Here is a 54,096-nt window from a genome sequence, read left to right on the forward strand (position 1 = left end):
GACCGCCGCGCTGGTCGTCCCGCTGTTGGCGATCTGGAACTGGCCGGTGAACAGGCCGCGCACCGCGTTCTGGACGGTGCGGTCGAAGTTCTGGCCGGCCCAGATCACGAACGCGATCTGGATGATCGCGCCGACCAGCGCGAGGAAGGGCAACGACACGAGGGCGAACTCGACCGCGGCGGCCCCCTCGGCGGCGGCGGCGAACGTGCGGATCGGTGATGGGCGAAATGCGCGGACGAGGCGGCGAGGCATGACACCTGAGGCGGATGAGATACGTTATTCAGACGCTATCCACCCGAAGATCTAAACCAAAGTTGAATCGCCCTACCAACCCTAGATGACATCCTGCGGCGTCATCACGACATGAGCACAACCCTCGGTCGCACGGAACACCCCCTCATCTAGGACAATAAGGCGATCGGCCGGGATAAAGACTTGCGGAGAGCGGCGCATCATGTCGGCCGGGAAAAAATGACTTTCCGCCGTTCGCGATCTGCTCGATCCGTGAGCGACGATGCTTTGGAACCCGGAACGAAAAAGGCCCCGGATGCGTGATCCGGGGCCTTCACAATATCAGGAGCAAGGTGCCGACGGCGCCCGGCGGGCGGGTGCTGCCTAGAACGGGATGTCGTCGTCGAGGTCGTAGTTGCCGCGCGAACCGCCGCCACCGCCCGCGGGCGCCGGGGGCTGACGCCGCTCGCTGCCGCCCTGGGAACGGCCGCCGCCATACTCGCCGCCGCCGCCGCCGCGGCTGACCTGGCCGCCGCCCTCGTCGTCGGCCGCCATCTCGCCACCGCCGCCGCGCCCGTCGAGAATCGTCATCTCGCCGCGGAAGCGCTGGAGCACCACCTCGGTGGTGTACTTCTCGACGCCGGAATTGTCGGTCCACTTCCGGGTCTGGAGCTGGCCCTCGATGTAGACCTTCGAGCCCTTGCGCAGGTACTGCTCGGCCACGCGGGCGAGGTTCTCGTTGTAGATCACGACCGAGTGCCACTCGGTCTTCTCCTTGCGCTCGCCCGACGCCTTGTCCTTCCACGACTCGGAGGTCGCGAGGCGCAGGTTGACCACCGGATCGCCGGAGCCGAGGCGGCGCGTCTCGGGATCGCGCCCGAGATTGCCCACCAGAATGACCTTGTTGACGCTGCCCGCCATCGCTCTCTCCTTCGCCGTCGGATCTCACAGGGCTCGGTCCGGCCGAACCCGCGGGTGCTCTTCATGAGCCTCGGGACGAGCCCGGGCAACCGGCGCAGCGGCGCTTGTCCCCATCACCCACACGCGGCGCCGGCCTCCTGTGTTCTATCTTTGTTCCGATTACGCGGCAAGCCGGTGCCGCATCGCGCGGCGCCGGCTGCGAAGTCCCGCTCAGGCGACGTGGACGATGAGCTTGCCGAAGTTGCGGCCCTTCAGCAGGCCGATGAAGGCCTCGGGCGCGTTCTCCAGGCCCTCGACCACGTCCTCGCGGTACTTCACCGATCCATCCGCGATCCATCCGCCGACCTCCCGCTCGAAGGCGTCGATCTGGCTCGCGAAATCCCAGACGATGAAGCCCTGGATCCGCAGGCGCTTGGTCAGCACCGCGCGCATCAGCAGCGGCGACCGGTCGGGGCCGGGCGGTAGCTCGGTGGCGTTATAGCCGGCGATCAGGCCGCAGACCGGCATGCGCGCGAAGTCGTTCAGCAGCGGCAGCACCGCCTCGAAGACCGCGCCGCCGACGTTCTCGAAGTAGACGTCGATGCCCTTCGGGCAGGCGGCGGCCAGCGCGCCGGGCAGGTCGTCGGAGCGATGGTCGACCGCGGCGTCGAAGCCGAGCTCGCGCGTGAGGTAGGCGCACTTCTCGGGGCCGCCCGCGATGCCGACGGCGCGCGCACCCTTGAGCTTGGCGATCTGCCCGACGAGCGACCCCACCGGCCCGGCGGCGGCGGCCACCACCACGGTCTCGCCGGGCTTCGGCTCGCCGATATTGAGGAGCCCGGTATAGGCGGTCATGCCGGGCATGCCGAGGACGCCGAGCGCCGTCGTCGGCGGTGCGACCGCGGGATCGACCTTTCGCAGGCCCTTGCAGTCGGACACCGAGAACTCCTGCCATCCGCCGAAGGCCTGGACCAGGGTGCCGACGGGGAAGTCCGGGTGCTCGGAGCGCATCACCTCGCTCACCGTCCCGCCGGTCATCGGCTCGCCGATGCCGACCGGCTGCGCGTAGGATTTCGCCGCGCTCATCCGGCCGCGCATGTAGGGGTCGAGCGAGAGCCAGCGTGTGCGCAGCAGGATCTCGCCGGCGCGCGGCGTCGGGACGACGGCCTCCTCGAGGCGGAAGTTCTGCAAGGTCGGCTCGCCGTGCGGACGCGCGGCGAGGACGATGCGGCGGTTCTTGGCGGCCATGCCGGGTCTCCGTGAGGGTCGAGGATCGATCGGCCTATCATGTCGCAGCGGCGAGGCCCGATGTCACCGTCGCGCGCGTTCCGCGTTGCCCGATCGAACCGATCCCCAAAACACGAGAGCAACCGCATGCGCGTCGGATCCGGACTCGCCCTCGCCATCGCGTCGATCACCCTCGCCGGCCAGGCCGCCGCGGCGCAGGACCCGCTGGCGCGCTATCGCCAGGCGTCGCGCGTGCTCGTCCTGTCCGCCCCGGATGCCGACGATCGCCGGCTCGCCGAGCAGCGCGCCGCCGTCGAGGCGGCGCGTGCCGGGTTCGGCGAGCGGGATCTCGTGGTGGTCGAGGCGGTGGGTGATGGGGAAAGCGCCGCGGTGATCCGGCGGCAGCTGCGCCTTCCGGCCGACGCGTTCCGCGCGGTGCTCGTCGGCAAGGACGGCGGCGCCAAGATCACGGCGGCGGAGCCGATCCCGGCACTGCGGCTGTTCTCGACGATCGACGCGATGCCGATGCGCCGGGACGAGATGCGCCGCCAGCGCTGAGCCGAAACAAAAAAGGGCCGCCCGCGGGCAGCCCTCTTTCTCGTTTCCGTCGTCGATCCGCTCAGTAGCAGCGCTCGACCAGCACGCGGCGATAGCCGTACGGCGTCCAGCGGACCCGGGGAACGGTCACGCACTCGCCGCCGTAACCGTAACCGTAGCCACCGTAGGCGGCCGGGGCGTACCCATAGCCGTATCCGTAACCCGGGTAGCCGTAGCCGCCGTATCCCCCGTAGAGGCCGCCGGCGGCGAGGCCGAGGCCGACACCGAGACCCAGGCCGCCGAGGCCGTACCCGTAGCCGCGGCCGTAACCGTAGCCCCGATATCCGCCGAAGCCGCCGCGATAGCCGCCGAAACCGCCCCGGAAGCCGGCGCCACGGAACCCGCCGAAGCCACCGCCACGAAACCCGCCGAAGCCGCCGCCGTGAAACCCACCGCCATGGAAGCCACCGCCGAAGCCGCGCGCCTCGGCCGACGCCGGCAGGTAAGCGAGCGCTCCGACCATCAACGTCGAAGCAAGAAGAAGACGCTTCATCAAACCATCTCCAGAAGAGTCGTGACCGTAACCCCCATCATCCGAGAAACGCGCAGGCGCCGATTTCGGTTCAGGCTGCGACATTCGAAACCGCCTCCTCGCTGCGGCCATCGCGGCTGCTTGAAAAGCGTCGCATTCTGAGGTGAGGAGACGCGCCGCAGGCGTGCGAATGGCTCGGCTGCTTCGAGGCCTCACGATGATGTTACGTCCGACCCTAGCGGCGGCTCTCGCCTTCCTGGCCGTCTCGAGCGGCGGCGCGCGCGCGGAAACGGCCGTCCCCGAGGCCTGCCGGCCCGTCCAGGCGCAGGGCGACAGCTTCACCGTGTGCACCGTCGATCTCCGCCGCCAGCGCGTGCGGCTGTTCTGGCTCGGCGCCGACGGGCAGCCCTATTCGTCGCTCTCGGCGCTCGCCGAGAAGCAGGGCCCGCGCCTGAGCTTCGCGATGAACGCCGGCATGTACGACAAGGGCCAGGCCCCGGTCGGCCTCTACGTCGAGGACGGCCGCGAGATGAAGGGCGTCTCGACCGCCAACGGGCCGGGCAACTTCCACCTCAAGCCGAACGGCGTGTTCTACGTGAAGAGCGAGCGCGCCGGCGTGCTCGACACCGGGCACTACCTCAAGGCACGCCTGAGGCCCGACTTCGCGACGCAGTCCGGCCCGATGCTGGTAATCGACGGGCAGATCCACCCCAAGATCTCTGCCGACGGGCCGAGCCAGAAGATCCGCAACGGCGTCGGCGTCCGCGACGACGGGCGGGTGGCGGTGTTCGCGATCTCAGAGCATCCCGTCACCTTCGGCGCCTTCGCGCGCCTGTTCCGGGACGACCTCGGCTGCCGCAACGCGCTGTTCCTCGACGGCAGCGTGTCGAGCCTCTACGCGCCGACGCTCAAGCGCAGCGACATCAGCCGCCCGCTCGGGCCGATGGTCGGGGCGGTCGCACGATAGGGACGGCCCGCCTCAGCGGCGGGTCGCATCCATGCGCAGGCCGTGCTCGGGCCGCAAGGTCACCCGGTGCAGCGGCGTCATCGGCGGATGATCGGCCGGCATCCGGAACCGCACGGCGCGGACGATGTGGGCCAGCACGATCACCGCCTCCTGCAGCGAGAAGCTCTGACCGATGCAGACGCGCGGGCCCGCCCCGAACGGCAGGTAGGCGAAGCGCGGGATCGCGTCGCGGTTCGCACCGAGGAACCGCTCCGGCACGAAGGCGTCCGGATCGTCCCATAGGGTGCGGTGCCGGTGCAGCACGTAGGGCGCGACCAGCACCATCGACCCGCGCGGCACCTTGATGCGGCCGAGTCGATCGTCGCGGATCGCCTGGCGGCTGAGGAACGGCACCGGCGGGAACAGGCGCATCGCCTCCTCCATTACCGCCTTGGCGAAGGGCAGCGCCTCGATCGCGACGTCGCCGTCGCCCGCCGCGTCGACCTCGGACTCGAGGCGCTCGCGGGCGGCGTCGTCCTTCGCCAAGCAGTACAGCGCCCAGGTCAGGGCATTCGCCGTGGTCTCGTGCCCGGCGGCGATGAAGGTGACGATGTTGGCCTGAACCTCGAGGTCGGTGAGGCCCTTGCCGGTCTCGGGGTCCTGCGCCGCCAGCAACAGCGTCATCAGGTCCTGCGGCGCGCCGCCGGCCGCCAACAGCGCCTTGCGGCGGGCGATCAGCTCCTCGACCACCTCGGCGAAGTAGCGCCCCGCCGGCCGCGCCCGCAGGCGTCCGAGCCGGGGCACGAAATCGGGCACGCCGAACACGTCGAGCGGGTCGATCGGCCCGACGGCCTCGAGGAAGCGGGTGATCGCCCGCCCGAGCGCATCGGGATCGCCGGGCAGGCCCTGGGTGAAGATCGTCCGCTCCAGCACGTCCAGCGTCACGCGGGTCATCTCCAGCGCGACGTCGACCTGCGTGCCGTCGCGCCGGACGAGGCGGCGGGCGAGCTTGGCGCCGGACGCGTTCATCGCATCGGAAAAACCCTGCACGGTGCGCGCCGAGAAGATCGGCGCCAGCGTCCGCCGCTGCAGCTTCCAGGCGTCGCCCTCGGCGCTGAGCAGGCCGTTGCCGAGCCCGGGCGCCAGGACGCGGCGCTGGAGGTCGTCCTTGCGGTAGTTGCCGACGTTCTCGACGAGGAGGTAGCGAATCAGTGCCGGGTCGCTGACCACGGTGATGCGGCCCATGGCGCCGTCGCCGGCCACCACGGGGGCGGTGAAGTGATCCTCCATCCAGGTGGTGATCGGGTTCTTGCGCGCCGCCTTGAGGAACTCGAACAGGCCCATCGCCGTGCGGCGCGGCGCCGGCACCGGCGGCCGGAAGCGGGACGCCACCGGCGCATCCGTGTCGATCGCGATCGTCGCCGTCATTCGGGCGCCATCCTTGCTTGGCGCGACGGGGAACAGGCCGCCGCGTTTGTCGGGACACGGCCGGAAAAGCGCCTTCGCGATTTGCCGCCGCCTGTCGTAGGTAGGCACCGCACCGCACCGAACGTAGAGGCCACGATGTCGCCGCAGCCCGAGACCGCCACCCGCACGGAATCCGACACTTTCGGGCCGATCGAGGTTCCGGCGCACCGGTATTGGGGGGCGCAGACCCAGCGCTCGATTCAGAACTTCAAGATCGGCACCGAGCACATGCCGGCGCCGCTCGTCCACGCGCTGGGCCTCGTCAAGCAGTCGGCCGCCCTGGTGAACCAGGATCTCGGCGGCCTCGACCCGAAGGTGGCCGAGGCGATCGCGGCGTCGGCGGCCGAGGTGGTCGAGGGCCGGCACGACGACGAGTTCCCGCTGGTGGTGTGGCAGACCGGATCGGGCACCCAGTCCAACATGAACGCCAACGAGGTGATCGCCAGCCTCGCTAACGAACGGCTCGGGGGCAAGCGCGGCGGCAAGTCGCCGGTCCACCCCAACGACCATTGCAACCGCGGCCAGTCCTCGAACGACGTCTTCCCGACGGCGATGCACATCGCGGTATCGCGCGAGATCACCGAGCGCCTGATGCCGGCGCTGACGCACCTGCACACCGCGCTCGACGCGAAGGCGAAGGCCTTCGAATCGATCGTCAAGATCGGCCGCACCCACCTGCAGGACGCGACCCCGGTCTCGCTGGGCCAGGAATTCTCGGGCTACGCCGCGCAGGTCGCGCTCGGCGGCTCGCGCATCGCGGCGACGCTGCCCGGCGTGCTGGCGCTGGCGCAGGGCGGCACCGCCGTCGGCACCGGGCTGAACGCGCATCCGGAATTCGCCGAGCGCTTCGCCGCCAAGGTCGCGGCGCTGACCGGCCTGCCCTTCACCTCGGCCGCCAACAAGTTCGAGGCGCTGGCGACCCACGACGCGCTGGTGTTCACGCAGGGCGCGCTCTCGGCGCTCGCCGCCGGCCTGTTCAAGATCGCGCAGGACATCCGCCTGCTGGCATCCGGCCCGCGCTCCGGGCTGGGCGAGCTGTCGCTGCCGGAGAACGAGCCGGGCTCCTCGATCATGCCGGGCAAGGTCAACCCGACCCAGTGCGAGGCGCTGACGATGGTCTGCGCGCAGGTGATCGGCAACGGCACCACGGTGAGCTTCGCCGGCAGCCAGGGCAACTTCGAGCTCAACGTGTTCAAGCCGGTGATCGCCAACGCGGTGCTGCAGTCGATCCGCCTACTCGCGGACGCGGCGGTGAGCTTCACCGACAACTGCGTCGTCGGGATCAAGGCCAACGAGGACAAGATCGCCGACCTGATGAGCCGCTCGCTGATGCTGGTGACCGCGCTCGCGCCCTCGATCGGCTACGACAAGGCCGCCGAGATCGCCAAGACGGCGCACAAGAACGGCACCACCCTGAAGCACGAGGCCCTGCGCCTCGGCTACGTGACGGAGGCCGAGTTCGAGCGCGTGGTGCGGCCCGAGACCATGCTGGCCCCGAGCGCCGAGTAGGCCGAAGCCGAGACCCGGGAGATCGACGCGATGGCCGAGATCATCAACCTGCGCCAAGCCCGCAAGGCACGCCTGCGGGTCGAGAAGGACGAGAAGGCGGCCGACAACCGCATCGCCTTCGGCCGCCCGAAGAAGGCCCGGACCCTGCAGGAGCGCAAGACGGCGATCGAGGTCGCCCGCCACGAGGGCCACAAGCTGGTCGGGCCGGATCCGGAGACCTGAGCGAGGGTGCGCCGCCGCGCGACGTCCGTTTCCCTGGAGGGAGCCACGGCGTTCACCGATCTCGTCCGATCCAAGTAAATTGCTTCTGATACCGCTTCACTCTGTCATCCCGCGGCTGCGCAGCAGAGCCCGGGATCCAGAGCCGCCGACGGCGGCATCCGAGGCACGACCTGCGGTTCTGGATCCCGGGCTCGCCTTCGGCGCCCCGGGATGACGGGGAAGGTTGGGAAGGGAGGGAAGAGCCCGCGATGAGCATCACCAAGCGCTCGGTGATGATCGCCGGCCACCGCACCAGCGTGTCGCTGGAGGATCCGTTCTGGACCGCTCTGTGCGAGATCGCCGCAGCACGCGGCCAATCGGTGCAGGCGCTGATCGGGGCGATCGATGCCGGCCGCGACGGCCAGAACCTGTCCTCGGCGATCCGGGTCTTCGTGCTGGCGTCATTTCGCGAGCGGGCACCCTGACCGGTCGTCAGCGCCGGATGTCGCGAAGGCTGAGCGAGGCGGCCGGCACCGCGCCGGAGGCGGTCGACGTCGTCGTGCTCACCACGCGCTCGCGGCCTACGGGCATACGCCCGGCCACCTTGCCTTCCACGTCGAGAGCGAAGGGCGGCGGATGCTGATCTGGGGCGATTGCGCCCACCACGAGGTCGCCTCGCTCGCCGAGCCCGGCTGGCACGCCCTGTTCGACATGGACAAGGCCGCGGGCGCCGCGACGCGCCGGCGGATCTACGACATGGCAGCCACCGACGACCTCGTCGTCGCCGGCTACCACACCTCGTTCCCCTCGCTCGGCTACGTCGGGCGCAGCGGCACCGGCTATCGCTGGATCCCGGTCACCTATCAGCTCGAACGCTGAGGTTCGTCACTCCGCCGCCTGCAGCGCCGGCTCGGCCGATCGCCCGATCGCGGCCGGCCGTGGCCCGCCGGTCGCCCAATCCAGCAGCTCCACCGTGTGGACGATCGGGATCGCGGTGCCCTTCCCGATCTGGGTGGCGCAACCGATGTTGCCTGTGGCGATCACGTCGGGGCGCATGCGCTCGATGTTGGCGACCTTGCGCGCCCTGAGCTTGCCCGCCAGCTCCGGCTGCAGGATGTTGTAGGTGCCGGCCGAGCCGCAGCAGATGTGCCCCTCGGGCACGTCCTTCACGGTGAAGCCCGCCTGCTTCAGCAAGGCCTTCGGCTCGGTGCGGATGCCCTGGCCGTGCTGCATCGAGCAGGCGGAATGGTAGGCGACGACGAGGTCGCTCTCGATCACCGGCGCGATGCCGAGCGTGGCGACGAACTCGGTCACATCCTTGGCCAGCGCCGAGACCCGCGCCGCCTTGTCGGCATAGGCCGGGTCGTCGCGGAACATGAATCCGTAATCCTTGATCGTCGTGCCGCAGCCGGACGCCGTGACGAGGATCGCGTCGAGCCCGGCGCCGTCGGCCTCCGCGATCCAGGCGTCGATGGTGCGCTTGGCCTGGGCGTGCGAATCGCCCGTCCTGCCCATGTGGTGGGTGAGCGCGCCGCAGCAGCCCTCCCCGTCCGCATGCACCACCTCGACGCCGTGCCGGGTCAGCAGGCGGATCGCCGCCGCGTTGAAATCGGGGCGGAGCACGCTCTGGGCGCAGCCGCGCAGCAGCGCCACGCGCTTCCTCTCGGCCCGGGCGCCGACGGCCGGGAAAGTCGCGGGCCGGTTCGTCGGCTCGCGGCCCGGCAGCGCGGCGGGCGCGAGGTCGAGCATCGCGGCGAGGCGGTTGCCGACCCGCGGCAGGCGCGCGACCAGCGGCTTGAACGGCGCGCCGAGCTTGGCCGCCCACAGGGCCAGCCGGAACCGGCCGGGATGGGGCAGCACGAAAGCCAGGATAGCCCGGAGCGCGCGGTCGTCGAGCCGCCGGGAGAACGTCTCCTCGATATGGCTGCGGGCGTGGTCGACGAGGTGCATGTAGTGCACGCCCGATGGGCAGGTCGTCATGCAGGACAGGCACGACAGGCAGCGGTCGACGTGCTTGACCACCTCGGCGCTCGCCGCCTTGCCGCCCTCGAGCATGTCCTTGATCAGGTAGATCCGCCCGCGCGGGGAATCCAGCTCGTCGCCGAGCAGCAGGTAGGTCGGGCAGGTCGCCGTGCAGAACCCGCAATGCACGCAGGTGCGCAGGATCTTCTCGGAGGTCGCCATCGCCGGGTCGGCGAGCTGAGCGAGGGAGAAATTGGTTTGCATTTCAGACTATTCCGCACACTGCTCCAAAACAAAAACTCAAGTCGTTTTCGAATATCTTATGTGTTCTATTTTTGTCAAAATATACAAATGGCTTACTGCTAAATTTTTCCCCTGTAAGGCCATTTTCGATTTCTAAATTATAATTAAACATGTCTTCGTCATAATAATGCATTGTGCTTGCATAAACAAAAATAGCATCTATATCCGATCCAGTTCTTTCTTTGATATAATGTCTAAGCTCCCTAAGCCTCGTGACGTCGCCGGACGGATAGATGTCTCTCGAAGATCCTTTTCTTTTTACTTCGATAAGCGCACAAATTCTCTGAGAATCGTCAATTATTGCTATATCCACCCTCCTTATGTCGTTATTATACTTCTTCGCTCTCGTATCAGAAAAATGATCTCTTAAATTTCGATTTATATTTGTGAAGGTGTATTCCTGTATTACGTTGTAATTATATCCTCTCAAGATATTCCAGCATTCTCTTGCAGCAGAAACTTCAAGTACTTTTTCAGGTATAGACTTTTCTACAGCACGAAATTCTCTTTTGCCTGTCATCTCCATGTATTTATACTGTGATTCGATAATCGCCAATGCGAGGGCTCGCCGCAAATCTAGTTTCAATTTCACTTTACATCCCCGCGTACATCCGCCCAGGGTTGAAGACCCCCGCAGGATCGTGCGCCGCCTTGATCCCCTGCGTCACCCGCATCAGCGGCTCGGACAGCGGCTGGAACACCGGCACCGCGGCGCGCACCGCGTCGGGCGCGCGGATCAGCGTGGCGTGGCCGCGGTGCTCGACGAGCGCCCCGCGGATCGCCGCGGCCCCGGCATCGCCCGCGCTCGGCACGGCGAGCCAGACCAGGCCGCCGCCCCAGTCGTAGAACCAGCGGGCCGGCATCGTGCGGCCGATCGCGGCGGCGAGCGCCGGCCCGCGCGTCGGAGCGGTCGAGAGTCGCCACACGGCGTCCGCCGAGCCGGCGAACGGCGTCGCGTCGCGGATCGCCGTCCACAGGGCGGCTCCGGGCTCGCCATCCAGGATTTCGGCGGCGCCGAAGCGCTTCAGGAGCTTGCGCAGCTCGCCGATGCGGTAGTCGAGGGAGTCGGAGAAGCCTTCGAGGCGCATCAGCGTGCGGGGGTCCTCGCCGTCGATCCCCGCGGGGAGGTGCGCCGCGCCGGTGAGCTCGAACGGCGAGCCCAGCGCGGCGGCGAGCGCGGCGACGGCGCGGGCGTCGTCGAGCCCCGAGAAGACCAGCGTCGCGACGCGTTCCTGCACCGGCAGCACCTTGAAGGTGACCTCGGTCAGCAGCCCGAGGGTGCCCCAGGAGCCGGCCATCAGCTTCACGAGGTCGAGGCCGGTGACGTTCTTCATCACCCGGCCGCCGGACTTGATCGCCTGCCCGCGGCCGTTGACGAAGCGCACGCCGATCAGGCTGTCGCGGGCGGCCCCGGCGTTGATGCGGCGCGGCCCGGAATTGTTGGCCGCCGCGACCGCGCCGAAGCTCGGCGCGCCGGCGCTGCCCATCAGGGCCCGGGCGTCCATCGGCTCGAACGGCAGCATTTGGCCGCGCGCGGCGAGCAGCGCCTGGACCTCCGAGAGCGGCGTGCCGGCGCGCGCCGCGATCACCATCTCGGCCGGCTCGTACAGGGTGATCCCGGAGAGCGCCCGCGCCGACAGGGTCGCCTCGTCCTGCGCCGGCCGGCCGATCCCGGCCATGGTGTCACCGCCCACGAGGCGCAGGCGCTCGGACCGGCCGGCGGCCGCACCGACGATCTCGGCCGCCTCGCCCTCGTCGCGGGGCTCATAGAATGGCATCGTTTCCTGCCCGGTCGCGTGTTTTCGGCGGATGCCTTCTGCGCGGCATCCTTGTGGCCGCGATCATGCGGGATCGCGGCCGCCTTGCAAAGTGGAACCGCTCTACTCTGCGGCCAGGGGATGGGTGGAACGGACGCGCCCCGCGACCTGGCTGCGCAGGCCGGCGATGTCGAAGATCCACACCAGGGCCGCGTAGAGGCCGGCGCCGAGCGGCACGGCGAGACCGAGCGCGAGCGGCGGATCGAGATGGCGCAACGGCGTGAGCGCCAGGGCCATGGCGCCGCAGGCCGCGCTCGCAGACAGGATCTCGCTCCAGGGCAGCACGAGCCGGTCGCGTCCGGTCAGGGCCCGCACGGCCAGCCAGGCGAAGGCCGCGCCGAGCGCCAGCGTCTGGGCCAGCGCCACGCCGGCGCCGCCGAGCAGCGGCGGCAGGACGAGTAGGCCGAGCCCGTTGACGGCGAGCCCCGCCGCCGCGGCCGCGATCACCGGCAGGGTGCGGCGACGGATCTGGAACACCGGGTTGATCGCGAAGAACATCATCGCGAGGCAGAACAGGCCCGGGATCAGCAGCAGCGCGTAGAGGGCGAACGGCCCGCGATAGGCCTCGGGCACCACGAGCGCCTCGAGCGCCGGCAGCACCGCCCAGAACCCGACGGCGCAGGGCAGCAGCAACGCGAAGACCGTGGCGGCGTTGGCGGCGACCTGACGTTCGGCCGCCGCACGTCCGTGCAGCTCCTCGACGCGGACTGCGAGCTGGAACAGCAGCAGGTCGAGCGCCGTGCCGAGCATGGTCAGGCTGCGTGCGGTCACGTCGGCAGCGAGGGCGAAGTAGCCGGCCTCGGCGAATCCCGCCTGCGCCGCGATGGTGCCGCGGTTGAGGAACGGCAGGAGCTGGTAGACGGCGTTGGCCGCGATCAACGGCAGTCCGTAGCGCAGGAACAGCGTCCAGGTCTCGCGCCGACGATGATGCTCCACCGTCGTCACCGGGTCGCGCAGCGGGTGGCGCAGGATCAGCACCGCGAGGAGCTGGCTCAGCCCGGCGGCGGCCAGCACCCAGGCCGGCTGGCGCAGATACCAGGCGGCCGCCGCCATCATCGCGAAGGCCAGCACGTTCTTCACCGCGACGAGGCCGAAGTAGAGCTTGCCGTCGAAGCGGGCGCGGGCGAGCGCGGCGTGGTAGTCGAACACGCCGATGCCGAGCGCCGCCAGCATCGCGCCGGACAGGATCGCGGCGTGGCCGTCGGGGCCGTCGCCGAGACCGAGGCCGCCGGCGATGGCCGCGGCGGACAACAGCAGCGCCGCGAGGATGGCGTAGGCCCGGTCGAGGCCGTGGCGGATCCACGGCTCGTCGAGGCGCACGCGCACGGAATAGAACCGCGTCGCCGACAGGCGCAGCCATTCGAACAGCACGGTGGTGATCACCAGGGTGCCGGCGGTGGCCAGTGCGAACCGTCCGAAGTCGGCCGGCCCGAGCAGCTTGGCGATGAGCAGGCCGAGGACAAAGTTCAGCCCGGCATTCAGGACGAAAGCGGCGATCACGGCCATGGACGAGCCTTCGGGGACGAACGAGCCTTCGGGGACGAACCGGCACGGGCGAGCGCGGCCTGCGGCCTCGATCTAGCGCCGCGCCGGTAAGATTCCCTGAATCCGGCACGACGAGGGCGCGCCGGAACGGTTTGGCGCCGAAGACCGTTTCCGCGTCCGGTCCAAACCTTCCCCGGAGTCCCCGTCAGATGCGCATTCTCGTTCCCGCCGCCGCGATCCTCGCCCTCGCGGGCATCCAGGCCGCCACCGCCCAGACCACCGTGATCGAGCGCGGCGCGCCGGACACCGTCGTCGTCGACCGGCCGGCGACCGAGAGCAAGACGGTCGAGACCCGCGAGAGCAGCGACGGCTGCTCCACGAAGACGGTCACGTCGACCAACGACGAGGGCGACCGCAAGACGGTGCGCAAGGAGCGCTGCGACTGATCTTTCGGCCTCAGCCGCTCCGGCGCTGCCGGGGCGGCACCTGCGCCGTGCCCGGCGCGTCGTCGACGAGCGGGCGCTCGTAGCGCCACGCTTCCATCCCATCCTCGTAATAATCCTCGCGCACGTCGAAGCGGGTGTAGCCGCGCCGCTCGTACAAGCGCAGGCCGGCGCCGTTGTCGGCGCGGACCTCGAGGCGCAGGCGGGTGCAGCCGTGGCGGCGGGCCTCGTCCTCCACCGCCTGCATCAGCCGCCCGCCGAGGCCGAGACCCGAACGGGACGACGACACCGCGATCGACGAGAGCCGCGCGTTGCGGCTGTTGCGGCGGCGCTCCAGCGTCGCCGCGCCGATGAGGACGTTGGTCCCGTCCTCCTCCTCCAGCAAGGCGACCAGCACGCTCATCGAGGGCGAGCGGATCGCGTGCCGGATCGCACGCCGCTCCGCGCGGTCGGTCGAGAAGGTCGCGTTCTCCAGGGCGACCAGGGCATCGAGATCGTCGAGGCGCGCGGGGCGGATCTTCAGTTCGCCGTCGGCTTGCGGGCTCACGCGGTCCCCCGGGGCCGAATCGTCCGCCGTCTCACCCCGACCATGATGACCGCCGCTCACCGCCCGCCGCACGCGCAGCACGACGCCCGGATGCCGCGGACCGGCAGGGCGTCGCCACCGTCGACCGGCGTCAGATGCCCCCTCTTCGCGCGCTTGGGAAGCCCGGCCACGGCCGAGCGCTGCGTTTTGGCAACAGCTGCCCGCTCTGCACAGGGAATCCCACCGCGTGGCGGCGATTTCTCCTTGTGATGGCGCGGCGGCGTCCGTATATCCGCCCTGCCCAATTTCGCACGTGCCTGTGGCCGCGTGTCGGTTGGTGGGCATCCGGCCAACTGCCGGACAGCCGCCAGGGGTCTTAAAGGATCGATGGTCGACAGGGTGGATCCCCTCCGGCCGGCATCCAGGTGGCGACACCGGACCCCGACAACAACCGGCAGCCGGAGGCGAAACCGGCGAACCCCGCTCTCCACGGGGGACGCAGCTTAAAGCAACGACGAACGGGCTTTTTTGGTCTCGTCGGCCCTCCAAAGGCCGGCACCGAAGAGGCTTGTTTCTCCTTGCCCGGCGTGCGGATGGGAAAACCCCGTCCAATCCACGGCAGCCTCCGGGTGCTTTTCGCGCCCGCACGGATCGTCGCGTCTCCACAGCGCGCGGGTCCGCGCGACGCATCGGCCCCAGACGCCGGCGGTCCGCCTGGACCGTCACTTCTTCGACGGCGCGCTCCCCCGTGGGCGGCCCCGCGAACCTGTGGGTTGGAACCGACATGACCGATCGCATCCGCGACTTCCTGCGCGTCCGCCGCGACCTCGGGCGCGACGAGGGCCCCGTGATGGTGCTCGACCTCGACGTGGTCCGGGACAACTACACCGCGTTCGCCCGCGCGCTGCCCGACACCCGCGTGTTCTACGCGGTGAAGGCCAACCCGGCCCCCGAGGTGCTGCGCCTCTTGGCCGACATGGGCTCGTGCTTCGACACCGCGTCGGTCGCCGAGATCGAGATGGCGCTCGCGTCCGGCGCCACCGCCGAGCGGATCTCCTTCGGCAACACCATCAAGAAGGAGCGCTGCATCGGCCGCGCGCTCCGTCTCGGCATCCGCCTGTTCGCGGTCGATTGCGAGGCCGAGGTCGAGAAGATCGTCCGCGCCGCCGCCGCCGCCGGGGTCGAGGCCGGGGCGGTGCAGGTGTTCTGCCGCATCCTGTGCGACGGAGCCGGCGCCGACTGGCCGCTGTCGCGCAAGTTCGGCTGCGAGCCGGAGATGGCGGTCGACGTGCTGGATCACGCCCATCGCCAGGGCCTCTCGGCCTACGGCGTCTCGTTCCACGTCGGCTCGCAGCAGGGCAACACCGAGGCGTGGGACGGAGCGCTCGCCTCCGCCTCGACCATCTTCCGCGAGTGCGCGCTCCGCGGCATCGGCCTGTCGATGGTCAACCTCGGCGGCGGCTTCCCCACGAAGTACCTCAAGCAGGTGCCGGGCGTGGAATCCTACGGCGATGCGATCTTCCGCGCGCTCACCAAGCACTTCGGCAACCGGCTGCCCGAGACGATCATCGAGCCGGGCCGCGGCATGGTCGGCAACGCCGGCCTGATCGAGGCCGAGGTCGTGCTGATCTCGAAGAAGTCGGCCGCGGAGGACGAGGTGCGCTGGGTCTACCTCGACATCGGCAAGTTCGGGGGGCTGGCCGAGACCATGGACGAGTCGATCCGCTATCCCGTCCGCACTGCGCATGACGGCGACCGGATGGCGCCGTGCGTGCTGGCCGGCCCGACCTGCGACTCGATGGACGTGCTCTACGAACGCGATCACTACCCGCTGCCGGTCTCCCTCTCCATCGGCGACAAGGTGCTGATCGAGGGCACCGGCGCCTACACCACGACCTACGCCGCGGTCGCCTTCAACGGTTTCCCGCCGCTGCAACAGATCGTGATCTGACCCGATCCGCACCTTCGGCGGCCGCGGGTCGTTAGGGCATCCGAACCCAGACCGCGCATCCCGATCGGCCGGCTCTCATCCGGTCGCCGGCGGGGATGCGCGGATCCTCGAGCGTCACGCCATGACGGGGCGGTTACGGTCATGATCCAGATCCGGGCGGAGCATCATCTCGACGTCGCGGCGCGCGAGCGCCTGCTCGACGCCTGCTTCGGCGCGAACCGCCGCGCGAAGACTTCGGAGCGCCTGCGGGAAGGCCGCCTGCCCGCCCGCGGCCTCGCCTTCTCGGCGACCCGCCACGGGCGCCTGATCGGGACGCTGCGGCTCTGGACCGTCGAGGCCGGCGCCCGGCCGGCCCTGCTTCTCGGGCCGCTCGCCGTCGACCCGGCGCTGCAGCGCCAGGGCCTCGGCCGGGTCATGATGCATGCCGCCCTCGGCCGCGCCGAATCCCTCGGGCACGGCGCCGTGCTGCTCGTGGGCGACGCGCCCTACTACGACCGCTTCGGCTTCTCGGGGGCGCTGGCGGCCGACCTCACGCTGCCCGGCCCGTTCGCGCGCGAACGCTTCCTCGGCCTCGAGTTGCGAGCGGGCGCGCTCACCGGCGCCGAAGGATTGGTGCGGGCAACGGGCGTCCTCGATGCCCCGGCGGATCTCGGCACCGCGGGCGCGGCGAACGGCCGACGACGCGCCGCCTGAGCGCGACCGGGCCGGCCGGGGCGGCACGGCCGCGTACCCGGGTGGCGCGACGGAAGCGTAGCCGGGCGGCTCAGCGGCTGCCCGGCTCGATCGCCGGCAGTTCGTTAGGGCCGAGGCTTCCGCCGGCCGCGGCCTGCGGGCCGGCGACGCCGCGGGCGCGATTGGCCAGGGCCACGGTCAGCTTCTCGGCGGCATCCGGCTGCATCACGGCCAGCACCTCCGCCATCTTGCGCGGATTCATCGCCAGCACCAGCGATACCAGGACGTCCTGGCCGAGACGGTCGAAGACCCGGGCGGCCTCCTTCGGCTTCATCGTCTCGTACATCGTCACGAGGTTCTTCAGGCCGGCCTTCTCGGCCTCGGCCTTGGCCTTGCCGGATGTGTCGACCTTGTCCTCGGCCTGCTTGAGGTCGCCGAGCCCGGTCTCGAGCTTGCGCTCGGCCTCGCCGAGCATCTTCTCGCGCAGCTCCAGCTCGTCGCTCTTCTGCTTGAGCGCGTCGCGCCGGGCGCCGAGCTTCTCCAGCAGGGCGCGCTCGCTCGGCGAGACTGGCTCGGGCATCGGCGGCTGAGCCTGGGGCGGCGGCTCGGGCTTCTTGGCATCCGCCTTCGTCTCGTCCTTCGGCGTCACCGATCCGGTGGTGGCGGGGTCGGCCAGCTCGTAGCCGGCGCGGGCCTTGGCGAGCACCTGGGCGAGGGCCGGCAATTCGGTGCCGACCTGCGGCGTCTCGACCGACATCGCGATGAGCTTCAGCACCAGCAGCCCGGCGGCGGCGAGCGTGACCGCATCGATCATCCGCAGGCGCAACGGACGGATCGCGCGCATGCGCGCGCGCGCCAGGGCGGTCAGGGCCTTCGCGTTGTTGGCGCCCCGGACGACCTTGGCCGCGCGCGCGCCCTCGGCGGCCGCGAGCGCGGTTCGGGCGGGGTCGGTCCGGGCGGGAGGCCCAGCACTCATGCGGCGCGGCTCCGCACCCTGTGGAGGGCGCGCTCGGTCATCGCGAGGGCGGCGGCGGCGGCGGCGCCGAGGCGCTCGCCGTTCGGGCCGTCGGAGGCCGGCGTCTCGCTCGCGACGCGCATCGTCGGGCGCTGCACGGCCGGCTCGGGCGCGACGGGCCGAGGCACGGCGCCGCGCATCTGCGTGACGATCGCCCCGATGCGCGCGATCACGCCCTCGCCGGCCTCGACCTGCGCGGCGATGTCGGCGGCGTAGCGCTCGGCGGTGCCGAGGCGTTCCGCCAGCGTGCGGTCGCACTCGTCCAGCGTGCTGCGCAGGCCGGCGATGGCGCGCTCGGCGGTCGAGGTGGCGACCATCAGGTCGCCGATGGTCTGGCGCAGGGCAGCCTCGTCGCCCTTCAGCTGCGCGATGCGGCGCGACAGCTTGATCGACGACACGATGGTGGCGACGAGCAGGACGGCGACGAGGCCGTCTGCGGCGAGCGTGACGAGGAGGCTCATGACCGAAAATCCATCGCTCAGGTGTCGCTTCGGTTGTTCATCGAGGCCTCGTAGGCCTGGAGCGTGGTGCGCGAGCGCCGCAACGGCCGCGTCACCTGCACGGCGATGCTGTCGTCGACGCGCCCGATCCGCCCCTGCGTCAGCGCCCACTCGCCGCAGCGGACCGTGATGAGGTCGCTCGGCTTGGCGTCGAACATCAGCGTGTCGCCGACCTTCAGCGCCATGACGCGCTTCAGCGGCAGCGTCATCTCGTGGAGCACCGCCTCTATCGTCATGTCCGCCTGCCAGATCTCGGTGGCGAGGTGCCCTTCCCAGACGTGGTCGCGGCCGAGCTTCTCGCCCATGAAGCTCTGCATGAGCAGTTCACGGATCGGCTCGATGGTGGCGTAGGGGAACAGGATCTGCAGCAGGCCGCCGCGCCCGTCCATGTCGAGGCGGAGCGAGATCAGGATCGCCGCGTTGGCCGGCCGGGTGATGGTGGCGAAGCGCGGGTTGGTCTCGATCCGGTCGATCGCGAACCGCACCGGCGACAGCGGCTGGAACGACAGCTCGAGGTCGCCGAGGATGATCTCGACCAGGCGCCGGACCAGCTGCATCTCGATGGTGGTGAAGGGACGCCCGTCGAGGCGGCTCGACGAGCCGCCGCGCTTGCCCCCGAGCAGCAGGTCGAGCGTCGAGTAGGCGAGGTTCGACTCGACCGTGACCAGCCCGGAATTCTCCCAGGCGTCGGCCTTGAACACCCCGAGCAGGGTCGGCAGCGGGATGGCGTTGAGGTAGTCGCCGAAGCGGACCGAGGTGATGTTGTCGAGGGTGACCTCGACGTTGTCCTGGAAGAAGTTGCGCAGCGAGGTCGACAGCAACCGGATCATCCGGTCGAAGACGATCTCCAGCATCGGCAGGCGTTCGTACTGGACGACGCCTGAATCGACGATGGCGCGGACGCCGCCGGCGCCCGAGGCCGACAGCTCGCGCAGCGAGAAGCCGACGACGTCGTCGATCTCGTCCTGGCTGAGGATGCGGTCGTTGCCGGCGAGCTCGGGAAGGTTGTCGCTCTCCCCGTCCTCGATCATCGTCGCCCACTCGGCGGCGACGTCGCTGGCGTTGCGGGTGGTGCCCTGCTCCGCGAGCGCGGCGCCCCACTCGTCGGCGAGCGACGCGTCCCCGCCCTCGGCGCCCTGCTCGATCAGGGCTGCCGACCAGTCGTCCTCCACGTTCGGGTCGTCGGGTTCCATGAGGGGCTCGGTTGCAGAGAGGCGCGGTCGGGCTCGGGTTTGCGGCCGGTCGCTACTGGACGATCACGTCCTTGAAGAGTACCGCCTCGACACGGGCGGGATAGACCGCGACGTTGACCCGCTTCAGCAGCTCCTCGCGGAGGCGATACAGGCCGAGCGATCCGGAGAGGTCGCTGCCGCGCAGGTCGCGCATGTAGATCTGCAGCGCGTCCTCGACCCGCGGCATCAGCGGCTTCACCTCGCTCTCGACCTTCGCGTCCTTGAGCTCGAGGGCGATGCGGACCTTGGCGAACTTGGCCTTTTCGACGCCGGCCTCGGGGCTGAGGTTCATCACCATCTCTCGGACGTCGAGGAAGATGGACGGCTTCTTCACCTCCGCGACCTCGGCGGCGTGCTCGGCCTCGGCCTCGGCGGCGGCACGCTTCTTCAGCATGAACGCGCCCCCTCCCCCGCCGAGGAGGAGCACGGCGGCCGCGACGATGATGATGAGCTTCTTCTTGCTCTTCGGGGCTGCGGCCTCGCCGCCGGCACCCTCGGCGGTATCCGCTTTCTTGGGCTTCTTGGCCATGAGCGGTGGTCCGCGATCCGTCGGGTGAGCATCCGGGCCCACGCCTATCGGGTGCGGGCCCCTTCGAGGCTCCGGTATCGGCCGGCAGGGTTAACACGCCGTTAAGCCGGCACAATCTGCCGGGTCGGCTTTGCCGCCGGACCGATCCGGTCGTTTCGGCCGACCCGCGATCGCCCCGCCAAGCCGTTGACTTCAAACACGAAAATCGGTTTTCGCACTCTGGCACGAGGGATGCGGATATCCCCCCGCCGCCACCGCGGCACGACGGATCGAGTCCACGATGCAGAATGCCCTCCTCGTCGGCGTGTCGAGCCAAATGGCGCTTCAGCGCGAGCTCGACGTCATCGCCAACAACATGGCCAACGTCTCAACCACAGGCTTCAAGGGCCGTTCGACGCGCTTCCAGGAATACCTGATGCCGACGGCGAGCGCGGACACCTTCGCCGGCTCGGATCGCCGCCTCTCCTACGTGATCGACCAGGGCACCGCGCTCGACCTCGGCCAGGGCGCGATCGAGCCCGACGGCAACCCGACCCACGTGGCGATCCAGGGCGAGGCGTTCTTCTCGGTGCAGACGCCACAGGGCGTGCGCTTCACCCGCAACGGCGCCTTCGAGGTGAACGCGCAAGGCACCCTCGTCACCAGCGACGGCTACGCGGTGCAGGGCGAGGGCGGCCCGATCACCGTCAACCCGCAGGAGACCGGGCTCTCGATCGGCCCCGACGGCACGGTCTCCACCAATCTCGGCGTGCGCGGGAAGGTGCGGCTGGTGACCTTCGCCAACCCGCAGACCCTGACTAATGCCGGCGCCAACCTCTACGAATCGAGCGCGCAGCCGCAGCCCGCGGGGATCAGGGGGCGCCTCGAATCGGGTGCGCTGGAGAAGTCCAACGTGCGCCCGGTGCTCGAGATGACCCGGCTGATGGACGTAAACCGGACCTACGCCATGGTCTCCAGCGTGATCACGCGGCTCGACGATCTGCGGGGCACGGCGATCCGCCGCCTCGCCGACGTCGCCTGAGCGGGAGCTAGACGATGCGCGCGCTCTACGCCGCCGCCACCGGCATGGCGGCCCAGGAACTCAACGTCCAGGTCATCTCGAACAACATCGCCAACCTTCGCACCACGGGCTACAAGCGCCAGCAGCCGCATTTCCAGGATCTGCTCTACCAGAACCTGCGCCGCGCCGGCGCCTCGACCTCGGACCAGAACACGCAGCTTCCGGCCGGCCTCGCCATCGGCTCGGGCGTGAAGACGGTCTCGACCGCCCGCATCATGTCGCAGGGCACGCTGACCTCGACGGAGAAGGATTACGACGTCGCGATCCGCGGCGAGGGCTTCTTCCGCGTGACGATGCCGGACGGGCGCACCGCCTACAGCCGCGACGGCTCCTTCGACCTGTCGGCGCAGGGGCAGCTCGTCACCCGGGACGGCTACCTCGTCGATCCCGGCATCACCGTGCCGAACACCGCCACCGCCGTCACCATCAGCGCCACCGGCGCGGTGCAGGCGACGCTGCCCGGGCAGACCGCACCGCAATCGCTCGGCCAGTTCCAGCTCGCCCGCTTCGTCAACAAGACCGGCCTCGAATCGATCGGCGACAACCTGTTCATCGAGACCGCGGCCTCGGGTCCGGCGGTCAGTGGGCTGCCCGGCGGCGAGGGCTTCGGCAACCTCCAGCAATCGTACCTGGAAGAGGCGAACGTGAACGCCGTCACCGAGATCTCGTCGCTGATCGCCGCGCAGCGCGCCTACGAGATGAACTCGAAGGTCGTCACCGCCGCCGACCAGATGCTCTCCACCACCTCGCAGATGTTCCGCAGCTAGCGCCGCCCGGAGCCCGACGGTCATGTTCCATTCCCCCGCCTACGACGAACCGCGCCAGGAGGCCGAGCTGCGGCCGATCACGCGTTCCGCCGGCCTGCGCACCGCCCCGCTCGGCGTCGCGGTGCTGCTGCGCGCGGCCTTCGCTTTCCTCGCGCTGGCCGTTCTCGGCGCCTACACGCTGCCGGCGTTCGCCGACGAGGCGATGCGCCTGCGCGGCGACGTCACCGCGCGCGGCGACGTGCTCACCCTCGAGGATCTCGTCGAAGGCGCGCCGAGCTCGGCGGCCAAGCGCCCGCTGTTCCGGGCGCCCGCGCTCGGCGCCACCGGCACGATCCAGGCCCGCCGCATCCTCGAGGCGGTCGCGGCCCTCAACCTCGGCGCCGTCGAGACGGGCGGCCGGCTCCAGGTCGCGGTCCAGCGCGCCGCGCGCCGGGTTGGAGCCCAGGAGATCGAGGCGGCGCTGCGCCGTGCGCTCGAGACCGCTTACGGGGTCGACGCGAAATCGGTGAGCGTGCGCCTCGACGGGGACGGGCCGATGCTGCTGGCGCCGGTCGATCTCGACGGCCAGGTCGTCGCCCTCGATCTCAACTACGATCCGCGCTCGCGCCGCGTCGGCGGGTTGATGACGCTCGGCGAGCGCCAGGCCTCGCTGCGGGTCTCCGGCGTGGTGATCGAGATGCGCGACGTCGCCATCGTCAACCGCACCCTCAACCGCGGCGAGCCGGTCACCGCCGCCGACCTGACGATCGAGCGCCGCCCGCGGGAAGGCTCGCCGCCGGACGCGCTGGCCTCGGGCGCGACGCTGGTCGGCGAGGTCGCGCAGCGCACGCTGAGCCAGGGCGCGATCCTCCGCACCGGCGATACCGCCCCGCCGGAACTCGTCGCCCGCGGCGAGGCGGTGACCATCGTCTACGAATCCCCCGGCATCAGCCTGGCGATGCGCGGCCAGGCCACCGATGCCGGACGGCTGGGCGCGACGGTCAACGTCGTCAACATTGCCTCGAAGAAGGTTCTCCAGGCGATCGTGATCGGCCCGGGCCGCGTCTCGGTCGGCCCGGCCCCACCGCAGCGGCAGGCGAGCGCCGAGCCGCCGACCACGCTTCGCTGACCGCACCCATCAAGATCAGGCAGAGACGATCCGATGCGTCATCCTTCGCGCTCCCCGCGCCGCGCCCTGCCCCTCGCCGCGGCGCTGGTCGCCTGCGCCGGGCTCGGCGCCTGCAACACCATGGACCGCCTGTCCCAGGTCGGCGCGCAGCCCAACCTGTCGGCGATCGAGGATCCGACGGCGCAGGCCGGCTACAAGCCGGTCCGCCTGCCGATGCCCGACGTGCAGCCGGTCTCGTATGCGCCGAACTCGCTCTGGCGCACCGGCTCGCGCGCGTTCTTCAAGGACCAGCGCGCCGCGCGGATCGGCGACCTCGTCACGGTGAAGGTCAACGTCACGGATCAGGCCAACATCTCGAACGAGACCAAGCGCTCGCGCAGCAACACCGAGAATTTCGGCTTGCCGAATGCCGGCGGCCTGGAGAAGAACGCCGCCGTGCTCGCCGCCGGCGTGTCGCCCGACAAGCTGCTCGCCGCCACGTCGAGCTCCTCGAACGACGGCGTCGGCTCGGTCCAGCGCAACGAGACCGTGTCGACCAACGTCGCCGCGATCGTGACGCAGGTCCTGCCCAACGGGAACCTGGTGGTCGAGGGCAAGCAGGAGATCCGGATCAACTTCGAGGTGCGCGAGCTGATCGTGGCCGGCGTGGTCCGCCCGGAGGACATCGAGTCGGACAACACCATCGAATCGACCAAGATCGCCCAGGCGCGCATCGCCTATGGCGGACGCGGCCAGATCACCGACGTGCAGCAGCCGCGTTACGGCCAGCAGATCGTCGACATCCTGCTGCCGTTCTGACCAGGGCCGAACGCTCCGATCAGGTGTGCTCGGTGCCGGGCCGGTTGGGGCGCGGCGCCTCGCCGTGCCCCGAGATCACCGCCGAGCGGGTGGGATCGTGCTTGATCTTCGCGACGCGCGTCCGCTGCCAGACCGCGATCACCGTCGCGACCACGATCGTTCCGATGGCGAGGACCGGAATCAGAACATCGTTGTCCATGGACGTGCCTCCGATGATGTGATCGGGTAAAGCACGGTCAAGCCCGGGGGTTCCCGCGGCTCAGCTTGCGATTTTCCGGGCTACGGCACAGTCGAGACCGCCCGGTTACTGAAAAACCGCATGCTGCACCGCGAGAGACTTCAGTCGTCGCGGTAGACGCGCTCGCGGCGCTCGTGACGCTCCTGCGCTTCCAGCGACAGGGTCGCGATCGGCCGGGCATCGAGCCGGCGCAGCGAGATCGGCTCGCCGGTCTCCTCGCAATAGCCGTAGGAGCGGTCCTCGATCCGCGCCAAGGCCGCATCGATCTTGCCGGTGAGCTTGCGCTGCCGGTCGCGGGCCCGCAGCTCGATCGCCCGGTCGGTCTCCGACGAGGCGCGGTCGGCGAGGTCGGGGTGGTTCTCGTTCTCGCTCTGCAGCGCAACCAGGGTGTCCTGCGCCTCGCGCAGGATGTCGCTCTTCCAGCCGAGCAGCTTGCGCCGAAAATACTCGCGCTGACGCTCGTTCATGAAGGGCTCGTCGTCGGACGGAACGTAGCCGTCCTCCAGCGTCACCTTCGCCATTCGTCGCCCTTCCATAGTCCCGTACGGCCGGTCCGCGGCGATAATTGCCTGCCGTATAGTCGAGGTGGATTGCTGCTACAACGCACCCGCGTTCAAGCTGCGGTGCTTGCACACGCTGCGCCAATTGATGCGGCAAAGGTGCCACGGTCGCGCGCGTGCGACGGAGATTGGTTTGCTCAATCGTGGATTGCCGACGGACCGCGGAGGCGGACGATCGCCGCGGCGACGGCATCGGTGAGCGCCCGGGCGATCGGGTGCCGATAATGGCTCTGGTCGAAGAACTGCGCATCCTCGTGCGTTTCGGGCGTGTCGCGGCGCTCGTCGAGCACGCTGCCGAGCGGATGGGTTGCGACCGCCGCCGCGATGGCGGCCTTGCAGGCCTGCTCGGCCGCCGCGCGGGCGGTCCCCGGGCGCGGCAGGGCCGAGGCATGGATCGGCGGAAACACCAGCACGACGGGGGTCGCGGGTGGGACGCGGGCGAGCATCGCGGTCAGGCGCGCGGCCGCGGGGAACGGGCCGGCCTTGTGCGGATCGGGGGTGTCCGGCACGGGCGGCCCCGCGCTCGGCGCGCGCCGGTCGCCGCCGCCGAACCCGAGCTTGAGATAATCCGGCTCGTAATCCCACCACCCGTCGGCGCGAGCCATCGGCCGCTTCCTGCGCAGCAGCCACCCGATCCGGCCGACGACCTCCTGGGCCACGTTGAAGCGCAGCAGGCCGAAGGCGTAGGCGACGGGGTCGCGTTCCAGGAGCCAGAAGGGGAACGGTTTGCCGGGCGGCAGCGCCGGATCGTCGGTGCACCAGAAGTCGTCGGCCGCCATCACCAAGGCGGCGGGTTTCGGATGATGGCGCAGGTACCAGTCGAGAACCAGCAGCTGCTCGCCCGGGCCCGTCGCCGGCACGGAGAGTTGCACGAACGGAATGCCGGTGGCGGCCGAGAGGCGGGCCGGCTCGACGAGCTGGATGTGCGAATTGCCGATGACGGCCCCCGTGAAGGCCGGGTCGCGCCCGCGGACCGCGAGCGCGGTGCGCGGCCCCTGGGGCCGGACGCCGCCGACGGAGAAGAGCGTGGAGCGCCCGCTGTCGTAGGGATCGATCGCGATCGCGAGGGCGAGGTAGCCGTACAGGAGGCCGATCGCCGTCAGCACGGCGGTGCGGGCGAAATCGTGCCAGGCCGTGTCGGGCGACGGGGTCCGCATCGGCTCAGAACTGGAAATAGATGAAGTCGTAATTGCCGTCGTCGCCGATCTTCAGGAGCACGACGACGAACAGCAGCGCGAAGGCGGCGGCGATGAGCCGGCTCGGCGGCATGCGGTGGACCGCGGCCCAGGCGCTCGGCCCGACCGTCGCCACGGCCGCGGCGACGGCGATGGTCCGCCACTTGAAGCCGGTGCCGGACGGACCGAAGCCGGCCAGCCCCTTGAACACGATCAGCGCCGCCTCGAAGCTGGTGGCGCGGAACAGCACCCAGGTCAGCACCACGAACAGGAACGTCAGCGCCCAGCCGAGGACCATCGGCATCCGAAGGTTCGCCCGGCGGAACAGGATGCCCGCCCCGAGGCCGGCCCCGTGCAGCGCTCCCCAGGCGACGAAGGTCAGCCCGGCCCCGTGCCAGAGGCCGCCGAGCGTCATCGTCGCGAACAGGGCCGCGACCTGGATGGCGAGGCCGCGGCGGTTGCCGCCGAACGGAATGTAGAGGTAGTCGCGCAGGAACCGCGACAGCGTCATGTGCCAGCGCCGCCAGAAGTCGCGCAGCGACGCCGACCGGTACGGCACGTCGAAGTTCTGCGGCAGCACGAGCCCGAACAGCAGCGCGATGCCCAGCGCCATGTCGGTGTAGCCCGAGAAGTCGAAGTAGATCTGGAAGGTGAACCCAAGGGTGGCCTGCCACGCCTCGGCGGTCGTCACCGCCTTGCCGGCGGCGGCGGCCTGGAACACCGGGTTGACGTAGCCCGCCAGCGGATCGCCGAAGAAGACCTTCTTCGACAGGCCGACGGTGAGCAGCATCAGTCCGCGGCAGATCCGCTCCGCCGCATCCGGGCGCGCATAGGGGCGCTCGTCGAACTGGTGCATGATCTCGCTCCAGCGCACGAGCGGGCCGGCGAGAACCTGCGGGAAGAAGGCGATGTAGAGCGCGTACTTGGTCAGCCCGAAGGCCGGCGCGCGGCCGGCCCGAAGGTCGGTCAGGTACATGATGTGGTGAAAGGTGAAGAACGAGATCCCGAGTGGCAGCACCCAGCCGAGCCGCGGCGCCTCGATCCCCGGGATCAGGCCGGCGAGGTCGGCGAAGAAATCGAGGTACTTGAACAGCGCCAGGACGACGAGGTTCGCCGCGATCGCACCCGGGATCAGCCAGCGGGTCGGCGCCCTGACGAAGGCGCGGGCGACGAGCCAGTTCGCCAGGATCGAGCCGAGCAGCAGCGGCACGAACCGCACGTCCCACCAGCCGTAGAACACGAACGACAGCAGGACGAGCAGCGGCAGCCGCAGGCCCGGCCGATGGCGCTCGACGAGGGCGTGCAGCGCGAGCGCCGCGGGCAGGAACGCGAGGAGGAAGACGAAGGAGTTGAACAGCATCGGCCGGGGCGGCGCGGCGGGGGGATGCCGCGCCGCTCGGACCGAGCGTCGGGCGGCCGCCTTGTCGGGGATCGACCGGGATGCGTCAATCGACGGCGTCGCGCCTTACGCGTGGGGCCGGGTCGCGAGGTCCAGCGTCGTGGCGGTTCCGACCAGCACCGCGCGGATCCGGCTGTCCAGGCTGTCGGTGAGGTCGTCGACCCGCAGGTGCACCGTGCTCCCGCAATCGGTGCCGGTGACCCAGAGGTCGTAATTCAGGCCCTCGCTGCGGAGGTGGCTGAGCAGCCGCTCCGATCCGATGCGGACCGCCTCGTTGTTCAGGGTGATGCAGCGCGCGTCCATGCCGTCTCCGAATGATCGGGAGGGTAACGCACGACCATGCCCGATCGATCGCCCGGTATGCGCGACCGAGGGTTTTCGCCCCGAACAGGGTGAACCGGCCCTCAACGCGGCCCGTAGGTGTGATCCTCGGCGGGGAAGCGCCCGGACCGGACCTCGTCGGCGTAGGTGCGCACCGCCTCCTCGATGTGGGCGCGCAGCGAGCCGAAGCTCTTCACGAATTTCGGCGCCCGGTCGCTCAGGCCGAGCATGTCCTCAAGCACCAGGATCTGGCCGTCGCAGGCCGCAGAGGCGCCGATGCCGATCGTCGGCGCGGTCACGGCCGGCGACCGGGCGATGGCGTTGGCCACCGGCTCGACGATGCCTTCCAGCACGATCGCGAAGGCGCCGGCCTCGCTGATCGCGCGGGCATCCTCCATCAGGATGCGCTCGCCGTCCGGGCCGCGGCCCTGGACGCGAAAACCGCCCATGGTGTTCACGGATTGCGGCGTCAGGCCGATATGGCCCATCACCGGAATGCCGCGCTGGGTCAGGAACGCGACGGTGTCGGCGAAGCGGGCACCGCCTTCCATCTTGATCGCGCCGGCCCCGGTCTCCTTCAGCACCCGCGCCGCGTTCATGAACGCCTGCTCGCGCGACGCCTCGTAGGACCCGAACGGCATGTCGACCACCACCAGCGCCCGCGAGGTGCCGCGGATCACCGCCTGGGCCTGGAGGATCATCATTTCCAGCGTGACCGGCAGGGTCGATTCGAGGCCGTGCATCACCATGCCGAGCGAGTCGCCGACGAGGATGAAGTCGCAATACGGATCGAGGATGCTGGCGGTGTGGGCGTGGTAGGCGGTCAGCGCGATGATCTTGGCGCCTTCGGCCTTCCGCTTGGCCAGATCCACCGCCATCACGCGCCGCGACTGCACGACCTGCGACATGGTCTTGGACTCCGTTCTCGTCACCTCGCCCGCGGCTGACGGGCCGGAGGCTCGCGGCCGATCAGGATCGCCCGCGCGCCTCCTCTACACCGTCCGGCGCCGAGAATCCCGCCCGCCGCTTTTCCTTTGCGGGAGGGTGTCAGGCTCGGCCGGGCGGGACGCGTCCACGCGAGCCGGCATGCGGCGCGCTCGCGAAGGCGCTAGCGCTCGCCGGTGGAGATGGGCTTGCGCGCCCATTCGGGGTCCTCTCGGACCACCGCGGTCTCGTGCTTGTCCTGCCAGCCCTCGATCCCGTCGGGGAACCAGTGCACCGCGGTGTAGCCCTGCCGGACGAGACGCTTGCCGGCGTTCCAGCTGCCCCAGCAATCGGGATGGCAGAAGGTGACGATGGGCTTCGCCTTGTCGCCGCCGCTCAGCGCCTCGACCCGCTTCAGGAACAGGTCCTCCCGTGCGGGATCGAGGGGCGCCGCGCCCGCATTCGGCATCCAGACGGCGCCGGGCACCGAGCGGTGGGCCGGAAGCCAGGGCCGGTCCGCCGGAAAGTTCGCGGGTTTCCGGTCGGCCAAAGCCACGTCGATCAGCAGCGGCTGCTTCGGCATCAGCGCGTCGAGGGCGGCGATGTCGACGACGACGGCGCCGCTCAGGGTCTTCGGCGTGTAGCCCTGCTGCACGCCCTCGTGCAGGCCCGCCGGCTCCGGCACGTTCACCGGCGAGTCCGCCGGCGCCGCGGCGAGGAGACCCGCGGCGGCGAGCGCCGTGCCGACGCGGATCAGGCGATGGGATCGGCGCGCGGGCATCAGTTGCTCGGGCTCGGCGCGCTGAAGCTGTGCTCCCACGAGCCGCCCTGGCTGTCGGTGGCGGCGACCTTGATCGGCTTGCCGGGCTCGGGGATGAGGCCGAAATTGATCACCGGGTTCGAGGCGATCGAGATGTCGCCGTCCATGGCGAACACGGTCTTGTCGCCGGCGGTGACGACGAGCTTGTTGATGTAGCGCGCCGGCGTGTAGTCGCGGGTCACCTGATTCATCTGCATGCCCGAGAAGTTCGGGTGGCGGATCATCAGCGTCGCCTCGACGGGCTTGCCCGCTTGGGCCTCGCCGGAAAACTTCATCCGCATGTCGCCCATGCCCTTCATCGCCTCCTCGTCGCTCATGCCCATCGGAGCGGAGCAGCCGCCCGACGCCTTCACGAACTTGACCGCCTCGTAGAGGCCGCCGTCCTTCGTCTCGGCGACGGCGTGGACGTTGGTGTAATTGTTCACGCGCACCCGGAGCTTCAGCTCGCTCGGGTCGGCGGCCGGGCCGAAGGTGAAGTGCGCGGCGTAGGGTGACGGGTTGTCGTCGATGACGAAGTGCACCGCCTTGATCTTGTCCTTCTCCGGCATGGTCAGGGTGATCGGCACCAGCGCCGCATCCATCGCGCGGTTCGGCGCGTCGATCCGGATGAGGCTGTCGGTCGGCTCGATCTTGCGGTCGCCGAACACCGACTTGGCGATCTCCTGCCAGCGCGCGGCGCGCTCGGCGTCGGTGTCAGAGGCACCGGCCGCCAGGACGGGTCCGGACAGGACCGGGCCGGCGAGGAGGATGGCGGCCGACAGGCTCGCGCTCAAGATCAACGAAAGGGCGGACTTCATGGCGTTCCTCCGATGGCGTGAAAGATAAGTCGTGCCGGGCCTCATTCCCACTCGAGCTCCTTGTAGGCCTCGGTGACGTTGCGGCCGTTGTAGCTGTCGAACAGGTCCCACTTGCCGCGCTCGGATTGCGCGACGGTCCCCACCGCCTTCTCGATCGACACGTCGGCGGCGATGGCCTTGCGGGTCTCGTCGCGCAGCGTGGTGAGATAGCCGGCGAGCGCATCGAGCCCCGGCGCCAGCGCGACGGACACCGGGCCGTGGCCGGGGACCGCCCGGGTCGCGCCCGAGCCCCGCAAACCCTCGATCTCCTTCAGCCACCCGTTGAGGTTGCCGTCGAGCGAGGGGATGCGGCCGACCGAGAGCAGGTCGCCGGTGAACAGCAGGCCGCTGGCGCTGTCGATCATCGAGAGATCGCAGGAGGTGTGCGCGGTGGCGTGTGCGGCGAAGCGCAGGGTGCGATCGCCAAGGTCGACCTCGGCCCCGTCCTTCACCTCCTGCGTCGGGTAGACGACGCTGCCGGCCTTGTCGGCACCGAGGATGTCGACGAGCCGCTGGCGGTAATAGTCGCCCCGCGCGTCGAGCGCCTCGCGCAGGCGGGCATGGCCGATGACGTTGGGCTTGTCGGCCAGGAAGGCCGCGGCGCCGAAGCAATGGTCGGGATGGACGTGGGTGATGACCACGTGCCGGATCGGCTTCGACGTGCGCTTCACGATCTCGGAGCGGAGCCATTGCCCGTCGGCGAGGCTGCCGCCCGACTCCGTGACCAGCACGGCCTCCTTGCCGACGATGAAGCCGATGTTGGCGATCGCGTCGTCGTTCTCGGGCGTCGCGTCGGCGTTCGGTCCGCGGCGCATGAAGATGCCGGGCCCGACCTCCTCCATCGCGAAGGACTCGGCAGAGAAGCCGGGCTTCGGAAGGCAGCACAGGCAGAACCCGCCGAAAAGCGCGGCGCGGCGCGTCAGCACGGCGCTCATCGCCGAGAATCCCTGCGGCGGGCATGGGCGTGGCGCTGAGCCGTTCCCGACATGCGGGACCTCCTGACTTATTGTTCCAACCATCTAGTAGGTAGATTTCTTCGGCGTCAAGTGCCACAAGGGGGAACGTGCTGCCCGGCGGCGCGCTGCGAACACGGTTTCCGACCCCGCGATGCGAGACACCCGCGCCGAGTTGCTGCTTCAGGCCGAGATGCTGGTGCGCGGGCGCGGCTGGTCCGGCTTCAGCTACGCCGACCTCGCCGAGGTGGTCGGCATCCGCAAGGCCAGCATCCACCATCACTTCCGGACCAAGGACGATCTCGGCGCGGCGCTGGTGGCGGCCTACGGCGAACGCTACGACGCGGCCCTCGCCGACATCTGCGCAACGCACCCGGCCGGCATCGACCGGATCGCGGCTTACGGCCGGCTCTATCTCGGCGGTGTCGAGCAGGGACTCGGCTGCCTGTGCGCCGCGCTCGCCACGGAGGGAGACGCGCTGCCCGAACGGCTACGGGGCGACGTCGGCGCGTTCTTCGCCCATCACCTGACGTGGCTGGAGCAGGTGTTTCGCGACGGCGCGGCCGATGGGAGCATCCGGGCCGGGCTCGACCCCGCGCGCCATGCCCGCCTGGTGGTGGCGACGCTCGAAGGCGCGCTGCTGCTGGAGCGGCTGCTCGGCGGGCCCGAAGCCTTCGCCGGGACGCTGACCGCGCTAACCGACCGCCTGCGCTGACCCGGCTCGCGAACGATGGCCGCCCGAGATGGACGGGTTTCGCGCCGCTGACATCGGGGGCCGGATTGAAAGCAGCGCCGCCCGGCTCTTCGATTAGATTAAAGTCTTTTTCACTCGGCCAGTCTAGGTATTAAGTCCCGAACGACGATCCGAACCCGAGCCGAACCGCATGCCCGTCTCCGCCTCGAACATCGTCGGCCGAGCCGCGGACGCGGCGGTCGAGCCGGCGCCGACCTTGGCGACGATCTCGACCCTGACCGCCGGGGTCAGCCGGGTGGCACAGGAGAAGATCGGGCGCATCCACCAGATCACCGCGCAGGCGAAGATCCTTGCGCTCAACGCGCTGATCGAGGCGGCCCATGCCGGTGAGCACGGCAAGGGTTTCTCCGTGGTGGCACAGGAGGTCCGCGGCATCGGCGCCGAGATCGAGAGCCTCGCCCGCGAGCTGGAGACGCAGCTGTCCGGGCATATCGGCGAGCTCGGCCGCACCGTCGGCGCGATGGCCGTCCAGGCCCAGGGCGAGCGGATGATCGATCTCGCCCTCAATGCGATCGAGCTCGTCGACCGCAATCTCTACGAGCGGACCTGCGACGTGCGCTGGTGGGCGACGGATGCGGCCCTGGTCGCCTGCGTGACCGAGCCCGGCGAAGCGACCGCGGCCCATGCGTGCGCACGCCTCGGCGTGATCCTGTCCGCCTACACGGTCTATCTCGACCTCTGGGTCTGCGACCGCGACGGACGCATCCTCGCCGTCGGCAGGCCGGATCGGTATCCCGGTGTGCGCGGCGACAGCGTCGCCGACGAGCCCTGGTTCCGAGAGGCCGCAGCCCTGCGCAGCGGCGACGACTACGTCTCCGGCAACGTGCGGCGCGAGGCGCGTCTCGGCGGGGCGCAGGTCGCGACGTACTGCGCGAGCATCCGCGCGGGCGGGCGAGCGGACGGGGTGCCGGCCGGCGTCCTGGCGATCCACTTCGACTGGGAACCGCAGGCGCGGGCGATCGTGGCGGGCGTGCGGGTCTCGCCGCAGGATCGTGCCCGCACGCGGGTGCTGCTCGTGGATGCGGACCGCCGCGTCCTCGCCGCCTCCGACGACCGGGGCGTGCTGAGCGAGACGCTGGCCTTCGATCCGAAGGGAAGCGCCAACGGCGTGGTGCAGGGCGCGGCCGTCACCGCCTTCCACCGCACCCCCGGCTACGAGACCTATGCGGGCCTCGGCTGGTACGGGGTGATCGTCCAAACCCGCTGACGCGGGCGCCCTGTCAAGCGGCGGCGTTCTGGCCCGATTTCCCGAGTGCGTCGGCCACGAAGCGGGCGTAGCCGGAGGCCCGCAGGGCGCAGGCCGGGCAGGCGCCGCAGCCGTAGCCCCAGGCGTGGCGCGCGCCGCGCTCGCCGAGGTAGCAAGTGTGGCTGTCCTCGACGATCAGATCGACCAGCGGCCGTCCGCCCAGGCGCTCGGCGAGGCGCCAGGTCTCGGCCTTGTCGAGCCACATCAGCGGGGTGTGCAGCACGAAGCGTCGCTCCATGCCGAGGTTGAGCGCGACCTGCAGCGCCTTGATCGTGTCGTCGCGGCAATCCGGGTAGCCGGAATAGTCGGTCTCGCACATGCCGCCGACGACGTGCCGCAGGCCCCTTCGATAGGCCAGAGCGGCGGCGAAGGTGAGGAAGATGAGGTTGCGGCCCGGCACGAAGGTGTTCGGCAGCCCGCCGGCCTCGAAGCCGATCGCCGTCTCGCGCGTCAGCGCCGTCTCCGAGACCTGCCCGAGCGCGTCGAGGGCCAGGGTGTGGTCCGCGCCGAGCCGTTCCGCCCAGTCGGGGCGGATCCCGACGATCCCGTCGCGGAGCGCGTCGCGGCCGTCGAGCTCGATTCGGTGGCGCTGGCCGTAGTCGAAGCCCAGCGTCTCGACATGGGCGAACCGGTCGAGCGCCCAGGCGAGGCAGGTGGCGGAATCCTGGCCGCCCGAGAACAGGACCAGTGCGCGCTCGTCAGTCACCGTCGTACTCCGCCCAGGACATCGGCGTCTCGAACACCTTCACCGAGCTGAGGCCCGGCAGGCCGTCCTTCGTGCGATGCCAGATCCAGGCCGCGATGTTCTCGGCGGTCGGGTTCTCCAGACCCTCGACCTCGTTGAGGCAGTAATGATCGAGCCGGAGCAGCACCGGCGCGAAGATCGCCTCCATGTCGAAGAAGTCGACCACCCAGCCGGTCCGCGGGTCGACCGGGCCGGCGACCGTCAGCTCGACGCGGTAGGAATGCCCGTGCATCCGGTGGCAGCGGTGGGTCTCGGGCACGTTCGGCAGGCGGTGGGCCGCCTCGAAGGTGAAAGCCTGGGTGATCTTCATCCTGCTACTCCGCCTTGCCCGAGACGCCGGCCTTGCCCGAGACCCCGGCCTGCTCGAACGTCGCCATGTCGCGATGGCAGGCGAGCGCGCCCTTCAGCAGCCCCATCGCCATGCCGGCGCCCGAGCCCTCGCCGAGCCGCATGCCGAGGGCCAGCAGCGGCACCAGCCCGAGGCGTTCCAGCACCTCCGCATGGGCGCCCTCGGCCGAGACGTGGCCGGCGAGGCAATGGTCGAGCGCGCGCGGGTCGAGGGCGTGCAGCACCGCCGCGGCGGCGGTCGCGACGTAGCCGTCGAGCACCACCGGCACCCGCTGCAGCCGCGCGGCCAGGATCGCGCCGGCCATCGCCGCGACCTCGCGCCCGCCGAGGCGGCGCAGGACCTCGAGCGGGTCGTCGAGATGGCCGTCATGGTGGGCGAGCGCGGCCTCCACCGCCGCGACCTTCCGCGCGATCCCGGCCTCGTCCAAGCCGGTGCCGCGCCCGACCCAGTGCGACGGCGCTCCCCCGAACAGGGCGGCGTAGATCGCGGCGGCGATCGTGGTGTTGCCGATGCCCATCTCGCCGACGCCGACGCAATCCGTGCCGGCGGCCACCGCCTCCATGCCGAACGCCATGGTCGCGACGGTGGCCTTCTCGTCGAGGGCCGCGTCTTGCGTGATGTCGCCGGTCGGCAGGTCGATGGCGAGGTCGAACACCTTGAAGCCGAGGCCGTAGGCGGCGCAGATCTGGTTGATCGCTCCCCCGCCCGCGGCGAAGTTCTCGAGCATCTGGCGATTCACCGCATCGGGGAAGGCCGAGACGCCGCGCTTCGTCACGCCGTGGCTGCCGGCGAACACGCAGACCAGCGGCCGGTCCAGCGTCGGCATCGCCTTCCCCTGCCACGCCCCGAGCCAGGCGACGAGCTGCTCCATCCGCCCGAGCGCGCCGGCGGGCTTCGTCAGCCGCGCCTCGCGCGCCGCGATCGCCGCGGTCGCATCGCGATCGGGGCCGGGCATCGTCTCGATCAGGCGGCGGATATCCGCGAACGGGGTCGGGTCGGTCATCGGGTCCGAAGGATTGTTGTGGGCGGGCTTGCGCCGGTGGACGGGCGCGCCGTTCCCGCGAGCTATAGTGGTGCGGGACGCGCGGGTGAAGGCTGCGTGCGGACGAAGGCCGATTGCGAGCGAAGGCGGCGTGATGGTGGGCGGACCGTTCCGCGGCGAGGCCGACTGGCCGGGCCGCAACCTGTTGCACGATCTGGCGGCGTGCCTGCGCTTCTACTCGCGCCTGCCGCTGCCGAGGTTTCCGGGCGAGCCCGATCCGCACGCCGTCCCCGACTTCCGGACGATCCCGCGGATGCTGCCGCTGGCCGGCCTGATCCTGGCGCTGCCGCCGGCCCTCGTGCTGCTCGCCGGATGGTGGATCGACCTCGGGCCCTTCGTCGCGGCGACGCTCGCCGTCGCCGTCGCGGTGATGCTCACCGGTGCGCTGCACGAGGACGGCCTCGCCGACGTCGCCGATGGGTTCGGCGGCGGCGCGACGCCGGAGCGCAGGCTCGAGATCATGAAGGACAGCCGCATCGGCGCCTATGGCGGCGTCGCGCTGATGCTGTCGCTGGCGCTCCGGATCGGCGCGCTCGCCACCCTGCTGGACCGGACCGGCACGGCCGCCGCCACCGGCCTCGCCCTCGCCGCGATCCTGTCGCGGGTCGCCGCGCTCGCGCCGATGGTTCTGCTCGCGCCGGCCCGACCCGGGGGCTTGTCCGCCGCGGTCGGCCGCCCGAGCCGGGCGGCGACGGGCACGGCCATCGGCATCGGATTGGTATTGGCATTGCTGGCGCGCCCGCTCGGCCTGCCGTTCTCCGGCATCCTCGCGATGGTGGTGCTGGCGCCGCTTGCCGCCCTCGCCATGACGCGCATCGCCCGGCGGAAGATCAGCGGGCAGACCGGCGACGTCGTCGGAGCCTGCCAGCAGGTCGCGGAGATCGGGGCCCTGCTCGCCCTGCTGGCCACGGTCTGAGCTTGATCGCAAGGCCACGAAGCGGGCATGGACGCGGCATGAACCCGCCCATCCCGACGTCGTCCGGCAAACCCTCGAGCCCGTGCACCAAGGTCTGCGTCCTCGACGGGCCGAGCGGCCTGTGCATCGGCTGCGGCCGGACGCGCGACGAGATCGGGCTGTGGGGCTCGCTCTCCGAGCCGCAGCGCCGCGCGATCATGGCAGGGCTCCCGGCCCGGTTGCGGGGGGCCGGTCTCGCGGTGGCCGGAACGCCGGCATGACGATCCTCGCGTTGATCGCGATCGGCCTGGTGGTGGCCGTGCTGGTCGCGACCGACGGCGGCCGGATCGCCGGGGCGATCGAGCCCGACCAGCTCGCCGGCCTCGCCTGGGGCGCCGGCATCCTCGCGCTGGTGGTCGCCGGGTTCTGGCGGCAATTCGCCGGTGCCCCCGGAAAGAACCTCCAGGCGCTGCTGCTCTGGTGCGGCCTCGGGCTCGCCTGCATCGTCGGCTACGTCTATCGCGAGCCGCTGCAGGAGGTCGGCGCGCGGGTGACCGGTGCGTTGCGCCCCGGCTCTCCGACGATCGGCCCCGGGGGCACGGTGACGATCACGCGCCGGTCGGACGGCGCATTCCTGGTCGAGGCGCAGGTCGATGGGCGCAGCCAGAGCTTCGCCTTCGATACCGGCGCCAGCGCGGTCGTCCTCACCGCGGAGAACGCCGCGGCGCTCGGCCTCCGCCCGGAAGCCGGCGCATTCACCGCCCGCGTCGCGACGGCGAACGGCATCGCCTATGCCGCGCCGACCACGCTCGACGCGCTCGCCATCGGCCCGATCACGGAACGGCGCGTCCCGGCGCTCGTCGCCATGCCGGGCGCCCTCGACGGCAACCTGCTCGGGCAGAGCTTCCTGACGCGGCTCGCCGGCTACGAGGTCCGCGGCGACCGGCTGATCCTGCGCGGGCGCTGATCAGGCGGCGTCCCGCTCCGGCAGCGCCCGCGAGACCAGCGCCACGGCCGCGCGCAGGGTCGCGAGGTCGGCCGCGGCCTCGACGCCCGCCGTCGAGAGGTGGCGCCGGTACGCCCGCGCGCCCGGCCGCCCGTTGAACAGCCCGAGCATGTGCCGGGTGATGGCGTGGAGCCGCTCGCCGCCCTCCAACGCCGCCGCGACGTAGGGCGCATAGGCCTCGACCGCCTCGAACGCGTCCGCCACCGGGGCCGGCGCCCCGAACAGCTCGGGATCGACCGCGATCAGCCCGGCCGGATCGCCGTAGGCCGCGCGCCCGACCATCACGCCGTCGAGGCCGGACAGGTGCGCCTTCGCCTGCGCCACGGTGGCGATGCCGCCGTTCACCGCGATCGGCAGGGCGGGAAATGCCTGCTTGAGGCGGACCACCCGGCCGTAGTCGAGGGGCGGCACGTCGCGGTTCTCCTTCGGCGACAGGCCCTGGAGCCAGGCCTTGCGCGCGTGCACGATCAGCCCGTCGACGCCGGCCGCGACGACCGCGCGGGCGAGCGTGTCGAGCGCCGGCTCCGGGTCCTGCTCGTCCACGCCGATCCGGCACTTCACCGTCACCGGCACCCGCACCGCCGCCTTCATCGCCGCGACGCAGGCGCCGACATGCTCCGGCTCCAGCATCAGGCAGGCGCCGAAGCGCCCGTTCTGCACCCGGTCCGACGGGCAGCCGACGTTCAGGTTGATCTCGTCGTAGCCGTAGCCCTCCGCGATCCGCGCGGCCTCGGCGAGGTCGGCCGGCTCGGAGCCGCCGAGCTGCACCGCCACCGGATGCTCCGCGCGCGAGAACCCGAGCAGCCGCTCCCGCGGGCCGTGGATGACCGCGCCGGTGGTGATCATCTCGGTATAGAGCCGCGCCCGCGCCGACAGCACACGATGGAACGCCCGGCAATGGCGATCCGTCCAGTCCATCATCGGCGCGACGCTAAAGCGCCAGCCCGCGAGGGTGCCTTCCGTCTCGGCCGCCGCAATCATTCGGATCTCGTACCCTAAAAAGCATCTCTCGCCGGCAGGACGCCGCCCTGCCCGCCTGCGGCGGCTTTGCCGTATCCACCTCGGCCGCGAGCCGGCGCGCGGACGCGTTCGGATACCATGCGCAGGAGACGGCACAAAGGCAGCACGGTGGGCTCGGCGATGCGCGGGCCCGAGCGACGCCTCGGTTGCGAGCGCCGTCGCGAGCCATGGGATCGATGCGCCGCGTGCGCGACGGCAAGGGACCGCTCCGCCAACCCACCCGCCGATACCCACTTGCCGATACCCACTTGCCAAGCGCGGAACGAGCCTCTAGACACCCCCTCGCGACCGGAACAGGCCTCCACCGCCGACCGGTCCGCAGGGCGCCCGTAGCTCAGCTGGATAGAGCACCAGACTACGAATCTGGGGGTCAGAGGTTCGAATCCTTTCGGGCGCGCCATTCCCACACAGCAATGCGAACACCGGGCGGTGGCCATGCGCCCGTCACGACGACGCCCAGATGGTCCTGTCATCGACTCGGTCGACGACGTTCGTCACGGCGCGGTCGACGAACACCGGAAGCCACGCGTTTCGTAACGAAATCTCGCCCGTCGTCGTGGTCTCTCGCATCGGCCGGGGGAACCCACGGTCGGCAACCGGGCGAACGCGCGGGAAACTCGCCGACACGGGGCCGTTGCAGCGCCGCATCTGCTGAGGTCCGCTGAGCCGTCGGCAGCCTGCAGCGTTCCTTCCCGACCGCTTCGAAATCGCCAACCTCGTCCTCGACCATTCGACAGAGCCGGTCTAGGTTCCGTTTCACGGCGGCGGTGGCGAAACTCCTGTCCTGCTATTGGATCTGCGTAGGCGCTCGGAGCGCAACGCGCGGACGCGAGGTGCGTGACATTCGCGGTTGCTTCGTCGCACAGCGCGCGCAAGGTAGTTCATGATTTTGATGCTACTCTTTATCGATATATCGAAATGTATTTATTGAGCCTAACTGCCTACTCGTCTCCAAGATGCTACAAGTTGTGATCTCTGGGGATAAAAAATCAAAAACCAATTTATTGATCAAATCTCACAGCCAACTTAATGTTAGTCGTGAAATATTTAATAACAATCCTTGAGACGACCATTTCGAAAGCATCGCTTTGATGAACTACGACAAGATCGAATCCCCGGAGCCATAGATGGACAAACGCTCGGAAGTCGTACGGCTGTCGTCGGCTCTCGCGGCTCGGGTCCGCTATGCGCAGATGGTGGGCGGTCCGATCCTGCCGGCGCAGATCGAAGCGCTTCTCGATGCGGCGAGGCTGCTTCAGGCCTGCGACGTCCCGTGGCCGCCTTTGGTCGAGCAGGTGCTCCACGATGTCGCCAAGGACCTGGAGGGTCCGGCGAGAACGCTCGATGTCGAGCCCGGCGGCTAAGTCGGGCGTTCCCCGATGCCGAAGCTCGCGGAGCATCAGCCGTTGCCCGACGGCCCCATCTTGCTTGCGGGCACGAATCCCATCAGCGCGGCCAGCCCGGCCTCGGTGATCGTCCAGCGGCAGGCACCGGCGGGGTCGGCCTCCGGCAAGGGCTCGATCAGCCCGCGCTTGGCCAGGGCTCGAATCTGGTGGTCCTGCGGATGGTAGAGGCGAGCGCCGCGCGACAGGATCTCGAGGCGGTAGCGCCCGCTCGCGGGCAGCCAGGGCTTCGCTTCAGCCATGGCGCCGCCGCTCCCGGCCGGCCATCGCGGCGAAGGGCCTGACGGCACGGCTCGCGAAGGGTTGGGCGAGCCAGGCATGGCCCGCAATACCCTTGGGATCCGCCGGCTTGTCGCTCGCAGCCACCCGGTCCGCGATGACGACGTGGCAGGGCACTGGATCGGTCGTGTCGACGCCTGAGGCGGTACTCGATCGATCGGTCGGTGAGTCCGCCCGCACCGGAGTACGCTCGGCCGCGTTTCCGAGCCTGCCCGCGAGATCGGACGCGGCTCGGACCCATTCGCCGAATGCGAAGGAAACGCCCACGCGACGCGAGACGGGCAGAATGGCGGGGTTCCCCCGCGCCAGACGGTCGCCGTCGACCTCCAGTTGTGGGGCGAGGATCTGACCGATCGACGCAAGAATCCTGTGCAAAACGCTAAATCGCGCCTCAAAACAGTAAACCGATGACGCGTCGAGCGCGGCGCACTCGATGTCGGGTTTCTCAAGACCAATCAGGCGTTGGTCGTTGCCAGTGAGCCTCCCGGGAAGCGTGTCGAGGAGAGGGACAAAGCTCCACTCCGCCTCATCCGGCTTCATAACATCGACTACGAATGCTGAATATCCCGGCCGAAATCCCATTCTACGCTCACTTTCTCTGAGCTATCGCATGCATATCACAGCCTAGAAAGAAGATATCAATCAAATTTCTAATTTATGTAATCTAATATATGATGCTCCAATGGATATTAAATCAAAATCCCGCACGGACGATGACGATCTCAGCAATTCGGCAGCGCTGTTTGCAGCCATCGGGCGATCGTCCAGCACAAAAATCCGAACATCATCGACGGACGACGATGGCATCTCGGCCCCATCCGAGGCACCGGACCATCCGCAGCAGGTGTCCTGGAAACTGGCAAAAATCCACTATAAGGCCGCCCCAAACGCAACGTCTGGTTTAATATAGGTTAACATTGACATTTTCTCCTAATGGATACAGTTTTTCGTCAAATACAATTTGGCAGAAATCAATAAACGGCAAAATGCTCGATCCGGGTCGTGGACGGGCTTCGAAGCGCGATCAGAACCGACTGGTCACTTCGTCGCCTGAAATCAGCATCGCGGATCCGCTGCAGGACACGATCGAGGGAAACATCGCAGCCGGCAGGAGCCGGGATATCGATCGCGACAGGCGAGAATTCGTTCGAGGGCAGGCCATGCATACGATCTCTACCGATGGGTTCACGCGTCCCAGTCACGTCGACGCCGGGGTGGCGCCGATGCTGCAATGGTTGAAGATCAGCGCGCTGACGATCGACCCGAGCTACCAGCGCCCGATCATCGGTGTGGGTCGCAGGAACGTCGAACGCATTGCCAGCATGTTCTCGTGGTGCTGCTTCACCCCCGTGGTCGTCTCCCCCGTCGAAGGCGGCCGCTTCGCGATCATCGACGGGCAGCATCGCACCACGGCGGCGCTGCTCGTCGGGTACGACGAGGTGCCCTGCCAGATCGTGATCGCCGCGCGTGAGCAGCAGGCGGCGGCGTTCAAGGCGATCAACTGCGTCACCACGCCGATCGCCCGCGTCGCGGTCCACGCCGCCGCCCTGGTCGCCGGCGAGACCTGGGCCGTCCAGGTCGCCGACGTCTGCGCCCGGGCGGACGCCACGCTGCTCCGCTATCCGCTGCCGATCAGCAAGCAGGCCGCCGGCCAGACCATGGCGGTCGGCGCGATCAAGCAATGCATCAAGCGGCACGGCCAGAACACCGTCATCACCGCCCTGCAATGCGTGATCGAGACCGGCAACAACAAGCCCGGGATGCTGAATGCCCGCATGATCAAGGCCCTGTGCGCGGCGATCGACCGGCATCAGGACTGGCGCGACGGCGGCCTCGCCCTGTTCGACGCGTTCGACCAGATCGATCTCGCGCGCCTGCAGGCCCGCTGCGACGACGGCTCGGCCACCGGAAGCGACCTCGTGCAGAGAATGGCCGAGGTGATCGCGGTCGAGCTGTCGGCCCTGATGCCGGTCACGCGCGAGCATCGGCCCGTGCGCTGGGACGCGCCGCGCCCCAAGCTCGAGGTCGTCAACCTCTGAGCGCGGTGCATCGCGTTGAGACCGCCTCGCCACGTCGGCCCCCCTGCGACCCGGCCACAGTTCGCGCGCGCGGGCGGCGTGTGACGGGTCGAGCGCGATCCTGCCTGCCGACGTCGTGATCGAGCCACGGCGGAGGCACGACAATGCCGTCCGGGGCCGCTCGCGTTGCCCGGCGACCGAACGCCTGCGCCGGAGAATCGACAACGGGCCGACGGTACCAAGCCGCCGAATGCCGCTCGCACGCCCCGCCATCGTCACGTGCGCCGCGATGCACATCCTTCGAATCCGGGCGATCGAAGGGATGGGATCCACCTGCACCTCCGCATCGGCACGGAACGAGCGGGACGCATGCGATACGCGCCCATCCGATCGAGATCGGATGCGCGCGGGTTCGGAACGAGGGCTCCTCGGTCGCGGCGTCAGACGAAGAACAGGTCGTGGACGATTCCCTTCAGATGGGCGTCGTTCGCCCAGTTCGAGGCGCCGACGAGATCGCTGGCGCGAGCCACGTCGTCCGGCACCTCGCCCTGCCCCTGTGCCAGCAGCGTACCGTTCTTGAACAGTTGCATCAGGCCGTGGCTGTCCACGCCGGCGTGCCAGGTCGCCGTCTCTCCCTCGACGATCGCGTCCGCGGCGGCGATCCGGTGTGCGACGCCCTTGTCGAAGATCTCGAACGCCATGGTGTCGGACTGCCCGACCTGCCCCAGCCAGATGTTGTCCGTCCCCGCGCCGTTGCCGGTGTCGAACACGCGCTGGAAGCCGCCCGCATCGAGGTCGTCGAAGCGTACGGTCGCGTAGGCGTCGAACGCGCCGTGGATCTCGGGAATTGCGTTGTGGGCCTGGACCTCGAGATGGTTCACGCTGCCGACCAAAGGGGTATCGCTGGCATAGTTGGACGCGCCGATCAGGCTGTAGCCCCGCACCACGTCCGACGGCACCGCGCCCTCGCCCTGCGTGAGCAGCACGCCGTCCTTGTAGATGCGCATGACGCCGCCCTCGTCGACGCTCGCCTGCCACAGCGCGGTTTCGCTCTGGGTGATCGCATGCTTGGCGACCAGCCGGTGCTTGATGCCGTCCTCGATGATCTCGAACGCCATGTCGGCGCCGTTCCCGACCTGGCCCATCCAGATGTTGTTCGTGTCCGCGCCGCTGCCGGTGTCGAAGATCCGCTGGTACCAGCCGTGTCCGAGATCATCGAAGCGCGCCTCGGCGCTGACCGAGAAAGCGCCTTCGGCATGATTCAGTTCGCTGTAGGCATGGACGTCGACCTTGCCGGCACTGCCGAGCAGCGGCGCATCACTCGCCCAGTTGGACTTGCCGACCAACTCGCTGGTGCGCACGACATCGGCGGGAACGACCCCGTGCCCTTCGGCGAGCAGGACGCCGTCCTTATAGAGCTTCATCACGCCGGTCTCGTCGACGCTCGTCGTCCAGTGCGCGTCCTGCCCGGCGACGATCGCGTCCTTGGCGGTGATCCTGTGATCCTCGCCGTCGCGCCAGATCGAGAACACCATGTCGGTGCTGTCGGCGCGCTGGCCCAGGAACACGTTGTCCCGCTCGGGGCCGTTGCCGAAGTCGAACACGCGCTGCCACGCGCCGCCGGCCGGATCGTCGAACCGGGCGACGACGTCCGCCACGAAGGCGCCATGGATGTCCGCCGGATTCTGGGCCACGGTGACGTCGAGCACCTTGCCGATCAGCGGCGTGTCCCAGCCCCAGTTGGATTTGCCGACCAGTTCGCTGGCGCGCGCGACGTCGGCGGGGACGACACCTTGACCCTGCGCCACCAGCGTGCCGTTCTTCGACAGGAGCATCGTGCCGCCGTCGTCGACCGCGACCTTCCACGTCGCCGTCTCGCCCGCAACGATCGCGTTCGCGGCGGTGATGCTGTAGGGCCGGCCGTCGCGCCAGATCGCGAACATCATGTCGGTGCTGTCGGCGCGCTGGCCCAGGAACACGTTGTCCTGCCCGGGGCCGTTGCCGAAGTCGAACACGCGCTGCCACGTGCCGCCGGCGGGATCGTCGAACCGGGCCTGGGCGGTGGCGGTGAAGGCGCCGTGGATGTCGGCGGCCAGCACGGCCGGAATGACGGTTTCCTGCTGCCCGACGCCTCCGCGCGCGCGCAACGCAGCCATCAGGTCGGCGACCGCGATCGTGCCGTCGTCGAACGACAGCATCTCGATGCCGTTGAGCGTATCCGTGCCGGTCGCCGCGCCGCGGATCGAGAAGCCGGCGTTCAACGCGGCGGGATTCCAGATCACGGTGTAATCCGCGCGGTTGCCCGCGTACACCGCCGTGTCGAAGCCCGTGCCGCCGACGAGCGCGTCGTCGCCGCCATTGCCGGTCAGCTTGTCGTCGCCGGCGCCGCCATCGAGCCGGTTGGCGATATCGTTGCCGATCAGGATGTCGGCCGCGTGGCCGCCGACCGCATTCTCGATCGTGACGCCGTTGGCGATGGTGAAGCCGCCGGTGAACGTCTCGGACGTGCTCACCCAGCCGCCGCCGCCGATCTCCTCCTTCAGCGTCGCGGCGCGCAGATCGATCTTGGAACGGACGTCGCCGACGTACGCGATCGAGTCGATGCCGCCGGTATCCCAGATCGTCGTATATCCGTGGTTGAAGTCGACGTCGTCGCCGAAGCGATAGACGGTGTCGCCGGTGGCGTTTTCGGACCGGCCGTACATGGCCTGCAGCGCGGCGATGTCGATCGCGGCATAAGAGCCGGGCTGAGCGTTGAGCGGCGTTCCGTAATCGACCCAGGGCGTGAACGGGTTGTCCTCGCCCAGGAATGGCGAGGTGTAGGTCATCACAGAGTACAGCTGAGAATTCAGCTGATGCCTGCCGGGATCGCCCGCCCAGGTCGCGCCATCCAAGACATTTCCGAAATCGAGGTCGTGAGTGTGCTTGAGGCCCAGGGCATGGCCGGTCTCGTGGAACCATGTTTCCGAGTAGGTGCCCAGCCGCACCGCCGCGGCCGATCCGGCCACATTGGCGTTGATGCCGATGACGCTGTCGGCGCTGGTCACGCCCACCCACGGCAGCACCGATTCGCCGCCGCCGCCTTCCTCGAGCCTGAAGCTCAGATTGCCGTCCCATGCGACCTCGGTGAAGCGCAAGGCGGTGAAGCTTTCGATATTTGCGATGATCTCGCGATAGAATGGCTTCCAGTCGCCCTCGTCCATGTCCGGGACGCCGTTGCCGTTGATGTCGCTGTAGGCGAAACTGTAGGTCAGGTCCGATCCGATCCAGGCTCGCCCGACGTTCAGGCTGTCGATCACCGGATTGCCAAAATACCAGATGCCCGTGGTCTGCTCGGCCATGCTTCGCCCCCCGATATGCGCGCGTCCGCCGATCGCAGATCCGGCGCGCGATGCCGTCAGGTTTATTTTCCGAGGTTCGAACAAGCCGTTAACAGCCTTGCTCGATTCTTCGCAGATCGTACTTTTGCGGCTCGCGCCCGTTGCGCCGGCGCGCAGTCCTTACATCGAGTTAATACTGAAAATATCCACAGAACGAAGGCAATAAGACCGTATATCTGCTTCGATCTTTACATAAGAAATTATGCCGATCTTGAAGCGCCTAACAGACCCGTCAGATCTGGTTGCGGGTCATGAGGCTTGCGGCGAGGGCAGTGAAGGCGTCGTGGATGTCGGCGCGTCGCTTGTAGCGGACGGGCAGGCGACGGAAGCGGTCGAACCCGGCATGGGTCCGCTCCACGACCCAGCGGGGGCGACCGCGCCTCTCACGGCTCGTCGCAATCGCGAACGCCTCGCCATGCCACGCGCCCTGCGCCGCCACCGCATCGTCGCCGGCACGCCGTTCGAAAGGGCGAGCGGTTATCGGCTGACGCGCACACGGAGCGCCCCTAGGCGCCGATGCGGCTGCGCGCCACGGCCCGTGCTCTCGACCCCGTCCGCGGCGTCGGTCGTCGAAGCGGTAGCTGGCGTCATGCCCACGATGCCGGACGGTCCGCACGTCCGCACCCACGTGACGATGCCGCTTCCAGAGGCGTCCCGCTTTTGGGATAGGTCGGACCGTGCACGTCGCATTCGCGACCGTCCGGATGGATCGCTCGGCGATCCGGCGCCCGGATGGCGCAGCGCGTGCCTGGGACGGGGGACGACGATGGACGAACTCAACGGCCGGGTTCTCGGGCTGCAGATCCTGCTCACCGGCGTCATCGCCCGGATGGCGAGCGAGAACCGCTACCCGGTCGGCTTCCTCTCGGATTTTCGCGACGAGATCCGCGCCGTGGTGAGCGGCATCCGGATCACCGGGGCGGAGGACGAGGGCCACGTGCGAGCGACCGCGCTCCACGCGATCGACGAGCTGTTCTCGCTGATGAAGCCGCCGAGCCAGGATTGAACGGGTCCTGCGATCCGGAATCACCGGCGCAGGCAGGACGGACCGCGCCGCGTCGACGCCCGCCGGACGCGGCGGCGCCCGCGATGGGCGCGCTTTAATCCGAGCCGCGACGCGATCGGTGTGAATTGTGTCTCCCCAGCAACACGCGGGGCGGGACGAAAAGGTCTTAGCGATGCCTTGGACCTATTCCAATTCAGAAATCGGACCCAACGGCCTGCCGGGAATAGTCATTCCGGGGAACTCGTCGGCATCCCATCCGTCAACCTGGAATAGTTCCGATCTCCGATCGGGCCGATGATCGTCGTTCGGCCTCGGAAATCAGCCATAGTTTGGTTCTGTTCCAACATTCGTTCGTTGACGGAAGATCTTTCCCGAGCCCTTTGAGGCCATCGCATCGCCCGACGACTGGCGCTGCGGGTGCCGGGGGGTCGGAAGATCGTGCAGAGCTCATCTCGTATTCCAAAGTCGCTGCGTCCTGCTGCCGATGGGCGTTACGCGACGCTCAAGGAGCAGAAGGGCGTCATCGGCGTCGCCTGCGCCGTCGCGGTCGGCTCGGTCGGCAGCGCCGAGGCGCAGCAGGGGCCTGCATCCGCCCTGCCGCCCCTGAACATCGACGCCCCGATCACGCGGCAGCGCCCGCCCGCTCCGAAGCCCGGCCCGACCCAGGTCAAGGCACGCACGGCCCTGCGCCGTGCGGTGCGGGCCCGTCGTGTGGCGGCACCTCCGGTCGCGGCGCCCGCAATCGGCGCCGCCGCGACCGGCGCCGGCCTGCCGATCCTGGCCCGGGGCGACATCAGCGGCAATCCGTATGCGGACCCGGCCGCGCCCTACAAGGCCGACCGCCTGTCCTCGAACCGCTTCACGCAGCCGATCCTCGACACGCCGAAGTCGATCACCGTCGTCACGCGGGAGGTGATCGACGACAAGAACGCGACCAGCTTCCGCGACATCCTGCGGACCACCGCCGGCGTGACGCTCGGTTCCGGCGAGGGCGGCAACGCCTTCGGCGACCGCTTCTTCATCCGCGGCTTCGATGCGCGCAACGACGTGTTCATCGACGGCATCCGCGACCCGTCGGTCAGCGTGCGCGAGAACTTCTTCACCGAGCAGGTCGAGATCCTGCGCGGCCCGGCCTCGTCCTTCGCCGGCCGCGGCACGGCGGGCGGCGCGGTGAACGTCGTCACCAAGCAGGCCACCACGGCAGGGGACTTCTACAACACCGAAAGCCAGGTCGGCAGCGACAGCCGCGGCCGCGTCACGCTCGACTTCAACCAGGTGATCAGCCCGGCGCTCGCGGTCCGCATCGGAGGCCTGTACCAGGAATCCGGCGTCGCCGGGCGCCGGTTCGTGACCGACGACCGCGACGGCGCGGCGCTCGCCGTGACGCTGAAGCCGGCCGACGACTGGAAGTTCACCGCCAACTACGTCCACACCGACCTGAACGGGCTGCCCGATTTCGGCGTGCCCTTCAACGCCCTGTCGCGGCGGCCCTTCACCGAAAGCATCGTGCCGCGCGACACCTATTACGGGTTGATCAACCGCGATTTCCAGCACGTCCAGCAGGATACCGGGACGCTGACCGCGGAATGGTCGCCGACCGAATGGGTCACGCTCAGCAACCGGTTCCGGGCCGCGCACTCGGTGCTCGACTACGTCGGCACGCTGCCGGAGGCCCCGGTGATCCCGGCCAACCGCAACCTCTACGGCACGACGCTCAGCCTCAACCCGCAGAGCCGCTACCAGACGGTCGACGTCACGGCCGACATCTCCGACGCGACCTTCCGCTTCGACACCGGCCCGATCAAGCACACCCTGGTCCTCGGCACCGAGTTCAGCCGCGAGGAGGTGAGCCGCCAGGGCTATACAGGCCTGACCTCGGAATTGTTCTCGGGCAACTTCAGCGGCAACGGGACGCTTCGAGGCATCAACATCCTCATCCCGCCCAACACGCTGCCGTTCTCGACCCGGCCGACCAAGGCCGGCAACCCGACGGTCATCCCGGTCGACACGAAGGCCGGATACCTGATCGAGACGATGAACTTCAGCGATCTCGTGCTGCTCAACGGCGGGGTGCGCTTCGACGACTACGCGATCACCTCGTCGAACGACACCAGCTCGGTGTCGGCCCATTCCGGAAACCTGAACTACAACATCGGGCTGACCCTGAAGCCGACCTCGACCGTGAGCGTCTACGCCGCGCACGCGACCTCGTCGAACCCGGTCGGCGCGGAGCTCGACGCGTCGAGCTCCCTCTACGGCGGCCTCAATCCCGCCTTCGCCGGCAACCAGATCCTGGCGCCGGAGCAGAACACGGCCGACGAGATCGGGGTCAAGTCCGAGCTGTTCGACCGCCGCCTGCTCGCCACCGCGGCCCTGTTCAACACCGTCAAGGACAATGCGCGCGAGACGATCGGCAGCGGCACCAACGCGGTGATCTCGGCGACCGGCGCGTACCGGGTGCGCGGCCTCGACCTCGAGCTGGCCGGCAGGGTCAGCGACCGGCTCAGCCTGTTCGGCGGCTACGTCATCATGGACACGCGGGTGACGCAGTCCGCGATCCCGCAGAACGTCGGCAGCCGGCTGGCCAACATCGCCAACCGCTCCTTCAGCATGCTGGCGAAGTACCAGCTGTCCCCGATGTTCGAGGTCGGCGCGCAGGTGGTCAACAACTCGCGGGTGGCCGGCGGCACGCTGGCGGCCAACGCCAACGTCCTGCCCTCGTACTGGCGCTTCGACGCCTTCCTCGAGGCGAAGGTGAACGAGAACCTGACGGTGAAGCTCTACGGCGCCAACCTCACGGACCGGCGCATCTACGACGCGCTGTACCAGAGCAACGTGCCGTTCACGCAGCTTCAGCCCGGCCGCACCATCTCGCTGATCGCGCAGACGCGGTTCTGAGCGATGCTGGTCTGCATTCCCGAGGTGCTGAGCAAGGCCGAGGTCGCGGAGTTCCGCGCGATCATGGACGCGGCGGAGTGGGAGGACGGCCGGTCCACGGCCGGCTCGCAGTCCGCCCTGGTCAAGCGCAACGAGCAGCTGCCGCCCAACGGCGCGGTCGCGCGGCGCCTCGGCGAGCGCATCGTCGGCGCGCTCCTGGCCAACCCGCTCTTCGTCTCGGCCGCGATTCCGCTGCACATCTTCCCGCCGCTGTTCAACCGCTACGGCGAGGGGCACCATTTCGGCGTGCACGTCGACAACGCCGTGCGCGGCGACCCGATGACGGGCCTGCGCATCCGCACCGATCTCTCGGTCACGCTCTTCCTCGCCGAGCCTGACACCTACGACGGCGGCGAGCTCATCGCGGAGGATTACTACGGCTCGCAGGAGGTGAAGCTGCCGGCGGGCGACCTCGTGCTCTACCCGGCATCGAGCCTCCACATGGTCACGCCGGTGACGCGGGGCACGCGGGTCGCCTCGTTCTTCTGGCTGCAGAGCATGATCCGCAGCCCGCAGGCGCGCAGCCTGATCTACGACCTCGACACCTCCATTCAGGGGCTCGTCGGGGAGCTGGGCCGCGACCACGCCGAGGTGGTGCGGCTCACGGGCATCTACCACAACCTGATCCGGACCTGGGCCGAGACATGACCGATCATCGACCCCGCCGGCGATCCGCGATCCGCGCGATCGCCCTCGCCCCCCTGCTCTGGCTGGCGCCGGCGCAGGCGCAGCAGACGGGCGCCGTCCCGCCGCCGGCGATCGCCGCGCCGGCCGCACCCGCGCCGGCGAAGCCCGCGCGGCCGACCGAGGTCGAGGTCGGCGGCCCTGCCCGTGCGCCGCTGGCTGCCGAAGCGCCGCCGGCGCCGGAGCCGGGCCCGCGAAGGGCGATTTCCGCCTCGGCCCCCGGCGGCCACGAGCTGTCGCCGTGGTCGATGTTCCTGAACGCCGACATCCTGGTGAAGGTGGTGATGAGCGGGCTGGCGCTCGCCTCGGTCGTCACCTGGACGATCCTCGTGGCGAAGACGATCGAGCTCGGCCTCGCCCGCCGAAGCCTCTTGCGGGCGCTCGGCCGCGTCGCCGAGACCGGGTCGCTGGCCGAGGCCGAGCGGGCGCTCGGCGGGGGCGGCACGATCCTCGACCGCCTCGTCGGCACGGTCGCGAACGAGGTGCGGATCTCCAAGGGCCATGCGGAGGGCATCAAGGAGCGGGCGGTCTCGCGCTGCTCCGAGCTGGTGAAGGCGGAAGGCCGCCTCGCCCGCCGCGGCATGGGCGCGCTCGCCACGATCGGCGCGATCTCGCCCTTCGTCGGCCTGTTCGGCACCGTCTGGGGCATCATGAACAGCTTCATCGGGATCTCGCGGGCGCAGACCACGAACCTCGCGGTGGTCGCGCCCGGCATCGCGGAGGCGCTGCTGGCCACCGCCATCGGCCTCGCCGCCGCGATCCCTGCGGTGATCATCTACAACCACTTCGCCCGGGCGACCCGGAGCTACGGCGACCTGGTCCAGCGCGGCTCCGGCACGGCGATGCGGCTGCTGTCGCGCGAACTCGAGCGCGGCGAGGTCGGGCGCCATGCGCCGCTGGCGCAGGCGGCCGAGTGAGCGGGGGGCCCTGAACCATGGCGATCTCACTCGGTGGCGACGAGGACGGCGACGAGTTCGGCGAGGCGCACGAGATCAACGTGACGCCGTTCATCGACGTGATGCTCGTGCTGCTGATCATCTTCATGATCGCGGCACCGCTCTCGACGGTCGACCTGCCGATCGACCTCCCCTCCTCCAGCGCGGTTCCGCAGAAGCGACCGGACAAGCCGACCTACGTGACGATCAAGGCCGACCTCGCGGTCGCGATCGGCGAGACGCCGGTGCGGCGCGTGGACCTCGCGCAGGCCCTCGACGCGCAGGCCGATCCGAGCCGGGAACGGCGCATCTTCCTGCGCGCGGACCGCGCGGTCCCCTACGGCGAGATGATGGACGTCCTCGAGATTCTCCGCGCCGGCGGCTACCTCAAGGTCGCGCTCGTCGCGCTCGAAGGTCCGCCCGCGGATGCGTCGGGGTCGGGGCCGGCGCCACGGGCGCCATGAGGGGCAGGATCGGCAGAGCACACGCCCTCGGGGCTTCCGGCACGGCGCGCCTCGGCTGGCCGCTCTGGTTGGCCGCGGGCGCGTTCGTGCTCGCGCTGCATGCCGGCGGCGGCCTGCTCGCGCTCGGCTCCGCGGAGCCAGACGAGGCCGACGACCTCGGCGCCGCCGCCTTGGAGGTCGGCCTGGAGATGACGGCGCCGCGGCGCGAGCCCTCGGACCTGCCGCCCGGGCCGGAAGCCGACGACGCGGCCGCCTCGCCGGCCGTCGTCCAGCAGAAGGCCGTCGACGACCCGACCGAGCTGCCGAAGGCCGTGCCGACCGAGACGGAGGATTCCGACCGGATCGTCTCGCCGGAGGCGACCCTCAAGCCGCAGGAGGACGAGAGCAAGGTCAAGGTCGCCGAGACCCGCCCGTCGGCGGAGTCGGTCGCGTCCGAGGCCGCCGCCGCGCCGACCTCCGAGACGGTCAAGGAGGCTGCGATCGCGACCGCGCCCGTCCTCGGCACCGGCGAGAGCGCCCGCCGCGTCCGCACCACGTGGCAGAAGCAGCTCATGGCCCATCTCGACCGGCACAAGCGCTACCCGGGCGGCGCCACGCATCCGACCGGCGAGGTGCTCGTGAGCTTCCTCCTCGACCGCGTCGGCCACGTGGTCTCGGCGACGGTGCTGAAGGGGTCCGGCGACGGCGCGCTCGATCAGGCCGCCCTGACGATGATGCACCGATCCGATCCGGTTCCGCCGCCACCGCCGCTCGTCGCGGACGAGGGGCTGACCTTCACGATCCCGGTGGTGTTTCGCGCCAAGCCGAAGGGCAAGTGAGACGGCCGCGCCCCGTGCCGACGACACCGGAGATCGCGCGGCCCGATCCCAGCGCGCAGGGGTGCTGAAACGCAAAAATCCCGCCCCGGGTCTCCGGGTACGGGATGCGAACCTAAACGCTGTTCGATCTTAACGGCTGTTTAGGATTGGTGCCCAGGAAAGGACTCGCCAAATCGGGGCCGAGACTCAATGAACTCAATGACTTAGCGATCGACCGTTGCCCAAATGTACCCCGGTACTGTACCCCGGATCAAGCGGTGAAAAAAGCCGATACGGACGAAGCTGGTTTCGATGTCACCACGATCATCAAGATTTATCATCTGTATTCGGATATACTACTAGAACACACCAATTCTGCGAAGTTTATTTAATAAAGAAGCCATATTTCTCAAGCTCTTGAGATCCTGCGATGTGAGCGGGTCTGGATTAAAGTGCATAACGTCATTTCTAACGGCGTTGATTTCGGTCAGGTCTGCTGTGAATGTTTCTTTGTTGAGGCCAAGACATAATTTCGTAAAACAGGCGGTGTTTTCGAAAATTCTGACGTAATTTCCAAAAGTCAGGTCCGCAGCAGTTTCAAAACTCTCTGGCAAATGTTCTACGGCGCAAGCCCCTCGAATATCCGCAACTGTAAGTTTTTTATCGATTATAATACGTATGTTCTTCTCAATTTCTGCGATCAAGAGGAATGGGGTACTGATCTCCTCAAACTGTAAGGCAATATCTGTCGCTGTAACTATGCCCGTTATTCTTCGATCCGGAGCCCTTATCAGAACATAATTATGTTCGACAATTGTATTGATAGCAGCAAAAAGTGATGCGGATGCAGGTATTTCCTGCGGACTTTCCATGTAACTCTGAACGTCTGGGCCAGACATGTTCATTGAGGTTCTTAATCCAATCGACTCCCAGCTGATCACTCCTTTGACGTCACGCTCATTTGTCATGACCGGAAGCTGAGAAAAGTTTCTTGAGAGCATAAGCGTTGTAGCCTCGCTTAAGGTTGCATTCGGCGCGACTTTTACAGGAACGTTATTCGCCGACGAGATTTCCCCGATGGTGTATGATGGATCAACGGCTGGCGCGTCGGATGCCAAAACCTGCTCTTCAGCTGGTATTCCCGGTGACGGCACAACCTCAACGATTTCGAGCTCGGATTCATCTTCTTGATGGTCAGCAATAAGCTCAAACGTTATAGGCGTCTCGACCCAGACGCCCTGATAATCAGGTATAGTTCTAATCCCAACCATAGCTAGCTGGTCATTTATGTATCGGACATTATTCTCTGTTCGTCGCTGCGCCCCAAACCACCAAAGAAAATTTCTGATTGTCACCGGTTTTGCGGTCCTACCTTCCGTAAGATCAGCATAAACGCTGTTTAGTTCTTCGATGTCTGATAGCGCCTCTTCCGTCACGATTAACATCCTATCGAAATTTAGCGATCAATCTACTGGCAAGCATGATGGAGGCGCCCCATCGAATCAGTAAAGAGGTAGCCTAAGGTTTTCTGCACACAACTTGAGAGTGTTGCTAGAATGCATCGTTGGAGCGCGCGTTTGACGAGATTTCTACGATAGAATACGTGAGACATACTGAAATATATCTGTGAGTTATATTTTGGTTTTCAATAATCTTTTTCTATAAATTGCCATTTCTATCGAACGAGCATAATAGGTACGGTCAAACGTAGCGAGCTATGACAAGCGATTGGGACGATAGGTTGACAGAACGCCAAATCTGTAGTACAGATGGACTACCATATCACATTTTTATCCGGCCGAACCTGCTATCACTCGATAAGCGGGTTTTCGACGTATTTCTCTAGGGTATTCCCAAACATGGAACCGTTTAACATCAGGCTGCCTTCAGCGCTGATAGATGCACTACGCGCTCAGGCTGAAGCACATAACCTACCGCTCGCCGCGCATATCCGTTCTCAGCTTATCGCCACGGTGACAAAGCCGCACAACGTTCTCCGGGAGGTGTCCCGATGACACGCAGGAACATGAACGCCATGTCACCGCCGGTCGAAGTACGCCTGCTCATGCCAGCAGAACAATACGAGGATCTGAAAGCTATATCCAAGGTGAAGGGTCTTGCCGCATCGCAGTTCGCCCGGAGCGTCATCCTCGAATACCTCAATCGCCTTTACGTTAAGTCGTCCGCCAAGG

General features: G+C 68.8%; 57 protein-coding genes, 1 tRNA gene and 2 pseudogenes (1 of these 60 only partly in view). 28 read left to right on the plus strand and 32 right to left on the minus strand.

Annotated elements, in window-relative coordinates; genetic code table 11:
- From MKK55_RS11000 to MKK55_RS11010, 3 genes are all read right to left on the minus strand, one after another.
- A partial coding sequence (locus tag MKK55_RS11000; protein ID WP_243934692.1) for a TadE/TadG family type IV pilus assembly protein occupies positions 1 to 252 on the minus strand: 252 nt, incomplete at its 3' end.
- A 363-nt stretch (positions 253 to 615) separates the two neighbouring features.
- Positions 616 to 1,152 (minus strand): single-stranded DNA-binding protein, encoded by a 537-nt coding sequence (ssb, locus tag MKK55_RS11005; protein WP_243934693.1) that lies wholly within the window; start codon positions 1,150 to 1,152, stop codon positions 616 to 618.
- A 210-nt stretch (positions 1,153 to 1,362) separates the two neighbouring features.
- Positions 1,363 to 2,379 (minus strand): NADP-dependent oxidoreductase, encoded by a 1,017-nt coding sequence (locus MKK55_RS11010; protein ID WP_243934694.1) that lies wholly within the window; start codon positions 2,377 to 2,379, stop codon positions 1,363 to 1,365.
- A gap of 126 nt (positions 2,380 to 2,505) precedes the next feature.
- On the opposite strand from MKK55_RS11010, the gene MKK55_RS11015 reads away from it, so the two are divergent.
- On the plus strand, positions 2,506 to 2,916 hold the full coding sequence (locus MKK55_RS11015) for a DUF4174 domain-containing protein (RefSeq protein WP_243934695.1): 411 nt from the start codon (positions 2,506 to 2,508) through the stop codon (positions 2,914 to 2,916).
- Between the two features lie 61 nt (positions 2,917 to 2,977).
- Here the strand turns inward: MKK55_RS11015 and MKK55_RS11020 are convergent, their stop codons facing one another.
- Entirely contained in the window at positions 2,978 to 3,448 is a 471-nt protein-coding gene (locus tag MKK55_RS11020; protein ID WP_147727334.1) for a hypothetical protein, read from the minus strand.
- A 196-nt stretch (positions 3,449 to 3,644) separates the two neighbouring features.
- On the opposite strand from MKK55_RS11020, the gene MKK55_RS11025 reads away from it, so the two are divergent.
- On the plus strand, positions 3,645 to 4,394 hold the full coding sequence (locus MKK55_RS11025; RefSeq protein ID WP_243934697.1) for a phosphodiester glycosidase family protein: 750 nt from the start codon (positions 3,645 to 3,647) through the stop codon (positions 4,392 to 4,394).
- Between the two features lie 12 nt (positions 4,395 to 4,406).
- On the opposite strand, the gene MKK55_RS11030 is transcribed toward MKK55_RS11025, so the two are convergent.
- A complete protein-coding gene (locus MKK55_RS11030) occupies positions 4,407 to 5,801 on the minus strand; it encodes a cytochrome P450 (protein WP_243934699.1) in 1,395 nt (464 codons plus the stop codon).
- Between the two features lie 135 nt (positions 5,802 to 5,936).
- Here MKK55_RS11030 and fumC point away from each other — a divergent pair, with 135 nt between their 5' ends.
- The 4 genes and pseudogenes from fumC to MKK55_RS11050 form a co-directional block, all read left to right on the plus strand.
- Positions 5,937 to 7,349, plus strand: coding sequence for a class II fumarate hydratase (gene fumC / locus MKK55_RS11035; protein WP_243934700.1), 1,413 nt, complete (start codon positions 5,937 to 5,939; stop codon positions 7,347 to 7,349).
- Between the two features lie 30 nt (positions 7,350 to 7,379).
- Positions 7,380 to 7,571, plus strand: coding sequence for a DUF4169 family protein (locus MKK55_RS11040; protein ID WP_147727338.1), 192 nt, complete (start codon positions 7,380 to 7,382; stop codon positions 7,569 to 7,571).
- Positions 7,572 to 7,819: 248 nt separating this feature from the next.
- Positions 7,820 to 8,035 (plus strand): ribbon-helix-helix domain-containing protein, encoded by a 216-nt coding sequence (locus MKK55_RS11045; protein ID WP_243934701.1) that lies wholly within the window; start codon positions 7,820 to 7,822, stop codon positions 8,033 to 8,035.
- An 85-nt stretch (positions 8,036 to 8,120) separates the two neighbouring features.
- Positions 8,121 to 8,429 (plus strand): annotated as a pseudogene (locus MKK55_RS11050) (MBL fold metallo-hydrolase); the annotation flags it as partial.
- Positions 8,430 to 8,435: 6 nt separating this feature from the next.
- Here MKK55_RS11050 and glcF read toward each other — a convergent pair.
- The 4 genes from glcF to MKK55_RS11070 all read right to left on the minus strand — a co-directional run bounded on the left by glcF (position 8,436) and on the right by MKK55_RS11070 (position 13,138).
- Positions 8,436 to 9,776: a glycolate oxidase subunit GlcF gene (glcF, locus tag MKK55_RS11055; RefSeq protein ID WP_243934702.1), complete on the minus strand. Its 1,341-nt coding sequence runs from the start codon at positions 9,774 to 9,776 to the stop codon at positions 8,436 to 8,438.
- Position 9,777: 1 nt separating this feature from the next.
- Positions 9,778 to 10,407: a hypothetical protein gene (locus MKK55_RS11060; protein ID WP_243934703.1), complete on the minus strand. Its 630-nt coding sequence runs from the start codon at positions 10,405 to 10,407 to the stop codon at positions 9,778 to 9,780.
- A gap of 1 nt (position 10,408) precedes the next feature.
- Complete coding sequence (locus MKK55_RS11065) at positions 10,409 to 11,593, minus strand: FAD-binding protein (protein WP_243934704.1); 1,185 nt, start codon at positions 11,591 to 11,593, stop codon at positions 10,409 to 10,411.
- Between the two features lie 102 nt (positions 11,594 to 11,695).
- Positions 11,696 to 13,138 (minus strand): lipopolysaccharide biosynthesis protein, encoded by a 1,443-nt coding sequence (locus MKK55_RS11070; protein WP_243934705.1) that lies wholly within the window; start codon positions 13,136 to 13,138, stop codon positions 11,696 to 11,698.
- Between the two features lie 188 nt (positions 13,139 to 13,326).
- Between MKK55_RS11070 and MKK55_RS11075 the strand changes: the two genes are divergently transcribed.
- Positions 13,327 to 13,563 carry a hypothetical protein gene (locus tag MKK55_RS11075; RefSeq protein WP_243934707.1) on the plus strand — a complete coding sequence of 79 codons (237 nt, stop codon included), beginning with the start codon at positions 13,327 to 13,329 and terminating at the stop codon, positions 13,561 to 13,563.
- A 10-nt stretch (positions 13,564 to 13,573) separates the two neighbouring features.
- Here the strand turns inward: MKK55_RS11075 and MKK55_RS11080 are convergent, their stop codons facing one another.
- Positions 13,574 to 14,107 carry a GNAT family N-acetyltransferase gene (locus tag MKK55_RS11080; RefSeq protein WP_243934708.1) on the minus strand — a complete coding sequence of 178 codons (534 nt, stop codon included), beginning with the start codon at positions 14,105 to 14,107 and terminating at the stop codon, positions 13,574 to 13,576.
- 763 nt (positions 14,108 to 14,870) lie between these two features.
- Here MKK55_RS11080 and MKK55_RS11085 point away from each other — a divergent pair.
- The gene (locus MKK55_RS11085) at positions 14,871 to 16,037 is read left to right on the plus strand and encodes a type III PLP-dependent enzyme (protein ID WP_243934709.1); all 1,167 of its coding nucleotides are present in this window, start codon (positions 14,871 to 14,873) and stop codon (positions 16,035 to 16,037) included.
- Between the two features lie 141 nt (positions 16,038 to 16,178).
- On the plus strand, positions 16,179 to 16,730 hold the full coding sequence (locus tag MKK55_RS11090; protein WP_243934710.1) for a GNAT family N-acetyltransferase: 552 nt from the start codon (positions 16,179 to 16,181) through the stop codon (positions 16,728 to 16,730).
- A gap of 70 nt (positions 16,731 to 16,800) precedes the next feature.
- Here MKK55_RS11090 and MKK55_RS11095 read toward each other — a convergent pair whose 3' ends face one another.
- From MKK55_RS11095 to fliL, 4 genes are read right to left on the minus strand one after another with little or no spacing between them, the layout of a single operon-like run.
- On the minus strand, positions 16,801 to 17,685 hold the full coding sequence (locus tag MKK55_RS11095) for a MotE family protein (protein WP_409566052.1): 885 nt from the start codon (positions 17,683 to 17,685) through the stop codon (positions 16,801 to 16,803).
- Entirely contained in the window at positions 17,682 to 18,185 is a 504-nt protein-coding gene (locus MKK55_RS11100) for a DUF6468 domain-containing protein (protein ID WP_243934711.1), read from the minus strand. Before MKK55_RS11100 ends, MKK55_RS11095 begins: the two co-directional genes overlap by 4 nt.
- A 17-nt stretch (positions 18,186 to 18,202) precedes the next feature.
- Positions 18,203 to 19,417, minus strand: coding sequence for a flagellar motor switch protein FliM (gene fliM / locus MKK55_RS11105; RefSeq protein WP_243934712.1), 1,215 nt, complete (start codon positions 19,415 to 19,417; stop codon positions 18,203 to 18,205).
- Between the two features lie 52 nt (positions 19,418 to 19,469).
- Positions 19,470 to 19,985 carry a flagellar basal body-associated protein FliL gene (fliL, locus tag MKK55_RS11110; protein WP_243934713.1) on the minus strand — a complete coding sequence of 172 codons (516 nt, stop codon included), beginning with the start codon at positions 19,983 to 19,985 and terminating at the stop codon, positions 19,470 to 19,472.
- A gap of 280 nt (positions 19,986 to 20,265) precedes the next feature.
- Between fliL and flgF the strand changes: the two genes are divergently transcribed.
- The 4 genes from flgF to flgH are packed head-to-tail and all read left to right on the plus strand — an operon-like array spanning position 20,266 to position 23,718.
- Positions 20,266 to 21,006: a flagellar basal-body rod protein FlgF gene (flgF, locus tag MKK55_RS11115; RefSeq protein WP_147841770.1), complete on the plus strand. Its 741-nt coding sequence runs from the start codon at positions 20,266 to 20,268 to the stop codon at positions 21,004 to 21,006.
- Between the two features lie 14 nt (positions 21,007 to 21,020).
- The gene (gene flgG, locus MKK55_RS11120) at positions 21,021 to 21,812 is read left to right on the plus strand and encodes a flagellar basal-body rod protein FlgG (RefSeq protein WP_147728051.1); all 792 of its coding nucleotides are present in this window, start codon (positions 21,021 to 21,023) and stop codon (positions 21,810 to 21,812) included.
- A gap of 22 nt (positions 21,813 to 21,834) precedes the next feature.
- Complete coding sequence (gene flgA, locus MKK55_RS11125) at positions 21,835 to 22,920, plus strand: flagellar basal body P-ring formation chaperone FlgA (RefSeq protein WP_243934714.1); 1,086 nt, start codon at positions 21,835 to 21,837, stop codon at positions 22,918 to 22,920.
- A 33-nt stretch (positions 22,921 to 22,953) separates the two neighbouring features.
- On the plus strand, positions 22,954 to 23,718 hold the full coding sequence (gene flgH / locus MKK55_RS11130; RefSeq protein ID WP_147841768.1) for a flagellar basal body L-ring protein FlgH: 765 nt from the start codon (positions 22,954 to 22,956) through the stop codon (positions 23,716 to 23,718).
- A 19-nt stretch (positions 23,719 to 23,737) separates the two neighbouring features.
- On the opposite strand, the gene MKK55_RS11135 is transcribed toward flgH, so the two are convergent.
- The 9 genes from MKK55_RS11135 to MKK55_RS11175 form a co-directional block, all read right to left on the minus strand.
- A complete protein-coding gene (locus tag MKK55_RS11135; protein ID WP_147728053.1) occupies positions 23,738 to 23,917 on the minus strand; it encodes a hypothetical protein in 180 nt (59 codons plus the stop codon).
- 140 nt (positions 23,918 to 24,057) lie between these two features.
- Positions 24,058 to 24,477, minus strand: a complete 420-nt coding sequence (dksA, locus tag MKK55_RS11140) for an RNA polymerase-binding protein DksA (RefSeq protein ID WP_147728054.1) — start codon at positions 24,475 to 24,477, stop codon at positions 24,058 to 24,060.
- A 176-nt stretch (positions 24,478 to 24,653) separates the two neighbouring features.
- Positions 24,654 to 25,673 carry a hypothetical protein gene (locus MKK55_RS11145; protein ID WP_243934716.1) on the minus strand — a complete coding sequence of 340 codons (1,020 nt, stop codon included), beginning with the start codon at positions 25,671 to 25,673 and terminating at the stop codon, positions 24,654 to 24,656.
- A 4-nt stretch (positions 25,674 to 25,677) separates the two neighbouring features.
- Positions 25,678 to 27,051 carry an MBOAT family O-acyltransferase gene (locus tag MKK55_RS11150; RefSeq protein ID WP_243934718.1) on the minus strand — a complete coding sequence of 458 codons (1,374 nt, stop codon included), beginning with the start codon at positions 27,049 to 27,051 and terminating at the stop codon, positions 25,678 to 25,680.
- A gap of 105 nt (positions 27,052 to 27,156) precedes the next feature.
- A complete protein-coding gene (locus MKK55_RS11155; RefSeq protein WP_147841765.1) occupies positions 27,157 to 27,393 on the minus strand; it encodes a hypothetical protein in 237 nt (78 codons plus the stop codon).
- Between the two features lie 101 nt (positions 27,394 to 27,494).
- A complete protein-coding gene (panB, locus tag MKK55_RS11160; RefSeq protein WP_147727435.1) occupies positions 27,495 to 28,319 on the minus strand; it encodes a 3-methyl-2-oxobutanoate hydroxymethyltransferase in 825 nt (274 codons plus the stop codon).
- Between the two features lie 200 nt (positions 28,320 to 28,519).
- On the minus strand, positions 28,520 to 29,116 hold the full coding sequence (locus MKK55_RS11165; protein ID WP_147841763.1) for a rhodanese-like domain-containing protein: 597 nt from the start codon (positions 29,114 to 29,116) through the stop codon (positions 28,520 to 28,522).
- Complete coding sequence (locus tag MKK55_RS11170) at positions 29,116 to 29,952, minus strand: quinoprotein dehydrogenase-associated SoxYZ-like carrier (RefSeq protein ID WP_243934720.1); 837 nt, start codon at positions 29,950 to 29,952, stop codon at positions 29,116 to 29,118. Before MKK55_RS11170 ends, MKK55_RS11165 begins: the two co-directional genes overlap by 1 nt.
- Before the next feature lie 41 nt (positions 29,953 to 29,993).
- Positions 29,994 to 30,926, minus strand: a complete 933-nt coding sequence (locus tag MKK55_RS11175) for a quinoprotein relay system zinc metallohydrolase 2 (RefSeq protein WP_147727432.1) — start codon at positions 30,924 to 30,926, stop codon at positions 29,994 to 29,996.
- 172 nt (positions 30,927 to 31,098) lie between these two features.
- Between MKK55_RS11175 and MKK55_RS11180 the strand changes: the two genes are divergently transcribed.
- Both MKK55_RS11180 and MKK55_RS11185 read left to right on the plus strand, forming a co-directional pair.
- On the plus strand, positions 31,099 to 31,659 hold the full coding sequence (locus MKK55_RS11180; protein WP_243934722.1) for a TetR/AcrR family transcriptional regulator: 561 nt from the start codon (positions 31,099 to 31,101) through the stop codon (positions 31,657 to 31,659).
- A 169-nt stretch (positions 31,660 to 31,828) separates the two neighbouring features.
- On the plus strand, positions 31,829 to 32,905 hold the full coding sequence (locus MKK55_RS11185; RefSeq protein ID WP_243934724.1) for a methyl-accepting chemotaxis protein: 1,077 nt from the start codon (positions 31,829 to 31,831) through the stop codon (positions 32,903 to 32,905).
- Positions 32,906 to 32,918: 13 nt separating this feature from the next.
- Here MKK55_RS11185 and queC read toward each other — a convergent pair whose 3' ends face one another.
- Genes queC through cobT form a run of 3 tightly spaced genes read right to left on the minus strand, consistent with a single transcriptional unit; the run spans position 32,919 to position 35,041 of the window.
- Positions 32,919 to 33,650, minus strand: a complete 732-nt coding sequence (queC, locus tag MKK55_RS11190) for a 7-cyano-7-deazaguanine synthase QueC (RefSeq protein ID WP_243934725.1) — start codon at positions 33,648 to 33,650, stop codon at positions 32,919 to 32,921.
- A complete protein-coding gene (queD, locus tag MKK55_RS11195) occupies positions 33,643 to 33,999 on the minus strand; it encodes a 6-carboxytetrahydropterin synthase QueD (protein WP_147841758.1) in 357 nt (118 codons plus the stop codon). The genes queC and queD overlap by 8 nt, the downstream gene beginning before the upstream one ends.
- 4 nt (positions 34,000 to 34,003) lie before the next feature.
- Positions 34,004 to 35,041, minus strand: a complete 1,038-nt coding sequence (gene cobT / locus MKK55_RS11200; RefSeq protein ID WP_243934726.1) for a nicotinate-nucleotide--dimethylbenzimidazole phosphoribosyltransferase — start codon at positions 35,039 to 35,041, stop codon at positions 34,004 to 34,006.
- A gap of 133 nt (positions 35,042 to 35,174) precedes the next feature.
- Between cobT and cobS the strand changes: the two genes are divergently transcribed.
- From cobS to MKK55_RS11215, 3 genes are read left to right on the plus strand one after another with little or no spacing between them, the layout of a single operon-like run.
- Entirely contained in the window at positions 35,175 to 35,996 is an 822-nt protein-coding gene (cobS, locus tag MKK55_RS11205; protein WP_243934727.1) for an adenosylcobinamide-GDP ribazoletransferase, read from the plus strand.
- Between the two features lie 38 nt (positions 35,997 to 36,034).
- On the plus strand, positions 36,035 to 36,256 hold the full coding sequence (locus MKK55_RS11210; protein ID WP_147841755.1) for a DUF1289 domain-containing protein: 222 nt from the start codon (positions 36,035 to 36,037) through the stop codon (positions 36,254 to 36,256).
- Entirely contained in the window at positions 36,253 to 36,942 is a 690-nt protein-coding gene (locus tag MKK55_RS11215) for a TIGR02281 family clan AA aspartic protease (RefSeq protein WP_243934728.1), read from the plus strand. Before MKK55_RS11210 ends, MKK55_RS11215 begins: the two co-directional genes overlap by 4 nt.
- On the opposite strand, the gene dusA is transcribed toward MKK55_RS11215, so the two are convergent.
- Positions 36,943 to 37,962, minus strand: coding sequence for a tRNA dihydrouridine(20/20a) synthase DusA (gene dusA, locus MKK55_RS11220; RefSeq protein ID WP_279596122.1), 1,020 nt, complete (start codon positions 37,960 to 37,962; stop codon positions 36,943 to 36,945).
- Positions 37,963 to 38,324: 362 nt separating this feature from the next.
- Between dusA and MKK55_RS11225 the strand changes: the two genes are divergently transcribed.
- A tRNA-Arg gene (locus tag MKK55_RS11225) sits at positions 38,325 to 38,401 on the plus strand.
- A gap of 727 nt (positions 38,402 to 39,128) precedes the next feature.
- Positions 39,129 to 39,365 (plus strand): hypothetical protein, encoded by a 237-nt coding sequence (locus MKK55_RS11230; RefSeq protein WP_243934729.1) that lies wholly within the window; start codon positions 39,129 to 39,131, stop codon positions 39,363 to 39,365.
- Positions 39,366 to 39,400: 35 nt separating this feature from the next.
- On the opposite strand, the gene MKK55_RS11235 is transcribed toward MKK55_RS11230, so the two are convergent.
- Both MKK55_RS11235 and MKK55_RS11240 read right to left on the minus strand, forming a co-directional pair.
- Entirely contained in the window at positions 39,401 to 39,646 is a 246-nt protein-coding gene (locus MKK55_RS11235) for a hypothetical protein (RefSeq protein ID WP_243934730.1), read from the minus strand.
- Positions 39,639 to 40,223 carry a hypothetical protein gene (locus MKK55_RS11240; RefSeq protein ID WP_243934732.1) on the minus strand — a complete coding sequence of 195 codons (585 nt, stop codon included), beginning with the start codon at positions 40,221 to 40,223 and terminating at the stop codon, positions 39,639 to 39,641. The genes MKK55_RS11235 and MKK55_RS11240 overlap by 8 nt, the downstream gene beginning before the upstream one ends.
- A gap of 446 nt (positions 40,224 to 40,669) precedes the next feature.
- Between MKK55_RS11240 and MKK55_RS11245 the strand changes: the two genes are divergently transcribed.
- The gene (locus tag MKK55_RS11245; protein WP_243934734.1) at positions 40,670 to 41,722 is read left to right on the plus strand and encodes a ParB N-terminal domain-containing protein; all 1,053 of its coding nucleotides are present in this window, start codon (positions 40,670 to 40,672) and stop codon (positions 41,720 to 41,722) included.
- Positions 41,723 to 42,141: 419 nt separating this feature from the next.
- Here MKK55_RS11245 and MKK55_RS11250 read toward each other — a convergent pair whose 3' ends face one another.
- Entirely contained in the window at positions 42,142 to 45,042 is a 2,901-nt protein-coding gene (locus tag MKK55_RS11250) for a M10 family metallopeptidase C-terminal domain-containing protein (RefSeq protein WP_243934736.1), read from the minus strand.
- Between the two features lie 271 nt (positions 45,043 to 45,313).
- Positions 45,314 to 45,466: pseudogene (locus MKK55_RS11255) on the minus strand (IS5/IS1182 family transposase); the annotation flags it as partial.
- 381 nt (positions 45,467 to 45,847) lie between these two features.
- Here MKK55_RS11255 and MKK55_RS11260 point away from each other — a divergent pair.
- From MKK55_RS11260 to MKK55_RS11285, 6 genes are all read left to right on the plus strand, one after another.
- Complete coding sequence (locus MKK55_RS11260; protein ID WP_147727275.1) at positions 45,848 to 46,087, plus strand: hypothetical protein; 240 nt, start codon at positions 45,848 to 45,850, stop codon at positions 46,085 to 46,087.
- Between the two features lie 438 nt (positions 46,088 to 46,525).
- The gene (locus MKK55_RS11265; RefSeq protein ID WP_243934738.1) at positions 46,526 to 48,985 is read left to right on the plus strand and encodes a TonB-dependent receptor; all 2,460 of its coding nucleotides are present in this window, start codon (positions 46,526 to 46,528) and stop codon (positions 48,983 to 48,985) included.
- A gap of 3 nt (positions 48,986 to 48,988) precedes the next feature.
- Positions 48,989 to 49,672, plus strand: a complete 684-nt coding sequence (locus tag MKK55_RS11270) for a Fe2+-dependent dioxygenase (RefSeq protein WP_147841747.1) — start codon at positions 48,989 to 48,991, stop codon at positions 49,670 to 49,672.
- Positions 49,669 to 50,625: a tonB-system energizer ExbB gene (gene exbB / locus MKK55_RS11275; RefSeq protein WP_243934739.1), complete on the plus strand. Its 957-nt coding sequence runs from the start codon at positions 49,669 to 49,671 to the stop codon at positions 50,623 to 50,625. Before MKK55_RS11270 ends, exbB begins: the two co-directional genes overlap by 4 nt.
- Positions 50,626 to 50,642: 17 nt before the next feature.
- Entirely contained in the window at positions 50,643 to 51,107 is a 465-nt protein-coding gene (gene exbD / locus MKK55_RS11280; protein WP_243934740.1) for a TonB system transport protein ExbD, read from the plus strand.
- Positions 51,104 to 51,925, plus strand: coding sequence for an energy transducer TonB (locus tag MKK55_RS11285; RefSeq protein WP_243934741.1), 822 nt, complete (start codon positions 51,104 to 51,106; stop codon positions 51,923 to 51,925). Before exbD ends, MKK55_RS11285 begins: the two co-directional genes overlap by 4 nt.
- A gap of 338 nt (positions 51,926 to 52,263) precedes the next feature.
- Here the strand turns inward: MKK55_RS11285 and MKK55_RS11290 are convergent, their stop codons facing one another.
- On the minus strand, positions 52,264 to 53,340 hold the full coding sequence (locus MKK55_RS11290; RefSeq protein ID WP_243934742.1) for a CBS domain-containing protein: 1,077 nt from the start codon (positions 53,338 to 53,340) through the stop codon (positions 52,264 to 52,266).
- Between the two features lie 575 nt (positions 53,341 to 53,915).
- On the opposite strand from MKK55_RS11290, the gene MKK55_RS11295 reads away from it, so the two are divergent.
- Positions 53,916 to 54,096, plus strand: partial view of a hypothetical protein gene (locus MKK55_RS11295; protein ID WP_243934743.1) — the 5' portion only. Its footprint extends 14 nt past the window's final position; the window shows 181 of its 195 coding nt (coding positions 1-181); its start codon is at positions 53,916 to 53,918; its stop codon lies off the right edge, out of view.

Origin of the sequence: Methylobacterium sp. J-059, assembly GCF_022829485.1 — a bacterium.
In the GTDB taxonomy this organism is placed as follows: domain Bacteria; phylum Pseudomonadota; class Alphaproteobacteria; order Rhizobiales; family Beijerinckiaceae; genus Methylobacterium.

What these genes read in the sequence shown, in the direction of transcription:
- ssb (WP_243934693.1), bottom strand. Translation starts at nt 1,152, where the DNA reads ATGGCGGGCAGCGTCAACAAGGTCATTCTGGTGGGCAATCTCGGGCGC.
- MKK55_RS11010 (WP_243934694.1), bottom strand. Translation starts at nt 2,379, where the DNA reads ATGGCCGCCAAGAACCGCCGCATCGTCCTCGCCGCGCGTCCGCACGGC.
- MKK55_RS11015 (WP_243934695.1), top strand. Translation starts at nt 2,506, where the DNA reads ATGCGCGTCGGATCCGGACTCGCCCTCGCCATCGCGTCGATCACCCTC.
- MKK55_RS11020 (WP_147727334.1), bottom strand. Translation starts at nt 3,448, where the DNA reads ATGAAGCGTCTTCTTCTTGCTTCGACGTTGATGGTCGGAGCGCTCGCT.
- MKK55_RS11025 (WP_243934697.1), top strand. Translation starts at nt 3,645, where the DNA reads ATGATGTTACGTCCGACCCTAGCGGCGGCTCTCGCCTTCCTGGCCGTC.
- MKK55_RS11030 (WP_243934699.1), bottom strand. Translation starts at nt 5,801, where the DNA reads ATGACGGCGACGATCGCGATCGACACGGATGCGCCGGTGGCGTCCCGC.
- fumC (WP_243934700.1), top strand. Translation starts at nt 5,937, where the DNA reads ATGTCGCCGCAGCCCGAGACCGCCACCCGCACGGAATCCGACACTTTC.
- MKK55_RS11040 (WP_147727338.1), top strand. Translation starts at nt 7,380, where the DNA reads ATGGCCGAGATCATCAACCTGCGCCAAGCCCGCAAGGCACGCCTGCGG.
- MKK55_RS11045 (WP_243934701.1), top strand. Translation starts at nt 7,820, where the DNA reads ATGAGCATCACCAAGCGCTCGGTGATGATCGCCGGCCACCGCACCAGC.
- glcF (WP_243934702.1), bottom strand. Translation starts at nt 9,776, where the DNA reads ATGCAAACCAATTTCTCCCTCGCTCAGCTCGCCGACCCGGCGATGGCG.
- MKK55_RS11065 (WP_243934704.1), bottom strand. Translation starts at nt 11,593, where the DNA reads ATGCCATTCTATGAGCCCCGCGACGAGGGCGAGGCGGCCGAGATCGTC.
- MKK55_RS11070 (WP_243934705.1), bottom strand. Translation starts at nt 13,138, where the DNA reads ATGGCCGTGATCGCCGCTTTCGTCCTGAATGCCGGGCTGAACTTTGTC.
- MKK55_RS11075 (WP_243934707.1), top strand. Translation starts at nt 13,327, where the DNA reads ATGCGCATTCTCGTTCCCGCCGCCGCGATCCTCGCCCTCGCGGGCATC.
- MKK55_RS11085 (WP_243934709.1), top strand. Translation starts at nt 14,871, where the DNA reads ATGACCGATCGCATCCGCGACTTCCTGCGCGTCCGCCGCGACCTCGGG.
- MKK55_RS11090 (WP_243934710.1), top strand. Translation starts at nt 16,179, where the DNA reads ATGATCCAGATCCGGGCGGAGCATCATCTCGACGTCGCGGCGCGCGAG.
- MKK55_RS11095 (WP_409566052.1), bottom strand. Translation starts at nt 17,685, where the DNA reads ATGAGTGCTGGGCCTCCCGCCCGGACCGACCCCGCCCGAACCGCGCTC.
- MKK55_RS11100 (WP_243934711.1), bottom strand. Translation starts at nt 18,185, where the DNA reads ATGAGCCTCCTCGTCACGCTCGCCGCAGACGGCCTCGTCGCCGTCCTG.
- fliM (WP_243934712.1), bottom strand. Translation starts at nt 19,417, where the DNA reads ATGGAACCCGACGACCCGAACGTGGAGGACGACTGGTCGGCAGCCCTG.
- fliL (WP_243934713.1), bottom strand. Translation starts at nt 19,985, where the DNA reads ATGGCCAAGAAGCCCAAGAAAGCGGATACCGCCGAGGGTGCCGGCGGC.
- flgF (WP_147841770.1), top strand. Translation starts at nt 20,266, where the DNA reads ATGCAGAATGCCCTCCTCGTCGGCGTGTCGAGCCAAATGGCGCTTCAG.
- flgG (WP_147728051.1), top strand. Translation starts at nt 21,021, where the DNA reads ATGCGCGCGCTCTACGCCGCCGCCACCGGCATGGCGGCCCAGGAACTC.
- flgA (WP_243934714.1), top strand. Translation starts at nt 21,835, where the DNA reads ATGTTCCATTCCCCCGCCTACGACGAACCGCGCCAGGAGGCCGAGCTG.
- flgH (WP_147841768.1), top strand. Translation starts at nt 22,954, where the DNA reads ATGCGTCATCCTTCGCGCTCCCCGCGCCGCGCCCTGCCCCTCGCCGCG.
- MKK55_RS11135 (WP_147728053.1), bottom strand. Translation starts at nt 23,917, where the DNA reads ATGGACAACGATGTTCTGATTCCGGTCCTCGCCATCGGAACGATCGTG.
- dksA (WP_147728054.1), bottom strand. Translation starts at nt 24,477, where the DNA reads ATGGCGAAGGTGACGCTGGAGGACGGCTACGTTCCGTCCGACGACGAG.
- MKK55_RS11145 (WP_243934716.1), bottom strand. Translation starts at nt 25,673, where the DNA reads ATGCGGACCCCGTCGCCCGACACGGCCTGGCACGATTTCGCCCGCACC.
- MKK55_RS11150 (WP_243934718.1), bottom strand. Translation starts at nt 27,051, where the DNA reads ATGCTGTTCAACTCCTTCGTCTTCCTCCTCGCGTTCCTGCCCGCGGCG.
- MKK55_RS11155 (WP_147841765.1), bottom strand. Translation starts at nt 27,393, where the DNA reads ATGGACGCGCGCTGCATCACCCTGAACAACGAGGCGGTCCGCATCGGA.
- panB (WP_147727435.1), bottom strand. Translation starts at nt 28,319, where the DNA reads ATGTCGCAGGTCGTGCAGTCGCGGCGCGTGATGGCGGTGGATCTGGCC.
- MKK55_RS11165 (WP_147841763.1), bottom strand. Translation starts at nt 29,116, where the DNA reads ATGCCCGCGCGCCGATCCCATCGCCTGATCCGCGTCGGCACGGCGCTC.
- MKK55_RS11170 (WP_243934720.1), bottom strand. Translation starts at nt 29,952, where the DNA reads ATGAAGTCCGCCCTTTCGTTGATCTTGAGCGCGAGCCTGTCGGCCGCC.
- MKK55_RS11175 (WP_147727432.1), bottom strand. Translation starts at nt 30,926, where the DNA reads ATGAGCGCCGTGCTGACGCGCCGCGCCGCGCTTTTCGGCGGGTTCTGC.
- MKK55_RS11180 (WP_243934722.1), top strand. Translation starts at nt 31,099, where the DNA reads ATGCGAGACACCCGCGCCGAGTTGCTGCTTCAGGCCGAGATGCTGGTG.
- MKK55_RS11185 (WP_243934724.1), top strand. Translation starts at nt 31,829, where the DNA reads ATGCCCGTCTCCGCCTCGAACATCGTCGGCCGAGCCGCGGACGCGGCG.
- queD (WP_147841758.1), bottom strand. Translation starts at nt 33,999, where the DNA reads ATGAAGATCACCCAGGCTTTCACCTTCGAGGCGGCCCACCGCCTGCCG.
- cobT (WP_243934726.1), bottom strand. Translation starts at nt 35,041, where the DNA reads ATGACCGACCCGACCCCGTTCGCGGATATCCGCCGCCTGATCGAGACG.
- cobS (WP_243934727.1), top strand. Translation starts at nt 35,175, where the DNA reads ATGGTGGGCGGACCGTTCCGCGGCGAGGCCGACTGGCCGGGCCGCAAC.
- MKK55_RS11210 (WP_147841755.1), top strand. Translation starts at nt 36,035, where the DNA reads ATGAACCCGCCCATCCCGACGTCGTCCGGCAAACCCTCGAGCCCGTGC.
- MKK55_RS11215 (WP_243934728.1), top strand. Translation starts at nt 36,253, where the DNA reads ATGACGATCCTCGCGTTGATCGCGATCGGCCTGGTGGTGGCCGTGCTG.
- dusA (WP_279596122.1), bottom strand. Translation starts at nt 37,962, where the DNA reads ATGATTGCGGCGGCCGAGACGGAAGGCACCCTCGCGGGCTGGCGCTTT.
- MKK55_RS11230 (WP_243934729.1), top strand. Translation starts at nt 39,129, where the DNA reads ATGGACAAACGCTCGGAAGTCGTACGGCTGTCGTCGGCTCTCGCGGCT.
- MKK55_RS11235 (WP_243934730.1), bottom strand. Translation starts at nt 39,646, where the DNA reads ATGGCTGAAGCGAAGCCCTGGCTGCCCGCGAGCGGGCGCTACCGCCTC.
- MKK55_RS11240 (WP_243934732.1), bottom strand. Translation starts at nt 40,223, where the DNA reads ATGAAGCCGGATGAGGCGGAGTGGAGCTTTGTCCCTCTCCTCGACACG.
- MKK55_RS11245 (WP_243934734.1), top strand. Translation starts at nt 40,670, where the DNA reads ATGCTCGATCCGGGTCGTGGACGGGCTTCGAAGCGCGATCAGAACCGA.
- MKK55_RS11250 (WP_243934736.1), bottom strand. Translation starts at nt 45,042, where the DNA reads ATGGCCGAGCAGACCACGGGCATCTGGTATTTTGGCAATCCGGTGATC.
- MKK55_RS11260 (WP_147727275.1), top strand. Translation starts at nt 45,848, where the DNA reads ATGGACGAACTCAACGGCCGGGTTCTCGGGCTGCAGATCCTGCTCACC.
- MKK55_RS11270 (WP_147841747.1), top strand. Translation starts at nt 48,989, where the DNA reads ATGCTGGTCTGCATTCCCGAGGTGCTGAGCAAGGCCGAGGTCGCGGAG.
- exbB (WP_243934739.1), top strand. Translation starts at nt 49,669, where the DNA reads ATGACCGATCATCGACCCCGCCGGCGATCCGCGATCCGCGCGATCGCC.
- exbD (WP_243934740.1), top strand. Translation starts at nt 50,643, where the DNA reads ATGGCGATCTCACTCGGTGGCGACGAGGACGGCGACGAGTTCGGCGAG.
- MKK55_RS11285 (WP_243934741.1), top strand. Translation starts at nt 51,104, where the DNA reads ATGAGGGGCAGGATCGGCAGAGCACACGCCCTCGGGGCTTCCGGCACG.